48 protein-coding genes (1 of these 48 running past the window's edge) are annotated in these 57,671 nt (G+C 69.5%); 33 read left to right on the forward strand and 15 right to left on the reverse strand.

What is annotated here, in order from left to right; translation table 11 throughout:
• Positions 1 to 1,405 (forward strand): integrase core domain-containing protein (locus ABZS64_RS15700; RefSeq protein ID WP_355828849.1); only part of this gene is annotated, 1,405 nt, incomplete at its 5' end.
• A gap of 75 nt (positions 1,406 to 1,480) precedes the next feature.
• On the opposite strand, the gene ABZS64_RS15705 is transcribed toward ABZS64_RS15700, so the two are convergent.
• A complete protein-coding gene (locus ABZS64_RS15705; protein ID WP_355828851.1) occupies positions 1,481 to 2,257 on the reverse strand; it encodes a GntR family transcriptional regulator in 777 nt (258 codons plus the stop codon).
• A gap of 182 nt (positions 2,258 to 2,439) precedes the next feature.
• Here ABZS64_RS15705 and ABZS64_RS15710 point away from each other — a divergent pair, with 182 nt between their 5' ends.
• The 4 genes from ABZS64_RS15710 (at position 2,440) to ABZS64_RS15725 (ending at position 5,998) form a co-directional block, all read left to right on the forward strand.
• Positions 2,440 to 2,802, forward strand: coding sequence for a hypothetical protein (locus tag ABZS64_RS15710; RefSeq protein WP_355828854.1), 363 nt, complete (start codon positions 2,440 to 2,442; stop codon positions 2,800 to 2,802).
• Complete coding sequence (locus tag ABZS64_RS15715; protein ID WP_355828857.1) at positions 2,802 to 4,109, forward strand: FtsK/SpoIIIE domain-containing protein; 1,308 nt, start codon at positions 2,802 to 2,804, stop codon at positions 4,107 to 4,109. The genes ABZS64_RS15710 and ABZS64_RS15715 overlap by 1 nt, the downstream gene beginning before the upstream one ends.
• Entirely contained in the window at positions 4,102 to 4,296 is a 195-nt protein-coding gene (locus tag ABZS64_RS15720) for a hypothetical protein (protein WP_355828861.1), read from the forward strand. Before ABZS64_RS15715 ends, ABZS64_RS15720 begins: the two co-directional genes overlap by 8 nt.
• Before the next feature lie 271 nt (positions 4,297 to 4,567).
• The gene (locus tag ABZS64_RS15725) at positions 4,568 to 5,998 is read left to right on the forward strand and encodes a replication initiator (protein ID WP_355828864.1); all 1,431 of its coding nucleotides are present in this window, start codon (positions 4,568 to 4,570) and stop codon (positions 5,996 to 5,998) included.
• Between the two features lie 182 nt (positions 5,999 to 6,180).
• Here ABZS64_RS15725 and ABZS64_RS15730 read toward each other — a convergent pair whose 3' ends face one another.
• Positions 6,181 to 7,683 (reverse strand): recombinase family protein, encoded by a 1,503-nt coding sequence (locus ABZS64_RS15730; RefSeq protein WP_355828867.1) that lies wholly within the window; start codon positions 7,681 to 7,683, stop codon positions 6,181 to 6,183.
• Positions 7,684 to 7,705: 22 nt separating this feature from the next.
• Here ABZS64_RS15730 and ABZS64_RS15735 point away from each other — a divergent pair, with 22 nt between their 5' ends.
• Positions 7,706 to 8,170 carry a GatB/YqeY domain-containing protein gene (locus ABZS64_RS15735; protein WP_355828870.1) on the forward strand — a complete coding sequence of 155 codons (465 nt, stop codon included), beginning with the start codon at positions 7,706 to 7,708 and terminating at the stop codon, positions 8,168 to 8,170.
• Between the two features lie 100 nt (positions 8,171 to 8,270).
• Here the strand turns inward: ABZS64_RS15735 and ABZS64_RS15740 are convergent, their stop codons facing one another.
• Positions 8,271 to 10,508 (reverse strand): transglycosylase domain-containing protein, encoded by a 2,238-nt coding sequence (locus ABZS64_RS15740; protein ID WP_355828872.1) that lies wholly within the window; start codon positions 10,506 to 10,508, stop codon positions 8,271 to 8,273.
• A gap of 394 nt (positions 10,509 to 10,902) precedes the next feature.
• Here ABZS64_RS15740 and ABZS64_RS15745 point away from each other — a divergent pair, with 394 nt between their 5' ends.
• Positions 10,903 to 11,247: a WhiB family transcriptional regulator gene (locus ABZS64_RS15745; protein WP_177149633.1), complete on the forward strand. Its 345-nt coding sequence runs from the start codon at positions 10,903 to 10,905 to the stop codon at positions 11,245 to 11,247.
• Positions 11,248 to 11,262: 15 nt separating this feature from the next.
• Here the strand turns inward: ABZS64_RS15745 and ABZS64_RS15750 are convergent, their stop codons facing one another.
• Both ABZS64_RS15750 and ABZS64_RS15755 read right to left on the reverse strand, forming a co-directional pair.
• Entirely contained in the window at positions 11,263 to 12,546 is a 1,284-nt protein-coding gene (locus ABZS64_RS15750) for an ArsA family ATPase (protein WP_355828876.1), read from the reverse strand.
• Positions 12,543 to 13,505, reverse strand: coding sequence for an ArsA-related P-loop ATPase (locus tag ABZS64_RS15755; protein WP_355828879.1), 963 nt, complete (start codon positions 13,503 to 13,505; stop codon positions 12,543 to 12,545). The genes ABZS64_RS15750 and ABZS64_RS15755 overlap by 4 nt, the downstream gene beginning before the upstream one ends.
• 119 nt (positions 13,506 to 13,624) lie before the next feature.
• On the opposite strand from ABZS64_RS15755, the gene ABZS64_RS15760 reads away from it, so the two are divergent.
• The 6 genes from ABZS64_RS15760 to ABZS64_RS15785 all read left to right on the forward strand — a co-directional run bounded on the left by ABZS64_RS15760 (position 13,625) and on the right by ABZS64_RS15785 (position 20,305).
• On the forward strand, positions 13,625 to 13,786 hold the full coding sequence (locus tag ABZS64_RS15760; RefSeq protein ID WP_003975360.1) for a DUF4177 domain-containing protein: 162 nt from the start codon (positions 13,625 to 13,627) through the stop codon (positions 13,784 to 13,786).
• Entirely contained in the window at positions 13,783 to 14,253 is a 471-nt protein-coding gene (locus ABZS64_RS15765) for a RidA family protein (protein ID WP_355828882.1), read from the forward strand. Before ABZS64_RS15760 ends, ABZS64_RS15765 begins: the two co-directional genes overlap by 4 nt.
• A 247-nt stretch (positions 14,254 to 14,500) precedes the next feature.
• Positions 14,501 to 17,485 (forward strand): PQQ-dependent sugar dehydrogenase, encoded by a 2,985-nt coding sequence (locus tag ABZS64_RS15770; protein ID WP_355828884.1) that lies wholly within the window; start codon positions 14,501 to 14,503, stop codon positions 17,483 to 17,485.
• Positions 17,486 to 17,569: 84 nt separating this feature from the next.
• Positions 17,570 to 18,436, forward strand: coding sequence for an NUDIX hydrolase (locus ABZS64_RS15775; RefSeq protein ID WP_355828887.1), 867 nt, complete (start codon positions 17,570 to 17,572; stop codon positions 18,434 to 18,436).
• Positions 18,433 to 19,263 (forward strand): MBL fold metallo-hydrolase, encoded by an 831-nt coding sequence (locus tag ABZS64_RS15780; RefSeq protein WP_355828890.1) that lies wholly within the window; start codon positions 18,433 to 18,435, stop codon positions 19,261 to 19,263. Before ABZS64_RS15775 ends, ABZS64_RS15780 begins: the two co-directional genes overlap by 4 nt.
• Before the next feature lie 154 nt (positions 19,264 to 19,417).
• Positions 19,418 to 20,305: a prohibitin family protein gene (locus ABZS64_RS15785; RefSeq protein ID WP_355828892.1), complete on the forward strand. Its 888-nt coding sequence runs from the start codon at positions 19,418 to 19,420 to the stop codon at positions 20,303 to 20,305.
• Positions 20,306 to 20,391: 86 nt separating this feature from the next.
• Here the strand turns inward: ABZS64_RS15785 and ABZS64_RS15790 are convergent, their stop codons facing one another.
• On the reverse strand, positions 20,392 to 21,066 hold the full coding sequence (locus ABZS64_RS15790) for a Crp/Fnr family transcriptional regulator (protein WP_017947815.1): 675 nt from the start codon (positions 21,064 to 21,066) through the stop codon (positions 20,392 to 20,394).
• Between the two features lie 264 nt (positions 21,067 to 21,330).
• On the opposite strand from ABZS64_RS15790, the gene nth reads away from it, so the two are divergent.
• From nth to ABZS64_RS15805, 3 genes are all read left to right on the forward strand, one after another.
• Positions 21,331 to 22,173, forward strand: a complete 843-nt coding sequence (nth, locus tag ABZS64_RS15795) for an endonuclease III (protein WP_355828895.1) — start codon at positions 21,331 to 21,333, stop codon at positions 22,171 to 22,173.
• Positions 22,174 to 22,255: 82 nt separating this feature from the next.
• A complete protein-coding gene (locus tag ABZS64_RS15800) occupies positions 22,256 to 22,963 on the forward strand; it encodes a CoA pyrophosphatase (RefSeq protein ID WP_355828897.1) in 708 nt (235 codons plus the stop codon).
• Between the two features lie 66 nt (positions 22,964 to 23,029).
• Positions 23,030 to 24,229, forward strand: coding sequence for a MarP family serine protease (locus tag ABZS64_RS15805; RefSeq protein ID WP_355829250.1), 1,200 nt, complete (start codon positions 23,030 to 23,032; stop codon positions 24,227 to 24,229).
• A 37-nt stretch (positions 24,230 to 24,266) separates the two neighbouring features.
• On the opposite strand, the gene ABZS64_RS15810 is transcribed toward ABZS64_RS15805, so the two are convergent.
• The 6 genes from ABZS64_RS15810 to ABZS64_RS15835 form a co-directional block, all read right to left on the reverse strand.
• The gene (locus ABZS64_RS15810) at positions 24,267 to 24,455 is read right to left on the reverse strand and encodes a hypothetical protein (RefSeq protein ID WP_355828900.1); all 189 of its coding nucleotides are present in this window, start codon (positions 24,453 to 24,455) and stop codon (positions 24,267 to 24,269) included.
• Between the two features lie 297 nt (positions 24,456 to 24,752).
• Positions 24,753 to 25,682 carry an alpha/beta hydrolase gene (locus ABZS64_RS15815; RefSeq protein WP_355828903.1) on the reverse strand — a complete coding sequence of 310 codons (930 nt, stop codon included), beginning with the start codon at positions 25,680 to 25,682 and terminating at the stop codon, positions 24,753 to 24,755.
• Positions 25,683 to 25,798: 116 nt separating this feature from the next.
• Positions 25,799 to 26,248 carry a phage holin family protein gene (locus ABZS64_RS15820; RefSeq protein WP_355828905.1) on the reverse strand — a complete coding sequence of 150 codons (450 nt, stop codon included), beginning with the start codon at positions 26,246 to 26,248 and terminating at the stop codon, positions 25,799 to 25,801.
• Between the two features lie 63 nt (positions 26,249 to 26,311).
• Positions 26,312 to 27,706: a Na+/H+ antiporter NhaA gene (nhaA, locus tag ABZS64_RS15825; RefSeq protein ID WP_355828908.1), complete on the reverse strand. Its 1,395-nt coding sequence runs from the start codon at positions 27,704 to 27,706 to the stop codon at positions 26,312 to 26,314.
• 283 nt (positions 27,707 to 27,989) lie between these two features.
• The gene (gene acs / locus ABZS64_RS15830) at positions 27,990 to 29,945 is read right to left on the reverse strand and encodes an acetate--CoA ligase (protein WP_355828911.1); all 1,956 of its coding nucleotides are present in this window, start codon (positions 29,943 to 29,945) and stop codon (positions 27,990 to 27,992) included.
• Positions 29,946 to 30,142: 197 nt separating this feature from the next.
• A complete protein-coding gene (locus ABZS64_RS15835; protein ID WP_355828913.1) occupies positions 30,143 to 32,479 on the reverse strand; it encodes a SulP family inorganic anion transporter in 2,337 nt (778 codons plus the stop codon).
• A gap of 286 nt (positions 32,480 to 32,765) precedes the next feature.
• On the opposite strand from ABZS64_RS15835, the gene ABZS64_RS15840 reads away from it, so the two are divergent.
• On the forward strand, positions 32,766 to 34,043 hold the full coding sequence (locus ABZS64_RS15840) for a hypothetical protein (RefSeq protein ID WP_355828916.1): 1,278 nt from the start codon (positions 32,766 to 32,768) through the stop codon (positions 34,041 to 34,043).
• On the opposite strand, the gene ABZS64_RS15845 is transcribed toward ABZS64_RS15840, so the two are convergent.
• Entirely contained in the window at positions 34,021 to 35,016 is a 996-nt protein-coding gene (locus ABZS64_RS15845) for an ATP-binding protein (protein ID WP_355828919.1), read from the reverse strand. The two genes, ABZS64_RS15840 and ABZS64_RS15845, sit on opposite strands and share 23 nt — an antisense overlap.
• 102 nt (positions 35,017 to 35,118) lie before the next feature.
• Between ABZS64_RS15845 and ABZS64_RS15850 the strand changes: the two genes are divergently transcribed.
• Entirely contained in the window at positions 35,119 to 35,949 is an 831-nt protein-coding gene (locus ABZS64_RS15850) for an oxidoreductase (RefSeq protein WP_355828921.1), read from the forward strand.
• Between the two features lie 347 nt (positions 35,950 to 36,296).
• Here the strand turns inward: ABZS64_RS15850 and ABZS64_RS15855 are convergent, their stop codons facing one another.
• The gene (locus ABZS64_RS15855) at positions 36,297 to 37,154 is read right to left on the reverse strand and encodes an HAD-IB family hydrolase (protein WP_355828924.1); all 858 of its coding nucleotides are present in this window, start codon (positions 37,152 to 37,154) and stop codon (positions 36,297 to 36,299) included.
• Positions 37,155 to 37,632: 478 nt separating this feature from the next.
• On the opposite strand from ABZS64_RS15855, the gene ssd reads away from it, so the two are divergent.
• The 7 genes from ssd to ABZS64_RS15890 all read left to right on the forward strand — a co-directional run bounded on the left by ssd (position 37,633) and on the right by ABZS64_RS15890 (position 42,631).
• Positions 37,633 to 38,733 (forward strand): septum site-determining protein Ssd, encoded by a 1,101-nt coding sequence (gene ssd / locus ABZS64_RS15860; RefSeq protein ID WP_355828927.1) that lies wholly within the window; start codon positions 37,633 to 37,635, stop codon positions 38,731 to 38,733.
• On the forward strand, positions 38,730 to 39,878 hold the full coding sequence (locus ABZS64_RS15865; RefSeq protein WP_355828929.1) for a TadA family conjugal transfer-associated ATPase: 1,149 nt from the start codon (positions 38,730 to 38,732) through the stop codon (positions 39,876 to 39,878). Before ssd ends, ABZS64_RS15865 begins: the two co-directional genes overlap by 4 nt.
• A complete protein-coding gene (locus ABZS64_RS15870; protein WP_355828932.1) occupies positions 39,878 to 40,726 on the forward strand; it encodes a type II secretion system F family protein in 849 nt (282 codons plus the stop codon). The genes ABZS64_RS15865 and ABZS64_RS15870 overlap by 1 nt, the downstream gene beginning before the upstream one ends.
• Entirely contained in the window at positions 40,723 to 41,502 is a 780-nt protein-coding gene (locus ABZS64_RS15875) for a type II secretion system F family protein (protein WP_355828935.1), read from the forward strand. Before ABZS64_RS15870 ends, ABZS64_RS15875 begins: the two co-directional genes overlap by 4 nt.
• A 133-nt stretch (positions 41,503 to 41,635) precedes the next feature.
• A complete protein-coding gene (locus ABZS64_RS15880) occupies positions 41,636 to 41,791 on the forward strand; it encodes a DUF4244 domain-containing protein (protein WP_355828937.1) in 156 nt (51 codons plus the stop codon).
• 55 nt (positions 41,792 to 41,846) lie between these two features.
• Positions 41,847 to 42,182: a TadE family type IV pilus minor pilin gene (locus tag ABZS64_RS15885; protein WP_355828940.1), complete on the forward strand. Its 336-nt coding sequence runs from the start codon at positions 41,847 to 41,849 to the stop codon at positions 42,180 to 42,182.
• A 110-nt stretch (positions 42,183 to 42,292) separates the two neighbouring features.
• Entirely contained in the window at positions 42,293 to 42,631 is a 339-nt protein-coding gene (locus ABZS64_RS15890) for an Rv3654c family TadE-like protein (RefSeq protein ID WP_355829253.1), read from the forward strand.
• Here ABZS64_RS15890 and ABZS64_RS15895 read toward each other — a convergent pair.
• The gene (locus ABZS64_RS15895) at positions 42,567 to 45,050 is read right to left on the reverse strand and encodes a DEAD/DEAH box helicase (RefSeq protein WP_355828943.1); all 2,484 of its coding nucleotides are present in this window, start codon (positions 45,048 to 45,050) and stop codon (positions 42,567 to 42,569) included. The genes ABZS64_RS15890 and ABZS64_RS15895 overlap by 65 nt on opposite strands.
• Positions 45,051 to 45,128: 78 nt before the next feature.
• On the opposite strand from ABZS64_RS15895, the gene ABZS64_RS15900 reads away from it, so the two are divergent.
• From ABZS64_RS15900 to tmk, 8 genes are all read left to right on the forward strand, one after another.
• Positions 45,129 to 45,482: an STAS domain-containing protein gene (locus tag ABZS64_RS15900; RefSeq protein WP_003967428.1), complete on the forward strand. Its 354-nt coding sequence runs from the start codon at positions 45,129 to 45,131 to the stop codon at positions 45,480 to 45,482.
• 91 nt (positions 45,483 to 45,573) lie between these two features.
• Entirely contained in the window at positions 45,574 to 46,020 is a 447-nt protein-coding gene (locus tag ABZS64_RS15905) for an ATP-binding protein (RefSeq protein WP_355828946.1), read from the forward strand.
• Between the two features lie 272 nt (positions 46,021 to 46,292).
• Positions 46,293 to 48,698: a sodium-translocating pyrophosphatase gene (locus ABZS64_RS15910; RefSeq protein WP_355828949.1), complete on the forward strand. Its 2,406-nt coding sequence runs from the start codon at positions 46,293 to 46,295 to the stop codon at positions 48,696 to 48,698.
• Positions 48,699 to 48,885: 187 nt separating this feature from the next.
• Positions 48,886 to 49,563, forward strand: coding sequence for a small secreted protein (locus tag ABZS64_RS15915; RefSeq protein ID WP_355828952.1), 678 nt, complete (start codon positions 48,886 to 48,888; stop codon positions 49,561 to 49,563).
• 90 nt (positions 49,564 to 49,653) lie between these two features.
• Entirely contained in the window at positions 49,654 to 51,165 is a 1,512-nt protein-coding gene (locus tag ABZS64_RS15920; RefSeq protein ID WP_355828954.1) for a class I SAM-dependent methyltransferase, read from the forward strand.
• 218 nt (positions 51,166 to 51,383) lie between these two features.
• On the forward strand, positions 51,384 to 51,581 hold the full coding sequence (locus tag ABZS64_RS15925) for a hypothetical protein (protein ID WP_355828957.1): 198 nt from the start codon (positions 51,384 to 51,386) through the stop codon (positions 51,579 to 51,581).
• A 223-nt stretch (positions 51,582 to 51,804) separates the two neighbouring features.
• A complete protein-coding gene (topA, locus tag ABZS64_RS15930) occupies positions 51,805 to 54,633 on the forward strand; it encodes a type I DNA topoisomerase (RefSeq protein WP_355828960.1) in 2,829 nt (942 codons plus the stop codon).
• 149 nt (positions 54,634 to 54,782) lie between these two features.
• Positions 54,783 to 57,671, forward strand: the 5' portion of a protein-coding gene (gene tmk / locus ABZS64_RS15935) for a dTMP kinase (RefSeq protein WP_355828963.1). Its footprint extends 69 nt past the window's final position; only the first 2,889 of its 2,958 coding nucleotides appear in the window; the start codon lies at positions 54,783 to 54,785; the stop codon falls past the right edge of the window.

The following is a 57,671-nucleotide window of genomic DNA, read 5'->3' on the forward strand; positions in this document are numbered from 1 at the left end:
CCGGGCGGATTACCGCAGGTGGGAGCGGTCGACGGCGATGGAGCTGTGGCAGATGGACATTGTCGGGGGTGTCCTGCTGGCGGACGGCAGCGAGTGCAAGATGGTCACCGGGATCGATGACCACTCCCGGTTCATGGTGATCGCGAAGGTGGTGCAGCGGGCCACGGCCCGGGCGGTGTGTCTGGCCTTCGGCGAGGCGCTGTTGCGGTTCGGAGTGCCCGGCGAGGTGCTGACGGACAACGGCAAGCAGTTCACCGCCCGCTTCGGCTCCGGCAAGCCGGGAGAGACGATGTTCGACCGGATCTGCCGGGAGAACGGCATCGCGCACCGGCTGACGAAGCCGCAGTCCCCGACGACCACGGGGAAGATCGAACGCTTCCATCAGACTCTGCGGCGTGAACTCCTCGACGGCCATGAACCGTTCGTCGACCTGGCCACGGCGCAGGCGGTGGTGGATGCCTGGCTGGAGGACTACAACCGGATGCGGCCGCATCAGTCCCTGGACATGGCCGTCCCGGGCAGCCGGTTCGTTCCCCGGCCGCGGTCCGAGCAGGATGCGCTGCCGGTGGTCCTGCCCGCCCGCCTCGACCCGGTCCCGAATCCGGATGTCCCAGTGCCTCCGGCCGAGCCGGTTTCCTGGCCGATGGCCGAGGGTGAGGTCGGCGCGATCGAGCTGGAGCGGGTGGTTCCCGCGTCGGGGAACCTGAGCCTGCGTGGGCAGCAGATCTGGTTCGGCCCGGCTCTGGCGGGCACCACGGTGACCCTGCGGATCGACGTGAACCGGCTGCACGTTCTTATCGGCGGCGGCCGGCACAAGACGCTGCCCTCGAAGCTGTCCGGCCGGGATCTCAAAGCCCTGCTGGCAGGCGGGGGCGCCCGACCTGCTGGACCCTGGGCGGACGACCCCGGCCCGGCGAAGGACACGAAGGGGGCGGTGGAGGTGGACCGGACCGTCAACGCGGTCGGCTACGTCGGCCTGGGCGGTGACAAGGTCCTGGTCGGCTGGCCGTTCGCCGGACAGCGGGTCACCCTCCGGCTCGACGGGAAAGTCCTGCAGGTCCTGGACGAGCAGCGTGTTCTGCAGGCCACCCTGCCCAGCCCTCTGCCGCCCTCGGCCTGCGGGCGCCTGCAGGGTGCTCGTCCGGCCGGGCCGGCACCGCTGCTGCCTCCGCCCGGTGAGCAGATCGCCGAGCGGACGGTCAGCAGCGTCGGCGGCTTCATGGTCGCCGGACAGCGCGTCCAACTCGGCCGCGGCTATGCCCACCAGATCGTCACCGCCCACCTGGACGAGAAATCGATCCGGGTCTTTCACGGCAGCGAGTTGATCACCACCGTCCCGCGTGTCACCAGGAAGGAGGTGGTGGTCCGCAAGTCCGGCGAACACAATCGCCGGAAGATCGTCTAGGGAAGACGTCAAGCATCACCCGACGCCAACCCGTCAACCATCAACTGAGACTCGACACGGCCCGTCGGCGGGCTGTCAGTTGCGGACGGCGCGGAGTGTGCGGGGGCTGTCGGCGGTGATGCGGTAGGTGAGTTGGGCCTGGCTGCCGTTGGCGCGGAGCTCTTCGAGGATGAGGGGCTGGTGGTCGGTGCCGTGGGTGACGCGCATCGTGTGGATGACCGGTGTGGCGTCGGGCAGATCCAGGGCGCTGCGCTCGTCGGCCTGGGGCATACGGGCGCGTACGGTCTCGGACCAGGTGAGTTTGTGCCCGGCCGCGGTGAGAGCGGCGTAGATGTCCTCCAGCGCGGTGTCTGGGGCGTCGGCGAGGGGCGGTGCGTTCTCGGCGGTGGCGAACGGGATCAGCACGCGGTGCAGTGCGCGGGCTCCGGTGGCCGGGTCGATCAGGACGCGGTCGACGCCGAACAGCGCTTCACCCTCGCCGAGTTCGAGCAGCGGGCCTGTCGTGGCAGTGGTCTCGGTCCGGTACACGGTCGGCTCGTGCGGCTGCTCCCACGGGGTATGACCGGGAGCGAATTTCTTACCGGTGCGGGTGATCGACCGGTCGATGGTGAGGGGCGGCGTCGGGGTGCCCTTCACGAAGCTGCCCTTGCCGTGCCGCACTTCGATGAGCCCTTCCGACCGGAGTGCCGCAATCGCGTTGCGCACCGTTGGCCGGCTGACCTCGTAGCGCTCGATGAGCTGGGCCTCGGAGGGGAGCGGGGTGCCGGGCGGGAAGTCGCCGTCCATGATGCCTTGCCGGATAGCGGCGGCGACCTGCTGGTACAGCGGTCCGGGGCGCTCGATGCCTGCCATGTCTGGGGCCTTCCGCTCGTGGGCGCGCGCTGGGTAGCGGGCGGCTGACGCCCGTCGTGTTACGTCACTCGTCAGCATAAGCGCTTGCCTTCTCGCGTCAAGACATGCATGGTTGTCACTCGTAAGGACGAGTGACGTCAGAGGGAGCCTGACGTCTGGATGGCCAAGGAGGCCGACTACCTATGCAGTCCATACCTGTGGACACATCCCGGCTGGGCGTACTGCGGTGCGCTGTCGAGCCGGAAGCGAAGGTCAGCAACTTCGAGACGAAGGAGGTGAAGAAGGACCGGGACGGCAACACGATCTACACCGTCGCCGTCATGGTCCGTCAGGAGGGACGCCGGGTCTCGGTGATCGAGATTTCGGTGACCGGTGAGCCGAAGGGCGTCACGGAGGGCACGGAGGTCAGGGTCACGGGCCTGGAGGCGTTTGCCTGGGCGATGGGAGAACGGCACGGGATCAGCTTCCGTGCCGCCGCCATCACCCCCGTACCGAGCGGTGGCGGGTCGGGAACTGCCCCTGCCGGTAAGGCGGGTGGCGCCTGATGGGACCGATTCTGCTCGCCTTTGCGCTCGCCGCGCTCGCGTGGTTACTTCTCGCCGGGTCCGCGCTGCGGGAGCGACACCCGGTGTGGTTCTGGTACCTCACCGGCTACCCGATCACCGCGGTGCGGGTGCTGGTCACCTGGCGCAGGTTCGCGCAGTTCAACGGGCTCACCGTCACCCACAGGCCCTCCCGCCGGCTGCTGGGGGACCTGGAAGTACGGGGTGAGCCGGTGCGCCCCAGCGCCCCGCGCATCTCCTTCCCCCGCGCCACACCGACCGGCCTGTCTCTGGTGGTGAGGCTGCATCCGGGGCAAACGCCGGGACCGTTCATCGCGGCAGCCGACGCACTGATGCACGCCTGGCGCATGCACGGAGTGCGGGTGACGTCCCCGGAGCGGGGAACTGTCCTGATCACGGCCATCGCTCGGGATCCGCTGGAACGCCCCGAACTTGTCTCGGCCCCATCTGAACTGCTCTGCGCGCTGGTCGGTGTTCTGGAGTCGGGCGGGGCCTGGGTGATGAACCTCCGCGTGGTGCCGCACTGGCTGATCACCGGTGCGACCCAGTCGGGCAAGTCCACGCTCCTTGCCCGGCTGGTGACCCAGCTCGCCCCGCAACAGGTGGCTTTGGTCGGCATCGACTGCAAGGGCGGCATGGAACTGGGGCTGTTCGGTGATCGCCTGACCGCGCTGACCACCAACCGGCGTGAGGCGGTGGCCGTCCTCGGCGCGCTCGTGGCCGACCTCCAGGACCGGATGCGCGTCTGCCGCCAAGCCGGGGCCCGCTCGATTTGGGAGCTGCCCCACACCGAGCGACCGGTGCCCGTCGTCGTCATCGTCGATGAACTCGCCGAGCTCTACCTCACGGACGGCACGAGGGAAGGCAAGGCGGAAGCCGAGCAGTGCTCCACCTACCTCTTGCGCCTGGGACAGCTCGGCGCAGCTCTCGGCGTGCATCTCGTCGTCGCCGGGCAACGCGTCGGCTCCGACCTCGGCCCCGGGGTGACCGCCCTGCGCGCCCAGCTGGCGGGACGGATCTGCCACCGCGTCAACGACCCCGCCACCGCAGAAATGACCCTGGGCGACCTCAACAAGGACGCCGTCACTGTTGCCCAGTCCATCACCGCGCAGGAAAGGGGCGTGGCCGTCTGCACCGGCACCGAAGGCGGCTGGGACCGAGCCCGCTCCCACCTCACCACCACCGAAGAGGCCCGCAAGACCGCCTCTGCCTACGCGGGGATGACGCCCGAACTGCCCTGTGTGGACCAGGCCCTCAAGGCCTCGGAAGGGACTGAGATCCATGACTGAGGAAGCGGCGATTCCGTTTGCGCTGGTCTTCGGGATCATCACAGTCCTCCTGGTCCGCTCCCGCGACGTGAAGGCGTGGGAAGCCGTGATGGTCGGCCTGTTCGGGCTCTACCTCGGACAGACCCCGGTCATCTTCACCGTCGACAGTCTCGTGACCTGGATCCTCTCCGGGTTCACCCACACCTGACAGGGGGGCCGTATGCCGATGCGTCGCGTGCGCTGCCCCGTCTGCAAGGGCGAGCGCTACCGCAAGACCCGCACCGGACACCGGCGGCGCTGCCGCTGCTGCCGGGGCGCCGGAACCATCCGCTGACCCGACCGGTCAGCCAGCGCACCGAACGACAGGGAGTGATCGCCATGGAGACAGCCCACCCACCATCCGTCCGTGCCGCTTCGGCGGCCCAACCGGGGAGGTCCCCACCATCACCGCCGAGATCACCTCGGCTGACAGACGCGCCGTGCTCGACCGCGCGGCGCGTCTGCGTCAGCTCACCGAAGTCGACCGCGACATCATCCGCCTCGCCCAAGACCCGCAGTTTGATCGCTGGCTGGAACAGATCACCGCCACCGGCGGCTGCGCCCACCCCATCCACCTCACCGGCGCCACCACCGTCCGCGACACGCACAGCGGCGAGATCCTGCACCACTACGACACAACCGGAGAACCGGGCGAACGGCTCCTGGTCCGCTGCCGCAACCGGCGCGCCACCGTCTGCCCGCCCTGCTCCCGCCTCCACGCCGGAGACACCTTCCACCTCGTGCGCGCCGGACTCCTCGGCGGCAAGAGCGTCCCCGACGACGTACGCGAGCGTCCGCGGCTCTTCGTCACCCTCACCGCTCCCGGCTTCGGCCCCGTCCACCACATCACCGAAGGGGACGAGCGCTGCCGCCCCCGCCGCGCTGCCGGGCACTGCGAGCACGGTCGGTCCATCGGCTGCCCGGCACGGCACACCGACACAGAGCCCCTCGTCGGCCAGCCGCTGTGCCCCGACTGCTACGACTACCCCGGCCACGTCCTGTGGCACGCCCATGCGGGGGAGCTCTGGGCCCGCTTTACCCGAGGCGTGCGCCGGGCGCTGGCCTCGGCCGCCGGGATCGCCCAGACCCGCTTCCCCGACCACGCCCGGCTCTCCTTCGCCAAAGTCGCCGAATACCAACGACGAGCCGCCATCCACGTCCACGCCGTCGTGCGCCTCGACGGCCCGGCCAGCCCCCACGACCCGCCCCCGCCCTGGGGAACCGCCGATGCGCTCACCGCCGCCGTACACACTGCCGCGCGCGCCGTCACGGTCCACAGCCCCTACAGCCCGGCCATCGGCGAACATGCCATGCGCTGGGGAGCCCAGCTCGACGCCCGACCGCTGCGCGCCTTCGGCGACGCCCACGGACTGGCAGATGAAGCGGTCGCCGCGTACGTGGCCAAGTACGTCACCAAGGGAGCCGCCGACACAGCCGCCGGCACCGACCACCGACTCACCTCCGCCGACGACATCGAAACCGCTCCGGTCTCACCGCACCTGCGATCCCTCATGCGCGCCTGCTGGCGACTCGGCGACCTGCCGGAATTCGCGCCCCTGCGGCTCCGGGCCTGGGCCCACACCCTCGGATATCGAGGCCACATCCTCACCAAATCCCGCGCCTACTCCACCACCTACGCCACCCTGCGCGCCGAACGCGCCCACCACGAACGCACCGCCGCCGCGACCGACCTGCCCAACGACTCCGCTGCGATCACCGACGCGCACTGGCGCTACATCACCTCCGGCCACACCCCCGGCGCAGCACTCATCGCCGCAGGCGTCGCTGAAGACCTGATGCGCAACCGCGAGATCTCGGGCGAGGAGTTGGGTGCCCCGGGGAGGTGGCGCATCAATGGCAGTGCGCCGTGACCCTGCGGCCGAGCGCGAGCGGCACCTGGAACGCGTCTGCGCTCGCTTTCCAACCAGGATCAGCCCGGAGGGAGCGCGACGCCTTGCGCGGCTCCTCCGGCCTCCCGTGGCCGACTCACCAAGGTGACAGGGGTTGGGGACTTCGTGCTTGAAGTCCCCAACCCCTGCCCACGTCGTCGCCCTCAGATCGGGTTGGGGTCGATGTCCACGCGGCCGAAGTCGAAATACCGCCCCTTCGTGGTCGGTTCATCGATGATCACGGCGTTGAAGAGGAACCGCAGGACGGCGTTCAGCCGGTCGTACTCTTCAGCCTTCACAAGCTCGCGCCAGTTGCGCCGGGCGTCTGGACCGACGAGGCCTCGGAGCACTTCGACTGCCGGTCGCACGACGAGTTTGCGCTCAACCTTCGAGATCCGTTCCTCGACTGTCCTCCTCATTGCGCGGTACTCGTGCGTCCTCAGTTCTCTCTTGTCCCACATGTCTTTGAGCTCGGCGAGCTCTCCGCGGTCGCCCTCGATTGCCGCTCGATCTTCCTCCGACAGGACAGCGGCGCTCTCCTGACCAGTCACGTCCAACCGCTCAAGAAGCTTGATCGCAGCATCACTCACGAACTTCTCAAGCGGTGCGCAGCTGGCGGAGCGGCCGCAGCGGTTCGAGTCCGACCGCGCCGCGCGGTTGCACAAGTACTTGCCGCCGCTTCCGCCCATCCGGTTGCCGCATCTCTTGCACACGACCAGCCCGCGGAGAATGTACGGGTGCTTGGGCGCGTACTTGCCCCAGCTCGCTGCGGTGCGGTAGCTGCGCCGCTCTTGCACCTCGTCCCATGTGCCCCGAGGGATGATCGCCGGCCATTCGCCCTGGCCCAGCTCTTCCCCGCGGAACACGCGAATTCCAGCGACGTGGCGACTGGCCAAGATCGCCCGGACGTTGAAGCTGTTCCACCCTTTGCCCAGCGCGGTCGGCTTCTTGCGCTTGTTGAGATCTGTCGCGATGGCCGTGGTCGACTCCCCATCGAGGTACCGGGAGAAAATCTCGCGCACGATCTCGGCATCTGCGGGAATGATGGCCGTGCCGCTCTTGTCGTAGCCGTACCGCCGCTTCCCGGTGTGCGGCTTGCCGTCCTGGGCGCGGTCGATCAGTGCGTCTTTGAGTCGTCGGGAGGTGTCGTCGCTGGACCTGCAAGCGTGCGCCACCTCGATGCGCAGAAAGAACCGGTCGTCGGGGTCGGCAAGATCCCGTTGGTTGGCCTGACCGTGCAGGTTGATGCTGTTGTCGTCCGCGATCTGGAGAAGCTCCTCAAGATCGCGCGGCTGCCTCATCAGCCGGTCCGGGTGGTACGTCAGGATGTGCCGGACGGCTCCGGACCGTGCGGCATCGAGTAGGGCATCCCACCCCTTCCGCTTCCGGTTGCGCTGCCACGCCGATCGGTTGTTGTCCACGAAGACCATGTGCTGATCGACCGTCACACCGAGCCGCTGCGCGATGTCACGGCAGATACGCTCTTGTCGGTCGACACCGGTTTGATCGTCGTCGTTGACGTGCGAAATCCGGCAGTAGATCGCCGCCGGTTCCCCTGTCCAGTCGGTGCGACTGCGTTTGTCTCGCTGCGACCCGGCTATTCGGGCCAGCCTGCGGAGCCGTTCCGAGTCGTTCTTGACCTGCGAATCCTCGTTGACCGGGTCCATGAGAAAAGGTTATGAAGAAGGTATGACTAGCCTCAAGTCCAAGCTCAAGGAAGACCTCACCGCCGCCATCAGGGCGCGCGACGAACTGCGCTCGTCCACGCTCCGGCTGACCCTCACCGCGATCACTAAGGAGGAGGTCGGCGGCAAGACGGCGCGCGAGCTCTCCGACGACGAGGTGCAGAAGGTGATCGCCAAGGAAGCGAAGAAGCGCCGCGAGGCGGCTGAGGCATTCACGCAGGGTGGTCGGACCGAGTCGGCCGAGCGGGAGAAGGCCGAGGGCGAGCTGCTCGACGCGTACCTGCCCAAGCAGCTGACCGACGACGAGCTGGGCGCGATCGTGGCGCAGGCCGTCGAGGAGGCGAAGGCCGCCGGCGCCGAGGGCCCGCGTGCCATGGGTGCGGTCATGAAGATCGTGAACCCGAAGGTGGCCGGGCGCGCGGACGGTGGCCGGGTGGCCGCCGCGGTGAAGCAGCTGCTCGCGGGCTGAGCAGCACGCAGCAGCACAGAGCAGCATCTGAACGAGGTACGACTGAGGGGACCCGGCCGTCCGGCCGGGTCCCCTCAGTCATGCCCCTCGTACGCGACTCCTACGGGAAGCCCCCGCCGGTCCCGCCGTTGTTCCCCTGCCCGCGGCTGTTCCCGCCGCCGATCAGGTCCGGCGGGATCGAGATACCGGGGAAGGGAGTCTGCCCGCCGTTGCCCTGGCCCCGGTTGTCACCGGGCTTGCCGTCCTCGTCCGGCTTCTCGGGCTTCTCCTTCGGCGGGTCCGGGATCGGGACGCTGACGAACGGGGGAGCTTCCAGCCCCTCCAGCGCTCCGGTCATCGCGTCCCGCCAGATCGGTCCGGGGACCTGACCGCCGAAGACCTTGTCCTGGTACTCGCCGCCGATGTAGATGTGCTCCATCTTCACCTGCTGGGTGGGGCTGCCGACCCAGACGGCGCCGGACAGGTTCGGGGTGTAGCCGACGAACCAGGCGTTCTTGCGGCCGTCGGTCGTACCCGTCTTGCCTGCGTTGTCACGGTTCTGGAGACCGGCCTGCTGGCCCGTACCGGAGTCGATCACTCCGCGCAGCAGGGTGTTGATCGTGTCCGCGGTCCGCTCGGACATGACCTTGCCGCAGGTGGACTTCGGGACCTCGAGGCTCTTGCGGTCGGCCGTAGTGATCGACTCGATCGCGGTCGGGGTGCAGTACGTGCCCCGGTTGGCGAAGGTCGCGTACGCGTTGGCCATGGTCAGCGGCGAGATACCGGTGGAGCCCAGGGTGAGTGGCGAGGGCTCCTCGGGCAGCTTCTTGCCGTTGCCCTGCACCACTCCGAGCTTCTGGGTCATCTCCATGACCGGGCAGAGGCCGATGTCGCCGATCATCTGCACGAAGTAGGTGTTGACCGACTTCGCCATCGCCTCCTTGAGGGCGTACGGACCGACCTCCTTCTCGTTCTCGTTCTTGAGACGCTGGTTGCCGATGTTGACCCACGGCTTTCCGCTGCAGGTTGCCACCTGGGAGGGGTACGGCATCTCGTACGGCGCCGGATACATCTGCGTCGGCGGCTTGCCCTGCTCTATGGCCGCCGCGGCCACGAACGGCTTGAAGGTCGAGCCGACCGGGAAGCCGTAGTTCGACCCGCCCACGCCCTGGTTGACCGAGTAGTTGATCTGGGTCTCGGTCTTTCCGAAGCCGTACGGCCTGGACTGGCCCATCGCCATGATCTTGCCGGTGCCGGGCTGGACCATGGTCACGGCGGAGGCGACATCGTCCGTCTGGTAGACGTGTTCCTTGATCGATTTCTGCGCCGACTTCTGGGCCTTCGGGTCCAGCGTCGTCTTGATCGTCAGGCCGCCCTGGTTCCAGACCTTGGCCCGGTCCTCCTTGGTCTTGCCGAAGACCGGGTCGGACAGGAACACCTCGCGTACATAGTCGCAGAAGAAGCCCGAGCCGTTGACGGCCGTGATGCAGCCGTTCTTCGGCTTGCTGACCTTCAGCTTGATGGGCGCTTCCTTCGCCTTGTCCGCCTCGGCCTGCGTGATGTCGCGGACGTCGGCCATGCGCTGCAGCACGGTGTTGCGACGCTTGGTCGCTTCCTGTGTGTCGTTGACCGGGTCGTAGCGGCTGGGGGACTGCACGATGCCCGCGAGCATCGCTGCCTCCTCCAGCTTCAGGTCCTTGGCCGACTTGGAGAAGTAGCGCTGCGACGCCGCCTCGATGCCGTACGCCTGCTGCCCGAAGAAGGTGATGTTGAGGTAGTTCTCCAGGATCTTCTTCTTGCCCAGCTCTTCCTCGACCTGGATCGCGTACTTGAGCTCCTGGATCTTGCGGCCGATCGTCTGCTGGGTGGCCTGGGCGACCTTGTCGGGGTCGTCGCCCGCCTCCTCGACGAAGACGTTCTTCACGTACTGCTGGGTCAGGGTCGAGGCGCCCTGGGAGACGCCGCCCGACTGGGCGTTGCGGTTGAGCGCGCGCAGGACGCCCTTGAGGTCGATCGCGCCGTGCTCGTAGAAGCGCGAGTCCTCGATCGCGACGATCGCCTTCTGTATGTACGGGGAGATGTCCTTGAGCGACACCACCGTGCGGTCGCGGGAGTAGACCGTGGCGATCGGCCCGCCCTGCGAGTCCAGGATCGTGGTGCGCTGACTCAGCGGCGGGGTCTTGAGGTTGGCGGGGATGTCGTCGAATCCCTTGACCGTTCCCTTGGCCGCGAGCCCCAGCGCCCCGAAGGCGGGCAGGGCGATGCCGGCCAGCACTGCTCCGGAGAGCACACTGACGCCGAGGAACTTGGCGGCCTGCTGGGTCCCGGTCAGACCTCCGCCGGAGCGCTTCTGTGGCATGGGGGCAGCCTACGTTCTCATTCGCCGGACACACGTATATGCCTTGGCCTAAGCTGCTCACAACTGTCACAGCAGTGCGGTTCTGCATCAAGGCCTTCCACTACTCCCGCTGTACCCGAACCTGGCGGGCCGCTGCCCGAATCCGCCTCATGCGTCGTCCAACGTCCGTTGTGACTCAACTAACCTATCCCGTTTTGTCGGGATAGTGACATATGCCCCCGGCTCACTCCCCTGGGTGATCTGCCGCGTACGCATAGTCCGTTCGGGCCATTCAAGATTGGGCCCGAAGGGGGTGTTGCGCTGTGCCCACCTTCCGTAACGTCCTCAACTGGCAGCGGTGAATATGCCGCTGCCGCCGTGGGGGAGCCTCGATTCGGGAGAGGACGGCGCCGGCATGGGCTGGGTAACCGACTGGAGTGCGCAGGCAGCCTGCCGCACTACCGATCCGGATGAACTGTTCGTACAAGGGGCAGCGCAGAACAGGGCCAAGGCGGTGTGCACCGGTTGCCCGGTGCGGACCGAGTGCCTGGCCGATGCGCTCGACAATCGCGTCGAGTTCGGCGTCTGGGGTGGAATGACCGAGCGGGAACGGCGCGCACTGCTGCGCAGGCGTCCCACGGTCACCTCCTGGCGCAGACTGCTCGAGACCGCGCGTACGGAGTACGAGCGCAGCGCGGGCATCCTGCCCGTGGGCCTCGACGACGACGAGACATACGAGACGTACGCAGCGGTGGGCTAGCCCACCGCTGTTTGTTTACACAGCTCCGGCCGGAGCAGAACCGCCGGTCGCGAGCCGGTCACCGATGGCCCGCAGGCCGGCGAGATCGTGTACATCGCCGGGCAGGGCGGGCACTTGGGCCACCGCCACTTCGGGGTGGAGCGCGGTGAAGCGGTCGCGCGTGCGCTGTTCGCGCGCGAGCACCTGCATCCGTTCGGCGTGCAGGCGCAGCAGACCCGCCGTCAGCTGTTCTGTGGTGTGGTCCGCGGGGGTGTGTTCCTCGTCGGTGTCGTCCACAGGGGTGTCGTCCACGGGCTGGGATTCGGGAGAGGTGGCCGCGGCGTCACGAACACCAGTCTTCCCGGACCTCTGATCCACAATGCGGCCCTCGTCAAGATTTTCTGCGGCGGCAAGTGCCCGCTCGGCCGACAGACGGGCGGCGCCGCTGCCATGGACCCGGTTGAGCACCAGACCGGCCAGCGGCATCTCCTCCGCCGCCAGCCGCTCCACGAAGTAGGCGGCCTCCCGCAGCGCGTCCCGCTCCGGCGCCGCGACCACGAGGAAGGCCGTGCCGGGGGCCTGCAGCAGCCGGTAGGTGGCATCGGCCCGGGTACGGAAGCCGCCGAACATGGTGTCCATCGCGGCAACGAAGGTCTGTACGTCACGCAGGAGTTGACCGCCGAGCAGCTTGCCGAGCGTCCCCGTCATCATCGACATGCCGACATTGAGGAACTTCATCCCAGCCCGGCCGCCCATCTTCGCCGGCGCCATCAGCAGCTTGATGAACTTCCCGTCCAGGAAGGACCCGAGGCGTCCAGGTGCGTCGAGGAAGTCCAGCGCCGAGCGCGAGGGCGGAGTGTCGACGACGATCAGGTCCCATTCGTCGCGGGCGCGCAGCTGCCCCAGCTTCTCCATCGCCATGTATTCCTGCGTGCCCGCGAAACCGGCCGACAGGGACTGGTAGAAGGGGTTCTCCAGGATCGCGCGGGCCCGCTCGGCGTCCGCGTGTGCCTCGACGATCTCGTCGAAGGTCCGCTTCATGTCGAGCATCATGGCGTGGAGTTCTCCCTCGCCGTCGATGCCCTTGACCCGGCGAGGGGTGTTGTCCAGGGAGTCGATGCCCATGGACTGGGCGAGCCTGCGGGCCGGGTCGATGGTCAGGACGACGACCTTGCGGCCGCGCTCTGCCGCCCGTACGCCGAGGGCCGCGGCCGTCGTGGTCTTGCCGACGCCTCCGGCGCCGCAGCACACGATGATGCGGGTCGCGGGGTCGTCGATCAGCGGGTCGACTTCGAGAGGGGCCGCCGCGTCCAGGGTCATGAGTCGGTCCCTTGCTTCCGCAGTTCCTTCGACAGCCGGTAGAGCCCCGCGAGGTCGACTCCCTCGCTCAGCAGGGGGAGTTCGTACGTCGGCAGGCCGAGGCCGGTCAGTGCCGCGCGCTGCTCGCGCTCCAGCTCCACGCGCTGGGCGTGGTCGGCGGCCTGCTCGAGGAGCGGGGTCACGAGTTTCGCCGATCCGCTGACGCCTGCTGTGGTGAGCACCTTGGCGATGTCCGCGCGCCGGTCGCCCGCGGCGTCGCGCACCGCCTCCTCGTCGAGGATGTGGGGGCGCACCATGTTCACGATCACCTTGCCGACGGGGAGGTCGGCGGCGCGCAGCTCGGCGATGCCGTCCGCGGTCTCCTGGACGGGCATCTCCTCGAGCAGCGTCACCAGATGGACCGCGGTCTCGGGGGACTTGAGTACGCGCATCACGGCCTGGGCCTGATTGTGTATCGGGCCGAACTTGGCCAGGCCCGCCACCTCGTCGTTGACATTCAGGAAGCGTGTGATGCGGCCGGTGGGCGGGGCGTCCATCACCACGTAGTCGTAGACGTACGGGCCCTGCTTGGTCCTGCGGCGTACGGCTTCGCAGGCCTTGCCGGTCAGCAGTACGTCCCGGACACCGGGCGCGATGGTCGTCGCGAAGTCGATCGCGCCGAGCTTCTTGAGCGCGCGGCCCGCGGTGCCCAGCTTGTAGAACATCTGGAGGTAGTCGAGGAGCGCGCGCTCGGCGTCGATGGCCACCGCGAACACCTCGCCGCCGCCCGACGAGACGGCGATCTTCCGCTCCTCGTACGGAAGAGCCTCCGTCTCGAAGAGCTGTGCGATGCCCTGTCTGCCCTCGACCTCGACAAGGAGAGTGCGCTTTCCCTCGGTTGCGAGGGCCAGCGCGAGGGCGGCGGCGACCGTCGTCTTACCGGTACCGCCCTTGCCGCTGACGACCTGAAGCCTGCTCACGTATTCGAGACTAACCAGTCGGGCTGCGGCCTACGCACGAAGGTGCCTTCGGGCTGTGCGGGAGGCTGCCCGCGGGCTGCTTCACAAGGCCGGCGGCCGGTGCGGCTACAGTCGGCTCCATGACCAAGTGGGAATACGCGACCGTGCCCCTTCTCGTGCACGCGACCAAGCAGATTCTGGACACCTGGGGCGAGGACGGCTGGGAGCTCGTCCAGGTCGTTCCCGGGCCGAACAACCCCGAGCAGCTCGTGGCGTACCTGAAGCGGGAGAAGCAGGCATGAGCGGCGTTGTCGAGGCGAAGCTCGCCGAGCTCGGGCTGACGCTGCCGGAGGTCGTGCCGCCGCTGGCCGCGTACCAGCCGGCCGTGATTTCGGGTGCGTACGTCTACACCGCGGGCCAGCTCCCGATGGTGGAGGGCAAGCTTCCGGTCACCGGCAAGGTGGGCGCCGAGGTCACCCCCGAGGAGGCCAAGGAGCTTGCGCGCACCTGTGGGCTGAACGCGCTGGCCGCCGTGAAATCGGTCGTCGGCGACCTGGACCGTATTGCCCGTGTCGTGAAGGTTGTCGGCTTTGTCGCATCGGCTGCCGACTTCACCGGCCAGCCCGCCGTGCTCAACGGCACCAGTGAGCTGCTCGGTGCGGTGTTCGGCGACAAGGGTGTGCACGCGCGCAGTGCGGTCGGCGTCGCGGTGCTGCCGCTGGACGCTCCGGTCGAGGTCGAGATCCAGGTGGAGCTCGTCCAGGGCTGATGCGCCATCCAGGACTGGGCGACCGTGCAGGACTGACTGATCGTTCAGCACGGAGTTGAGCTTGTACGGAGCCGAAGCTCCTGGTCAAGCGCCATATGAGGCCCTGTGTCCGCCGGTTTTTCGGCAGATGCGGGGCCTCGCTCGTCTTTGGTAATCCCTTGCATATCTCTTGACGTGGACGCGTCGACGGGTGTGACCTGTCCACGGTTAGGAACGTTTCCTAACCATCTGAACGCAGGAGGGATCCGTGGCACCAACCCCCCGCCGGTCGCGCAGATCGGTCGGCGCTGCCCTCGTGGCCGCGGCCACCGCAGCGTTAACCGTGGCCCTTCCGGCCCTGAGCAATGCCGAGCCCGCCGCCCGAACGACCGTGAGCGCCGCCCCCGTCCGCTACGAAGCAGAAACGGCGACCATCTCCCAGGGCGTCGCCGAGTCCAACCACCTCGGCTTCTCCGGCACCGGCTTCGTCAACTACACCAATGTCGCCGGCGGCTATGTGGAGTTCACTGTCGACGCCCCCGCCGCGGGCACCGCCACCCTGGCGCTCGGCTTCGCCAACGGCACCACCGGCAACCGCCCCCTGGACATATCGGTCAACGGAGCAGCGGCCGCAGCCAATCTGCCCTTCCAGCCCACCGGCGCCTGGACCACCTGGTCCACAGCGACCACCACGGTCACGCTCAAGGCGGGCGCCAACACCATCCGGGCCACAGCAACCGCCGCAGAAGGCGGCCCCAACCTGGACTTCATCGACGTCACTCCCGCCGACGTCCAGGCAGGCACGGACTACGAGGCCGAGTCCGGGACGATCTCCCAGGGCGCCGTCGAGTCCAACCACGCCGGCTACTCCGGCACCGGCTTCGTCAACTTCCAGGCCGTGACAGGCTCGTACGTCGAATTCACCGTCGACTCCGCGCAGGCATCCAACGCCACGCTGGACTTCCGCTACGCCAACGGCTCCACCGCGAGCCGCCCGATGGACATCCTGGTCAACGGCACCTCCGTCGCCGACGACCTCGCGTTCCCCGTCACCGGCGCCTGGACCACCTGGAAGACCGTCACCGCCAACGCGGCCCTCAAGGCGGGCTCCAACAAGATCCGCGCCCTCACCGCCAATGGCGACGGCCCCAACCTGGACAAGCTGACCGTCACCGCGAGCGGCCCGGCCGACACCGAGAAGCCGACCCCGCCCGCCAACCTCCGCAAGGACAAAGAGCCGACGGCGTCCACCGTCTCGCTGGCCTGGGACGCGTCCACGGACAACGTCAAGGTCACCGCGTACGACATCTACCAGCACGGCCAGCTGATGAAGAGCGTCGACGGCAGCACGCTCGCCGCCACGGTGGATGGCCTCAACCCTGAGACCTCGTACGACTGGACGGTCTTCGCCCGTGACGCCGCCGGCAATGTCTCGGCCGCGAGCAACGCCGTCACCATCGCCACACTGCCCGCCCCGCCGGACAACGAGGCGCCGAGCATCCCGGGCAATCTGCGCTCCACCGGCAAGACCGCGACCAGCGTCGACCTCGCGTGGAACCCCTCCACGGACAATGTGAAGGTCACCGGGTACGACATCTACCGCGACGGCGCGGCCGCCGGGACCTCCGACTCCACGTCGACGACCATCGCGGGTCTGAAGGCCAACACCGCGTACAAGTTCAAGGTCAGGGCCTTCGACCTGAAGGGCAACAAGTCCGACTTCAGCCCGGAGATCACCGTCACGACCGGCGGCAGCCAGCCCGGCGGCGTCCCCGACCCCGGCACCGTCTCCACGCTCGCCAGCGGCGTGGACGTGGCCTGGGGCCTGGGCTTCCTCCCCGACGGCTCCGGCATCTACACCGAGCGGAACACCTTCAACGTCTACAAGCTGACCAAGTCGGGCCAGAAGACGCTGATCGGCAAGGTCCCCAACGCCGTGACCACGGGCGGCGAGGGCGGACTGCTCGGCATCGAGATCAGCCCCAGCTTCAACACCGACCACTACCTCTACTTCACCCACACCGCGTCCGAGGGCAACCGCATCGTGCGGATGAAGTACGAGAACAACGCGCTCAGCGACTACAAGATCCTGCTCCAGGGCATGGAGAAGAGCCGCTTCCACAACGGCGGACGGCTGCGCTTCGGCCCCGACGGCAAGCTGTACGCCTCGATGGGCGACGCCCAGAGCGGCAGCCGGGCACAGGACAAGAACTCCCTCAACGGCAAGATCCTGCGCATCAACCCGGACGGCACCATCCCGTCGGACAATCCGTTCGGCAACGCCGTCTGGTCGCTCGGCCACCGCAACCCGCAGGGTCTCGACTTCGACTCCCAGGGACGGCTGTGGCAGGCGGAGTTCGGCAACAGCAACATGGACGAGGTCAACCTCATCCAGAAGGGCGGCAACTACGGCTGGCCCAACTGTGAGGGAACCAGCGGCAGTTGCTCCGGCTACATCGCACCGAAGAAGACCTGGCCCACGTCATCGGCCTCACCCAGCGGCCTGACCATCATCAACGACTACGTCTTCGTCGCCACCACCGTCGGCCAGCGCGTCTACCGGCTGCGCATCGACGCGAGCTCGAACCTGGTGGACCAGAAGACGTACTTCCAGGGGACCTACGACCGGCTGCGCACCGTCGAGGTCGACCACGACGGCGACATCTGGCTCACCACGTCGACCGACAAGGACGGCACGGCGGGCAACGACCGGGTCCTGTTGATCGACATCGTCTACTCGGGAGGCAATCCGCAGCCCGGCGAGTTCAAGCTGACCAGCGGCGCCTTCAACGACAACGCCACCATCCCGGCGAAGTACACCTGCGCCGGGGACGGCACGGCGGGCCAGGATCCGTCGCCGCCGCTGGCCTGGGGCGCGGCAAGCTCCGGGGCGAAGAGCTACGCCATCGTCTTCGCCGACGTCGCCAACAGCGGAAACAAGCTGCACTGGGCGATCTGGGACGTCCCGGCGGCCAAGCTCTCGCTCCCCGAGAGTCTTGGGTCGGGTTACGACGTCCCCGGCCAGGACGGCGCCAAGCAGAAGGCCATGGGCAGCGGGGCGAACTCGCAGAAGTTCTTCGGCCCGTGCCCCGGAGGCTCGACGCACCCGTACACCTTCACGCTGTACGCGGTGAACTCGGCGACCGTGCCGGGGCTCACCTCTGGTTCGTCGATGGCCCAGATCGAAACGGCGATCAAGAACGCGAGCACCGCGAATGTGAAGCTTCGCGGAAACTCCAACGCGGGAACGTGAGCGCCGGCACGTGACGAGTGGTTCGAGGGGCGGCACGCACGGCCGCCCCTCGAACATCCCGGCGGGAGCGGATAGCCTCCGGCCATGTCCAATGGTCAGTGGTACCCGCCGGAGTGGCCGGACCGGATTCGCGCGCTCGCGAGCGGTGAGCTCACCGCCGTGACGCCGAAGCGGGCCGCGACCGTGATGCTGCTGCGCGACACGGCGGACGGCCCCGCTGTCCACATGCTGCGCCGACGCGCCTCCATGGCCTTCGCCGGAGGCGCGTACGCATATCCGGGCGGCGGAGTGGACCCGCGGGACGACGACCATCTGGTGCGGTGGGCGGGACCTTCGCTGGAAGCCTGGGCCCTCCGGCTCGGGGTCGATCAGGCGTCGGCCCAGGCCATTGTGTGCGCGGCCGTGCGCGAGACGTACGAGGAGGCGGGCGTCCTGCTCGCGGGCGAGACCCCCGGCACGGTCGTCGGCGACACGACGGGCGACGACTGGGAGGCAGACCGCCGGGCGCTGGTCGAGCGGGACCTGTCGTTCGCGGACTTCCTGGACCGGCGGGGCCTGGTGCTGCGCTCGGACCTTCTTGCCGCGTGGGCGCGGTGGATCACCCCGGAGTTCGAGCCGAGGCGCTACGACACCTGGTTCTTCGTGGCCGCCCTGCCCGAGGGCCAGCGGACGCGGAACGCGTCGACGGAGGCGGACCGCACGGTCTGGATCCGCCCTGCCGAAGCGATCGCGGGCTATGACAAGGGCGATCTGCTGATGATGCCCCCGACGGTCGCCACGCTGCGGACGCTGGAGCCGTACGCGACGGCCGCCGAGGCCCTCGCAGCCGCGGGGGAGCAGGACCTCACCCCCGTACTGGCGAAGGCCCGGCTGGAGGACGGCGAGCTGGTACTGAGCTGGCCGGGGCACGATGAATTCACCAAGCACATTCCGACGAGGGGCCCACGATGACCGAAGCAGCGGCTCTGCCCGGGCAGCCACGTGGTGGCGTGCTCTCCGGGCCCGCCACCGCACGCGCCGTCAATGTCCTCGCGCCCAATGCCTCCGCGATGACCCTCGACGGCACCAACACCTGGATCGTCTCCGAGCCCGACTCCGAGCTCGCTGTCGTCATCGACCCGGGCCCGCTCGACGACGGCCATCTGGAGGCCGTCGTCGCGACCGCCGAGAAGGCGGGCAAGCGGGTCGCCCTGACCCTGCTCACGCACGGCCATCCCGACCACGCGGAGGGCGCCGCGCGCTTCGCGGAGCTGACGCGTACGAAGGTCCGTGCCCTCGACCCGGCGCTGCGGCTCGGCGACGAGGGGCTCGCGGCAGGCGATGTGATCCGGGTCGGCGGCCTTGAGATGCGGGTCGTGCCGACGCCCGGCCACACCGCCGACTCGCTCTGCTTCCATCTGCCCGCCGACCGGGCCGTACTGACCGGAGACACGATCCTCGGGCGCGGTACGACCCTCGTCGCGCACCCGGACGGCAGGCTCGGCGACTACCTCGACTCGCTGCGCAGGCTGCGCTCGCTCACGGTCGACGACGGGGTGCACACGGTGCTGCCGGGCCACGGGCCCGTACTCGACGACGCACAGGGCGCGGTCGAGTTCTATCTGGCGCACCGGGCGCACCGGCTCGCCCAGGTGGAGACGGCGGTCGAGAACGGGTACGTCACGGCGGCCGATGTGGTGGCGCATGTGTACGCGGATGTGGACAGGTCGCTGTGGCCGGCGGCGGAGCTGTCGGTGCGGGCGCAGCTGGAGTATCTGCGCGAGCACGGCCTGATCTGAGCCCGGGCTGATCCGACCGCGGCCTGATCTGAGCCCGGGCTGATCCGAGCCCTGTTCCGCACCGAAACCGCCGACAGGCCCCCTCGCGCCGGAAGCGTTGACCCATGCTTTACGCTCCGCTTACTTCTGGCATTCGTTCCTGGGGGGAACTTTCGTGTTCGTGCTGTTCATCCTGCTCATCATCGCCGCAGCGGTGCTGTTCTTCGTCGGCCGCGGCAGCGAGCGCCGCGGACTCAAGCTCGGCGCCCTGGGGGCGCTGCTCGCGGGCCTCTTCGCTGGGATCGCCGGCTGTGTGCACATCGTCAGCGCCTACGAGGTCGGCGTCCCGGTCACCTTCGGCAAGGTCGGCTCGCCCATGACGCCGGGGATGAACATCACCTCGCCGTTCACCAACGTCACGACGTTCTCGACCCGTCCCGTCGACCTCAACCTCTCCGACAAGGACGTGGTCGAGGTGCGCTCCTCGCAGGGCGGCGTGATGTACGTGGAGATCACCGTGAAGTGGGCGGTGACCCCAGCCAAGGCCATCGAGCTCTACAAGCTGGCGGGCAGCGAGGACGCCATCCAGCAGCGGCTCGTCTACCCCGACAGCCGGGAGATCGTCCGTAACGTCTTCGCCCGCCACACCAGCGAAGAGGGCTACACCTCCGCCCGCGAGAAGATCAACTCCGAGATCGGCGATCTGATCAAGGAGCGCCTCGCCCCGCGCGGCATCGACGTCACCACCGTCAATCTGCGCAATGTGAAGCCGTCCGACCGGCTCCAGGACCAGATCGACCGCAAGATCCAGCAGCAGCAGGCGACGGAGCGGGCGACCGAGGCGGCGCGGACGGCGAAGGCGGAGGCCGAGCGCCGCCGGATCGAGGCCGAGGGCATCGCCAGGGCCAACAAGATCCTCAACAACTCGCTCACCGACAAGGTGCTGACCAACCAGTGCATCGACGCCTTCAAGGAGGCGGCGGCCAAGCACCCGGTGTACGCGGTGCCCTGCGGCGGCGGCAGCGGTAACCCGCTGATCGTGGACGGCACGTCGAAGAACTGACGTACAGATGCGAGAAGGGCCGCCCGGATCCCTCCGGGCGGCCTTTCTCGTACGTCTGCCGAAGCTCGGCTATGTCCCGCAGATGCTCAGCGCGAACGCTTGGCGAGGCGCTCCACGTCCAGCAGGATCACGGCCCGCGCTTCCAGCCGCAGCCAGCCGCGCTGCGCGAAGTCGGCCAGTGCCTTGTTCACGGTCTCGCGGGAGGCGCCGACCAGCTGGGCCAGCTCTTCCTGAGTCAGGTCGTGGACGACGTGAATGCCCTCCTCCGACTGCACGCCGAAGCGCCGCGACAGGTCGAGGAGCGCGCGGGCCACGCGGCCCGGTACGTCGGAGAAGACCAGGTCGGACATCTGGTCGTTGGTCTTGCGCAGCCGGCGGGCGACGGCGCGCAGCAGCGCGGTGGCCACCTCCGGCCGGGCGTTCAGCCAGGGCTGCAGATCGCCGTGGCCCAGGCCGAGGAGCTTGACCTCGGTGAGCGCGGTGGCGGTCGCGGTGCGCGGGCCGGGGTCGAAGAGGGACAGCTCGCCGATGAGCTCGCCCGGGCCGAGGACTGCGAGCATGTTCTCGCGGCCGTCGGGGGACGTGCGGTGGAGCTTGACCTTGCCTTCGGTGACCACGTAGAGGCGGTCGCCGGGGTCGCCCTCGTGGAAGAGCGCGTCGCCGCGGGCGAGCGTCACTTCACTCATCGAGGCGCGGAGCTCCGCGGCCTGCTCGTCATCGAGCGCCGCGAAGAGCGGGGCGCGCCGCAGAACGTCGTCCACGTGTTCTCTCCTTGTCGACCTGCTCAGGGACCGTGGCCCCATGATGCCGGACCGCGCGCGCAGGGTGCGGGCGCAGGTCGGATCCCTGGCCGTAAAACCGTGCGATCAGTCACGCCAAGTCTGACGCACTGGAGCGCCTGTTCGTGCGGCAGGGGCCCGATTGGGTCCCGATTGGCTGTGACCGGGGCGGATGTCAGTGGTGGCCCGTAGGGTGGCCGGGTGTCCAATTCGCCGGTGAGAGCGCAGGCCAAGGGGGCTGGGAGCGTGTCCGGAAAGCAAAATTCCGCTGTGGGCGAACAGCCCTCACCTGGGCCAAAGAAATCGGGCAAAACGCCCAAACCGGAATCACGGCTGGCGATGGTCCGCCGCGCGCGCCGGATCAATCGGGAGCTCGCCGAGGTCTATCCGTACGCCCACCCGGAGCTGGACTTCACCAACCCCTTCGAGCTGCTCGTCGCCACGGTCCTGTCCGCCCAGACGACTGACCTGCGGGTGAACCAGACCACGCCCGCGCTCTTCGCGAAGTACCCGACCCCGGAGGATCTCGCCGCCGCGAATCCGGAGGAGGTCGAGGAGCTCATCCGCCCGACCGGGTTCTTCCGCGCCAAGACCAAGTCGATCATGGGCCTGGCGGCCGCCCTCCGCGACGACTTCGGCGGCAAGGTCCCCGGCCGCCTCGAGGACCTGGTGAAACTGCCGGGAGTGGGCCGCAAGACCGCGTTCGTGGTCCTCGGCAATGCGTTCGGAGTGCCCGGCATCACCGTCGACACCCACTTCCAGCGCCTGGTGCGCCGCTGGAAGCTGACCGAGCAGGAGGACCCGGTGAAGATCGAGGCGGAGATGGCCGCGATCTTCCCCAAGAGCGAGTGGACGATGCTCTCGCACCGGGTGATCTTCCACGGCCGCCGTATGTGCCACGCCCGCAAGCCCGCCTGCGGCGTCTGCCCCATCGCCCACCTCTGCCCGGCGTACGGAGAGGGCGAGACGGACCCCGAGAAGGCGAAGAAGCTGCTCAAGTACGAGAAGGGCGGTCAGCCCGGCCAGCGCCTGAACCCGCCCCCGGACTACCCGGGCAAGCCTGCCCCGCCCCTGGGGGCGACCGGGTGACGCCGCAGCCCGGACCGCACGCCGTACGAGCCACGGAACGATCCAAGCGCCCCAAGGCGTTGTGAACGAGGGGGTGCCACTGATGCGCGCTGGAGAAGAGACGTACGAACAGAGCTACGACCACGAGGTAGAGGTCACGACCGAGGGGCTGCCCGCGTGGCTCGACCCCGTCGTGCGCGCCGCGGACACCGTCCAGCCCGAGCAGCTCAGCCGCTTCCTGCCGCCCGAGAGCGGCCGTGGCCGGCAGTCCGCCGTCCTGATCCTTCTCGGCGAGGGCGCCACGGGCCCCGAGCTGCTGCTCATGGAGCGCGCCGGGAGCCTGCGCTCGCATCCTGGTCAGCCCTCGTTCCCGGGCGGTGCGCTCGACCCCGAGGACGGCGATCCGGCCACCACCGGGCCACTGCGCGCCGCGCTGCGAGAGGCCGAGGAGGAGACCGGCCTGGATCCGGCAGGCGTCCAGATCTTCGGCGTCCTGCCCAAGCTCTACATCCCGGTGAGCAGTTTCGTCGTCACGCCCGTACTGGGATGGTGGCGCACCCCGAGCCCGGTCGGAGCGGTCGATCCGGCCGAGACCGCGCGGGTCTTCACGGTGCCCGTGGCGGATCTCACGGACCCGGCCAACCGTGCGACGGCCGTGCACCCGAGCGGGCACAGCGGCCCGGCCTTTATGGTCGAGGGGGCGCTGGTCTGGGGTTTCACCGCGGGTGTGATCGACCGCATCATGCACTTCGCAGGATGGGAACGACCATGGGACCGCGCCAAGCAGGTCCCGCTCGACTGGCGCTCATGACAGGCTGACTTCCAGCCGCTCCAGCCGGACGGAGCACACGGCGACGAATATGCGAGGCAAATGACGGTGAACGTGCTGGACATTCTGTTGCTGGTCGCCGCCGTGTGGTTCGCGATCGTCGGCTACCGACAGGGCTTCGTCGTCGGCATCCTGTCGGTGATCGGTTTCCTCGGCGGCGGTCTCGTCGCCGTGTATCTGCTGCCCGTGATCTGGGGCCAGCTGACGAACGATTCCGACGTGTCCACCACGGCAGCGGTCGTGGCCGTCGTCATCGTGATCGTCTGTGCCTCGGTGGGCCAGGCGTTCACCACGCACCTGGGCAACAAACTGCGCCGGTACATCACATGGACGCCCGCGCGCGCCCTGGACGCGACCGGAGGCGCGCTGGTCAACGTCGTCGCGATGCTGCTGGTCGCCTGGCTGATCGGCTCCGCGCTCGCCGGGACCGCCCTGCCGACGCTCGGCAAGGAGGTCCGTAACTCCAAGGTGCTGCTCGGGGTCTCCCGCGTGATGCCCAGTCAGGCCAACACCTGGTTCGCGGACTTCTCATCCGTCCTCGCGCAGAACGGCTTCCCGCAGGTCTTCAGCCCCTTCTCGAACGAGCCGATCACCGAGGTCCAGGCCCCGGACCCGGCCCTCGCGGGCAGCCCGGTGGCCGCCCGCGCCCAGCGCTCCATCGTCAAGGTCGTCGGCACGGCGCAGAGCTGCGGCAAGGTGCTCGAAGGCACCGGCTTCGTCTTCTCCGACCGCCGGGTCATGACCAACGCGCATGTCGTCGGCGGCGTCGACGAGCCGACCGTCCAGATCGGCGGCGAGGGCAAGCTGTACGACGCGAAGGTCGTGCTCTACGACTGGCAGCGCGACATCGCCGTACTGGACGTGCCCGATCTCAAGGCGAAGCCGCTCCAGTTCGCCGACTCCGACGCCCGCAGCGGCAACAGCGCGATCGTCGCGGGCTACCCCGAGAACGGCTCGTACGACGTGCGCTCGGCCCGTGTCCGCGGCCGGATCAACGCCAACGGCCCCGACATCTACCACCGTGGCACGGTGCGCCGTGATGTCTACTCACTGTTCACGACGGTCCGTCAGGGCAACTCCGGCGGCCCGCTGCTCACGCCCGACGGCAGGGTGTACGGCGTTATCTTCGCCCGTTCGCTGGACGACCCGAACACCGGTTACGCGCTGTCGGCCGACGAGATCCGTGAGGACATCTCGTTCGGTCTGACGGCCAACCAGCAGGTCGACAGCCAGGGATGCGCGCTGTAACGGTCAGCCGTACGAGTGAGCCGAAGGCGCCGGGGCGTCAGCCGCGGGTATGCCGCAGCCGGGCCGAGACCCAGCGGGCGCGGCGCCTCAGAATGCGCGGAATGCCGATCCCCTGCCCGGGATGCTCATGGCCCTCACCTTGGGAGCCACCCCTCTCGTGGGTGGCCGGCCCATTGGCCGAGCGGCGGTTGCGTGCTGCGTCACCGTAGTCGTACGTCCAGCCCATACACCGACGTGTGCCCGTGCCCCATGGTCGGTAACCGCGCCAGGGGCGGCCAATTGGCCTATGCGCCGGGCATTTGGCTGTTCGTCGTACAAGAGTTCCCTGGGCGCCGGAACCCACTCGGGCCGGCGCTCCGGGCCAGCGGTCGGGCTCGGGGTCCTTCAGCCGGCTGATGAGCTCCTTGGAGAACCCGGCCGGGTCCTCCTCGTGCGGACTGTGCCTTCCCGGGGGACAACCCCCGGACCCCCGGCAGTGTCCGGGGACGGTCCCTCGAACCAGTGGCCCTCGTCCCCGCAAGGTCTAGCGGTCGGGCTCGGGGTCCTTCAGCCAGCTGATGAGCTCCTTGGAGAACCCGGCCGGGTCCTCCTCGTGCGGGAAGTGGCCGAGGCCGTCGAACAGCCGCCAGCGGTACGGCGCTTCCACATACTCGCCCGAGCCCGCCGCGCTGCGTGTCCGCATCGCCGGGTCCAGGGAGCCGTGCAGATGCAGCGTCGGCACCCGCACCGGGCGCTTCATTCGGCGGTTGAACTGGATCCCGTCCGGCCGCGCCATCGAGCGCACCATCCACCGGTACGGCTCGATCGAGCAGTGCGCCGTCGAGGGGATGCTCATCGCCCGCCGGTAGACGTCCACCGCGTCCTCGTCCGGCAGCTGCGGACCGGACCAGTCCTGGATCAGCTTGCCCACCAAGGCCGCGTCGTCCGCCACGAGCTGACGCTCCGGAATCCACGGCCGCTGGAAGCCCCAGATGTACGAGCCCGCACGGCTCTGCGAGAAGTCGGAGAGCATGGCCGAGCGCCAGCGCCGCGGGTGCGGCATCGAGGAGACCGCGAGCCTGCGCACCAGCTTGGGCCGCATCACGGCCGCGGTCCACGCCAGGTAGCCGCCCAGGTCGTGCCCGACCAGCGCCGCGTCCGGTTCGCCGAGCGAGCGCACCACGCCCGTGATGTCGAGCGCGAGGTTCGCGGGGTCGTAGCCCCGCGGCGTACGGTCGCTGCCGCCCACGCCCCGCAGATCCATTGCCACCGCCCGGAACCCGGCGTCGGCGAGCGCGGTCAGCTGATGCCGCCAGGTCCACCAGAACTGGGGAAAGCCGTGCAGCAGCAACACCAGCGGTCCGTCGCCCATCTCGGCGATGTGGAAGCGCGCACCATTGGCAGCCACGTCGCGATGGGTCCAGGGACCATCGATGCGCACGGGGCTTCCAGAACCGGTATCAGGGGCCGTCATGCAGACGAGCGTGCCACACCTGAGCACCCCACGTTCGCCATGCCCGTGCGCGACAGGGCGACGGGCCGCCCCCGGGACGGGCTCCGCCGGTGCTCACGGGCCCGGCGACCGCGTCCTCAGACAGAGACCTTGTCCTGCGCCGGCCGGGTGTGCGGCTTGACGCCCTGCAGTACGGCCGCCGTCTCCTTGGCCGACGCGATGGACTTCTCCGGCGGCTTGACCTTCTTGAACTTGGCGACGGCCAGCAGCGCCAGCAGGCCCGCGAGCAGCAGAAATGCCACGCCGACGATCAGGAACGACCACGCCAGGCCGAGGCCCAGATTGTGGATCCCGTACGCCGCCGCGAAGCTCAGCACCGGCAGCGAGAAGAGCGCGAACACTCCCGCGATGGTGATGGCCGCACCGCCGATCGCGCCGCGCCTGACGTCCTGCCGAAGCTCCGCCTTGGCCAGTGCGATCTCGTCGTGCACGAGCGCGGACATCTCGGCGGTCGCCGAGGCGACCAGCTGGCCGAGACTGCGCTCGGCGCCGACGACGTTCGCCGCGGTGTTGTCGGGGTCGCTCATCGCTGACTCCCTCTCCTCATCGACGGATCCGATGTCAGTTCCGATCTCAGTTCCGATGACAGATCATGCCGGACTGTCGCCGCTGTCGCGCGACGCCCCCGCCAGTTCGGCCTTACGGCGGTGCTCCGCTGCCTTCTCCTCGTAGATGGCTGCCATCCGAAGGTGGTACTCCGGGTTGTCCTGCTCGTAGATGTCGGGGATGCCGTCGCGGTCCTCGTCGCGCTCCTCGGCCTCGACCAGCGCGCTGTACTTCCGTACGCGCAGCTTGAGCAGAATCGCGGCGAAGACGGCGGCGATCAGGGAGCCCATGAGGACGGCGGCCTTGACCTCGTCGGTGAGCACCGGGTTGCCGGCGAAGGCGAGTTCGCCGATGAGGAGCGAGACGGTGAAGCCGATGCCCGCGAGCGCGGCGACGGCGAACACGTCCGGCCAGGCCAGATCTTCATTGAGCTCAGCCCGGGTGAAGCGGGCGGCGAGCCAGGTGCCGCCGAAGATGCCGATGGCTTTGCCGACCACCAGGCCGAGGACGACGCCGAGGGTCTCGGGCTTGGTGAAGACATCGGTGAGCGAGTCGCCGGTGACGATGACACCCGCTGAGAACAGCGCGAAGAGGGGTACGGCGAGTCCCGCCGACAGGGGCCGTACGAGGTGCTCGATGTGCTCGCCGGGGGAGTGCTCCTCGCCCTCGCGCCGGGTGCAGCGCAGCATCAGGCCCATCGCGACACCGGCGATGGTGGAGTGGATTCCGCTGTTGTACATCAGGCCCCAGATGACGAGGGCAAGCGGGATGTACACGTACCAGCCGCGTACGCCCTTGCGCAGGAGCAGCCAGAAGACGCCGAGGCCGATGACGGCACCGGCCAGCGCCGCGAAGTTCAGGTCGCTGGTGAAGAAGACGGCGATGATCAGGATCGCGAAGAGATCGTCGACGACGGCGAGGGTGAGCAGGAAGGCGCGCAGGGCGGACGGGAGGGATGTGCCGATGACCGCGAGGACGGCGAGTGCGAACGCGATGTCGGTGGCCGTCGGCACGGCCCAGCCGTCGGTGGACCCACCGCCGACGGTGACGACGAGGAGATAGACGAACGCGGGCATGGCCATCCCGCAGACCGCGGCGATCACCGGCAGCGCGGCGGCCTTGGGGTCCCGCAGCTCACCGGCCACGAGCTCGCGCTTGAGCTCGATCCCGGCGACGAAGAAGAAGACGGCGAGCAGTCCGTCGGCGGCCCAGTGCTGGATCGAGAGATCGAGGCCGAGGGCGGAGGGGCCCATGTGGAAGTCACGTACGGATTCGTAGCTGTCGCCGAGAGGGGTATTGGCCCAGATGAGGGCGGTCACGGCGGCAACGAGAAGAAGGACGCCACCCACGGTCTCGGCCCGCAGCGCGTTCGCGACGAAGTTCCGCTCGGGCAGGGAGAGACGTCCGAGGAACGTGCGGGGGGTGGGCGGCGCGGCCACGTCGGGAAACCTCCGGTCGGGTGGGCAGGACAGAGCACATGCCGACCAGACTTCCCGGCGCACCTAGGTTTTCTTGCTGCGTCATTGACGCGGTCCTTAGCTTACCTAAGAGCGCAAGGACGTATCCGGTGAGCCTCACTTTAGGTGCATAAGGGGTGAGCGTCGCGCTGTCGCGGGGGCTGCGCGTGCTGCCGCTGCGGGGTCGTTGGGGCCGGACCCGGCAGCAAAGCGGAGGGGGTCCGGCCGCGCCGCGACCGGACCCCCTCCCCCTGCACGCCCCGGCTCAGTCCTCGCTCGCCGCGCTCGGCAGCTTCGACTGGATCAGGTCCATCACCGACGAGTCCGTCAGCGTCGTGACATCGCCCAGCTGCCGGTTCTCCGCGACATCCCGCAGCAGCCGCCGCATGATCTTGCCCGAACGCGTCTTCGGCAGCTCCGCCACCGGCAGCACCCGCTTCGGTTTCGCGATCGGCCCCAGCGTCGCGCCTACGTGGTTGCGCAGGTCGTTCACCAGGTTCTCGTCCTCGCTCGCGGTACCCCGCAGGATCACGAACGCCACGATCGCCTGACCCGTCGTCTCGTCCGCCGCGCCCACGACCGCCGCCTCGGCGACCTTCGGGTGCGAGACGAGCGCCGATTCGACCTCGGTCGTCGAGATGTTGTGCCCGGACACGAGCATCACGTCGTCGACGCGCCCCAGCAGCCAGATGTCGCCGTCGTCGTCCTTCTTGGCGCCGTCACCGGCGAAGTACTTGCCCTCGAAGCGCGACCAGTACGTGTCGATGAAGCGCTGGTCGTCGCCCCAGATCGTGCGCAGCATCGACGGCCACGGCTCGGTGAGCACGAGATAGCCGCCGCCTCCGTTGGGAACCTCGTTGGCCTCGTCGTCGACGACGGTCGCCGAGATACCCGGCAGCGCCCGCTGCGCGGAGCCCGGCTTGGTCTCGGTCACACCCGGCAGCGGCGAGATCATCATCGCGCCGGTCTCCGTCTGCCACCAGGTGTCCACGATCGGCGCCTTGCCCCCGCCGATGTGCTCCCGGTACCAGATCCACGCCTCCGGGTTGATCGGCTCGCCGACCGACCCGAGCACCCGCAGCGAGGACAGGTCGAACTTGGCGGGGATGTCGTCGCCCCACTTCATGAACGTACGGATCGCCGTGGGCGCCGTGTAGAGGATCGTGACGCCGTACTTCTGCACGATCTCCCAGAACCGCCCCTGGTGCGGGGTATCCGGCGTGCCCTCGTACATGACCTGCGTCGCGCCGTTGGCGAGCGGCCCGTACGCGATGTACGAGTGGCCGGTCACCCAGCCGACGTCGGCCGTGCACCAGTACACGTCCGTCTCCGGCTTGAGGTCGAAGACGGCGTTGTGGGTGTAGGCCGCCTGGGTGAGGTAGCCGCCGGAGGTGTGCAGGATGCCCTTCGGCTTACCCGTCGTACCCGAGGTGTAGAGGATGAAGAGTGGGTGCTCGGCGTCGAAGGCCTCGGGGGTGTGCTCGGCGGACTGGCGCTCGACGAGGTCGTGCCACCACGCGTCGCGCCCCTCGGTCCAGGCGACCTCCTGACCGGTGCGGCGTACGACGAGGACGTGCTCCACGTTGTCCACGCGGTCGATCGCATCGTCCACGGCCGGCTTGAGCGCGGCCGGCTTGCCGCGCCGGTAGCCGCCGTCGGCCGTGATGACGACCTTGGCGTCGGCGTCCTGGATACGGGTCGCGAGCGCGTCTGCCGAGAAGCCGCCGAAGACCACGGAGTGCGCGGCGCCGATGCGGGCGCAGGCCAGCATCGCCACGACGGTCTCGGGGATCATCGGCATATAGACGGCGACCCGGTCGCCCTTCTCGACGCCGAGCTCGGTCAGGGCGTTCGCGGCGCGCGAGACCTCGTCCTTGAGCTCGGCGTAGGTGATCGCGCGGTGGTCGCCCGGCTCGCCCTCGAAGTGGATGGCGATCCGGTCGCCGTTGCCCGCTTCGACATGGCGGTCCACGCAGTTGTACGCGACGTTCAGCTTGCCGTCCGCGAACCACTTCGCGAAGGGCGGGTTGGTCCAGTCGAGGGTCTCGGTCGGCTCGGTGGCCCAGCTGAGCCGCCTTGCCTGCTCGGCCCAGAAGCCAAGCCTGTCCGCCTTGGCCTGCTCGTACGCCTCCGCCGTCACGTTGGCGTGCGCGGCCAGCTCCGCCGGCGGTGCGAACCGCCGCTCTTCCTTGAGCAGGTTGGCCAGGCTTTCGTTGCTCACGACATCTCCCTTTCCCAGGGCGTCCTATGTGCCTATGTGTCCCAGGCCATAGCTCATCAGCCAGACGGCCGGGTGACAAGGGCCTTCCGGAGATTGGTTTAGACCTGTTGAGCCGCAGGGGCCTGTGGGCGGCCCCTCCTCCCCGGGCGGTGGGAAGGAGGGGCCATACGTTCTCACGGACGTGGCGGACGCACGGTTCAGGCGCGCGACTTCTGAAGGGCGAAAGGAGCAGGGGCGACCCGGTCGAAGACCTCGTCGATCTCGTGCTCGTCGCTGCTCGCGAGGAGATACGCCTGGGCCTCGCCGACATGGAAGTACATGCCGTGCAGCTCCAGCGTCCCTTCGGCGAGCCGCCGGGCCACCGATTCATGGGCGCGCAGATGCTCCAACTGCTGGACCACATTCGTCAGACACAACTGCTCCACCGCATCGGTGGGCATACGGCCCGAGATCCTCGCCCAGGAGCGGTGCCTGCTCCTCATCCGGTCCAGACTCGGCTGCCCGTGCCGCAGCCAGCGCCGCAGCGGTGTCTGGACGCTTCCGGACGGCCCGTTCAGCAGCGCCTGCATCGCGCCACAGCCGGAGTGCCCGCAGATGGTGATGGAGTCGACCTCCAGCACATCGACGGCGTACTCGATCGCGGCGGCCACCGAGTCGTCGCTGCTCTCCGCGCCGGGAAGCGGAACCAGATTTCCTACGTTGCGTACGGTGAACAGATCGCCCGGGCCACTCGCGGTGATCATGCTGGTGACCAGGCGGGAGTCGGCGCAGGTGAGGAAGAGCTGCGAGGGCCGCTGCCCCTCGCGCGCCAGCCGTGCCAGCTCGTCGCGCACCAGTGGCGCCGTATTGCGCTGGAACGAGCTGAGCCCGCTGGCCAGTTGATGCGCCTTCGCGCGCCGGGGGCGGTCATCGCAATGATGGTTGCGCCAGGGCGTCCAGGGGCGACAGCAGCCGTGCGTCTCCGAGGCGGGCTCGCTGATCCGCCCCCCTGCCCGGCCGGTGAACTCCACCGTCCCGCCCTGCGCGACATGCGAGGCCTGCCAGCCGTGCAGCGCCTCGTATGCCGCGTGGTCCATGAAAGAACCGTCCAACTCAATGACACAGGCAGCTCCTTGGGGCAGCTGTCCCAGCGTCCGGCTCAGCCGCGGCACGGCCAAGAAGGTCAACTGGCCGCGCGCCCGCACCCGGTGGACCCCCTCCTGCTCGTCCGCGGTGATCCGGGTCCGGGTCAGCCGCCGCAGAGCGACCGCGACGGCCACCGCGATCCCGACGGCCACACCTTCCAGTACGCCCGCGAGCACGACCGACGCCAGCGTCACCGCGTACACGAGCATCTCGCGGTTCCGCCGCACGCTGCGCAGATGCGCGATGCTGACCATCTGCACGCCCACGACCATCACCAGCGCCGCCAGGGCGCCCAGCGGGATCAGATCGAGCAGCGGCACCAGGAACAGCGCCGCCAGCACGATCCACAGCCCGTGCAGCATCGTGGAGTGCCGGCTGACCCCGCCCGCCGACACATTGGCCGCGCTGCGCACCGAGACACCGGCGATGGGCAGCCCGCCCAGCGCGCCGGACACGACGTTCGCCGCGCCCTGCCCGGCCAGCTCGCGGTCGAGCTTGGAGCGGTGGACCAGCGGATGCTCCTTGCGGGCAGCCACCAGCCTGTCCACGGCGACCGCCGACAGCAGTGACTGCACGCTCGTGACCAGCGTGATGGTGAGGACCGCGGCGAGGATGCCGAGCACCGGTCCCTGGGGCAGCTCGGGCAGGGCATGGCTGCGCCAGGACGGCAGATCGACGCGCGGCAGACTCAGCCCGGCGAAGGTGGCGAGCATGGTCGCAGCCGCCACCGCGGCGAGAGCGGCCGGGATCTTCCGTACCATCCGGCCCGCGCGCCCGGGAATCCGCGTCCACAGCAGGAGTACGGCAAGGGTCAGGGCGCTGGCGATGGCCGCGGCCGGGTGGAGACCGGCCAACTGGGCAGGAAGCGCACGGACGTTGTCGATGGCGGAGCTCTGCGGCGTGCCGCCGAGCACGATATGGAGTTGTGCGAGGGCGATCGTGACGCCGATGCCGGCGATCATCCCGTGCACGATCGCCGGGCTGACGGCGAGAGCCGAGCGGGCCACCCGCAGGGCGGCCAGGCCGAGCTGGGCGATTCCGGCGAGAACAGTGATGGCGCAGGTGGTGCGCCAGCCGTACTGCTGGATCAGATCGGCGGTGACGACGGTCAGCCCGGCCGCGGGGCCGCTGACCTGAAGCGGCGACCCGCCGAGCCGGCCGGCGACGATCCCGCCGACGGCGCCGGCCACCAGTCCGGCCTGGAGGGGTGCGCCGGTGGCGAGTGCGATGCCGAGGGAGAGCGGCAGCGCGATCAGGAAGACGGAGATCGAGGCGGACAGATCGGCGCCCGCGATGCGGAAGCGGTGGCGGTCGCTTCCGTCGGACGCCGGGCGGGACTTTCGGGTTTTGCCGGGCTTTCGGCTTGTGCGGGAGGGGTTGTCGGTGCGAGTGGGGGCGCAGGCAGACATGGTTCCCGTCTCCTCCGGGGCAGCGCGGTCGCGGAATGTGGGGACGCGGCCGTGGGTCACGGCGTGCAGCGGCGGGATTCTCAACTCTCGGTAAATGGATCGTAATGCAGAGTAAAGAGTGAGGCATGATTTTCAGGGCAAATGGGGCAGTATTTCACCCGTTCTGGTGATTAGTAATTTCATCGCGGCTCGTCGCACCCTTCCTTCACCCACGGCGATGCGAGCTTGACGGCGCCATAGGCAATGCGTCGTACAGGCATATAGGCATAAGAAAGTGGGTGGGCGGATGAAGGCCGCCACGAGGAGGATTGCCGTAGGCGCAGTCGCCACGGCGCTGATCGCAGGAATCGCGGGCTGCTCCGCATCGAACGTGGCCGACGACTCGGCCGCCGCCAAGAAGGGCGCCCCCCGAGCGAAGAAGGGCGCCGCGGCCCCCAAGAGCGCGGTACGCCTCATCGGTGACGGTTCCACCGCGTTCACCGGAGTCCAGCCGGGCCTGCTCAAGCCGGAGCGCCTGAAGCCGGGTCAACAGCCGCCGCAGTTCGTGGTGTTCTCGTGGGACGGTGCCGGCGAGGACAGCCAGAAGCTCTTCTCGCACTTCCGCAGAATCGGCAAGAAGTACGACGCGACGATGACCTTCTTCCTCAGCGGCGTGTATCTGCTGCCCGAGGAGAAGGCGGACCTCTACGACCCGCCCCAGCACTCGCCCGGCCGCTCCGACATCGGCTTCAACGACACCCAGGGCATCCGTGACACCGTGCGCGAGCTGCGCGGCGCCTGGCAGGACGGCAACGAGGTGGGCACCCACTTCAACGGCCACTTCTGCGGCAAGGACGGCGGCGTCGGCCAGTGGTCCGTCGCCGAGTGGAAGAGCGAGATCAGCCAGGCCAAGTCCTTCGTCAAGAACTGGCGGACCAACTCGGGCCTCAAGAACGAGCAGCCGCTGCCCTTCGACTACGACAAGGAGCTCATCGGCGCCCGAACCCCCTGCCTCGAGGGCCGCACCAACTTCGTGCGCGCCGCCAGCCAACTGGGCTTCCGCTACGACACCAGCGGCATCAACGACCAGATCTGGCCCAAGAAGGACCTCGGCCTGTGGGACCTCTCACTGCAGATGGTCCCTGTCCCCGGCCGGTCCTTCGAGACCCTGTCCATGGACTACAACTTCATGGCCAACCAGTCCGGGACCACCAAGGGCGACCCCTCGAAGCACAAGTACTGGGGGAACCAGATGCGCGACGGTCTGGTGAAGGCCTTCGACCGTGCCTACAACGGCAACCGGGCGCCGCTGACCATCGGCAACCACTTCGAATCCTGGAACGGCGGCACGTACATGCGCGCCGTCGACGAGACGATCGCGAGGGTCTGTGTGAAGCGCGACGTGAAGTGCGTGTCCTTCCGGGAGTTGGCCGACTGGCTGGACGCACAGGACCCGCAGGTCCTGCAGAAGATGCGTACGCTCAAGGTCGGCCAGGCCCCGAAGGGCGGCTGGGCGGCCTTCCTCGCCGCCCAGCCGGCGGGCGCGCCGCGCTCAGCCGCGCTCAAGCAGGCTGAGCGGCACTGACGTCGGTCATCCGCTCTCCGAGTACGAAGGCGGGGTCGACCTGGGAAGCCAGGTCGGCCCCCGTCTTCGCGTTCCCCCAACTCTCCGCGTTCTTCAGATGAAAGTGCACCATCTGGCGCGTGTAGCGCTCCCAGTCGCGATGCTCGTACGAGTCCTCCGCGGCGTTCTGCAGCATCTGCAGCGACATGCGGTTCTCGACCTCCAACTGCTCGAAGCGCGGCGGCCGTCCCTTCTCCATCGCCTGGACCCAGTCGGAGTACCCGACGGTCACCAGCAGGTCGTCGCCCACCTCCTCGCGCAGGAAGTCCACATCCTCCGGGCCCTGCACCTTGTTGCCGACGACCTTCAGCGCGACGCCGAAGTCCCGTGCGTACTCCTTGTACTGGCGGTAGACCGAGACTCCCTTGCGCGTCGGCTCCGCCACCAGGAACGTCATGTCGAAGCGGGTGAACATCCCGGAGGCGAACGAGTCCGACCCCGCGGTCATGTCGACGACCACGTACTCCTCGGGGCCGTCGACCAGGTGATTGAGGCAGAGCTCGACCGCGCCGACCTTGGAGTGGTAGCAGGACACCCCGAGATCCGACTCGGTGAAGGGGCCCGTGGCCATGAGCCGGATGTCCCCGTCGTCGAGGTGCACGCTGACCGCGCAGGCGTCGTAGACCGGGTTGTCCTCGCTGACGCCCAGCAGCCGCGAGCCCTCCCCCGGGGGCGTGGTCTTGATCATTGTCTCGGCGGAGGCGATCCGGGGGTTCGAGCCCCGCAGATAGTCCTTGATCAGCGGCAGATGCGCGCCCATCGCGGGCAGCGCGGCGGCCTCCCCTTCATCGAGACCGAGCGCGGCCCCCAGATGCTGATTGATGTCGGCGTCCACCGCGACGACGGGGGCTTCATTGGCGGCAAGGTGGCGGATGAAGAGCGAGGACAGCGTGGTCTTGCCGCTGCCGCCCTTCCCCACGAAAGCGATCTTCATGTTCACCTAGGGTAGTGGATTGATCGCATGGTGTGGTCAAGCTGCGTGAAGAAGACCACTCCAAGGTGGGGTGTGTGCCATGGGCGCGTAGCCTCGCTACCTATGAGTACGAATGCCTCGTCGGTCGACCCCCTCGCCACACTCGGCTCCCTGCCGGGCGTCGCCGACTCCGTGGACTCCGTACGCAAAGCCGTCGACCGGGTTTACGGCCATCGAGTCATGCGCCGCCGCAGCAACGAGGTCACATCGGAGGCCGCGCTGCGCGGAGCCCGCGGTTCCGCCGCGCTGTCCGGTGCGGACTGGGCGCTCGAAGAGGTCCGCAGGCGCACCGACTTCGGCAGCGAACCCGAGGCGCGCACGGTCGGTGCGGCCCTTCGGCTCACCGCCGAGGCCGGTCAACTGCTGTCCATCTGGCGGCAGTCGCCGCTGCGTGTGCTGGCAAGGCTGCATCTGGTCGCGGCGAGCGGTGCCGGCGACGACGCCGCGGTGGGCAGGCCCCGCCTCGCGGGTGAGGAAGTCGACGAGCCGCTGATCGAGGCCCCGCTGCCGGACGCGAGCGAGGTGGCCGGCAGGCTGGACGGGCTGGCAGAACTGATCATCGCGGGCAGCTCGGCCCCGGCTCTGGTGACCGCTTCCGTGGTCCACGGGGAGCTGCTGGCACTGCGCCCGTTCGGTTCGTACAACGGTCTCGTCGCGCGGGCGGCCGAGCGCATCGTGCTGATCGGCAGCGGACTTGACCCGAAGTCGATCTGCCCCGCCGAGGTCGGTCACGCCGAGCAGGGCCGGGCGGCGTACGTCGCGGCCTTCGAGGGGTATCTGTCGGGCACGCCGGACGGGATGGCCGCCTGGATCGCGCACTGCGGGCGCGCGGTGGAACTCGGGGTCAGGGAGTCGACCGCGGTGTGTGAGGCATTGCAGCGCGGCGCTGCCTGAACTGCGCCTGCATAAGCCTGCAAAAGGGCCCGAACAGGGTTGCGGCGGTACCGGAATTGGTACCGCCGCTGGCATGTCCGCCGAGTTACCAAGCGTCCTCGATATGTTGCCCATCAGGTCGGGAACTTCTGCCCGTCACCTGGTGCGGCTGGCCCGTAATCGACGGGTCGACGTCGCGTGGGTGCTCAGTTTTCATGCTTCGGTCCGTGGGGCCTTCATGCGTTAAAGGTGATCCTTTCGGATGTCCTTGGTCTCGCGGGCCGTTGATTCATTTGTACTCCTGCGCGAGGGGAAGCGGAACCCCTGGCTGCACATCTTTACTTTTAGGTTCAAATAGGGACGTATATTTACACAGCGGTAGCGGCGGCAATCTGAGCGGCCGCTGTGCGGCGCCGAGTGGCGTACCAGACGAGTCCGGCGGTCGCGGCCGCCGCGCCGACCGCGGCCGCCGCGACCAGGGCCGGACGCGGCGGAATCGAGAACGCGGGCAGCCGCTGCTTGAGGCGGACTGGCCGGTTGAATACGAGAATTGGCCAGTCGCGCGCGGTCGCCTCCCGGCGCAGCGCACGGTCCGGATTCACGGCGTACGGGTGGCCGACGGAAGCGAGCATGGGGACGTCGGTGGCTGAGTCGCTGTAGGCGTAACAGCGCGACAGGTCGTACCCCTCGGAGGCGGCGAGCTCCTTGATGGCCTCTGCCTTGGTCGGGCCGTATGCGTAGTACTCCACCTCACCGGTGAAGCAGCCGTCGTCGCCGACGACCATGCGGGTGGCCACCACCCGGTCGGCGCCGAGCAGCTCGCCGATCGGTTCGACCACCTCCGCGCCGGAGGTGGAGACGATGACGACATCGCGGCCCGCGGTGTGGTGCTCCTCGATGAGGGACGCGGCCTCGTCGTAGATGATCGGGTCGATCAGGTCATGGAGGGTCTCGGCGACGATCTCCTTGACCTGCTGGACGTTCCAGCCCCTGCAGAGCGCGGAGAGGTACTCGCGCATCCGCTCCATCTGGTCGTGGTCGGCGCCGCCCGCGAGAAAGACGAACTGGGCATAGGCGGTACGCAGTACGGCGCGGCGGTTGATCAGCCCGCCTTGGTAGAAGGACTTGCTGAAGGTCAGCGTCGAAGACTTCGCAATGACCGTCTTGTCCAGGTCAAAGAAGGCGGCTGTGCGCGGCAAGGAGTGGTTTTCCACGAGCCTGAGCATAGGTGCCCGCCATTCGGCGTACGCTGGGGCGCGTGGGTTTGCCTGAGAAGGCTCTCGGGTACACCATGGAAGTCACGGATCGTTCGCGACCGTGCTAACCCGGTCCGGCTCCTCCCCCCCCGAGTCGGCCGGAGAGACGACCCCCGCTCTCCCCCCCGGCGGGGGTCGTCGCATGTCCGGACGCCTTTTCGTCCCTCTGCTGCGATCCATCTTGATCGTTCTCCCCTCGTGCGAGCTGTGCCGGCTGCGGCCTTCCATCACCCTGCACCGTCACTGTCCGTAGCGAAAGTGCTGCTCCCGGGAGTCACCGGTATGAGCTAGCGGGATATTCACAAGTGGCTAGTTGTCCACAGTTTTTCAGCAAGATCCACACGATTTTCCGGTGCGCTGCACCGTGATTCCAGCCGCGTAGTTCGCGGACCGCAGGAATCCAGATCTCGGCACGAAGCGAGATCGAAGTAAGTAGGGGGTGGAGAACGTGGCTGGATCCATCACATCGACACGGCCGCCGGTCGCCGAAGGGCGGCGGGACGGGCCGCTGATCGTCACCGAAGACATGGAACTGCTCGACGATCTGCTGCGGCTGTGCGCCGCGGCCGGAGCCGAGCCCGACGTCCATCACTCGGTGCCCGAGCGCAGGGGAAGCTGGGAGGGGGCGCCGCTGGTCCTCGTCGGCGACGACGCGGCCGCGCGTTGCCGGGGCGCCACGCGCAGACGGGGTGTGCTGCTCGTGGGCCGCGACCAGGATGACCCGGACGTCTGGCGGCGGGCGGTGGAGATCGGGGCCGACTGTGTGCTGCGGCTGCCCGACGCGGAGAGCTGGCTCGTCGACCGGATCGCCGATGTGGTCGAGGGGGTGGGACGACAGGCGCTCACTGTGGGGGTGATCGGCGGCCGGGGCGGGGCCGGGGCGTCCACGCTGGCCTGCGCGCTGGCGGTGACCGCGGCCCGGGCCGGGCGGCGCACCATGCTTGTCGACGGCGACCCGCTGGGCGGAGGGCTCGACGTGCTGCTCGGCGGAGAGCAGGCGGAAGGCAGACGATGGCCGGATTTCGCGGCTTCCAAGGGTCGGGTCGCCGGCGGGGCGCTGGAGGAGTCGCTGCCCGAGCTGCACGCCCTGCGGGTGCTCAGCTGGGACCGGGGCGATTCGGTGGTCATTCCGCCGGAGGCGATGCGGTCGGTGCTGGCCGCGGCACGCAGGCGCGGCGGTGTGGTGGTCGTGGATCTGCCGCGCCGGGTGGACGAGGGCGTGGCCGAGGCCCTGGCCCAGCTGGATCTCGGACTGCTGGTGGTGCCGGGCGAGCTGCGGGCTGTCGCCGCGGCGAACCGCGTGGCGTCGACGGTGGGCATGGTGCTCCAGGACCTGCGTGTGGTGGTGCGCGGGCCGTTCGCGGCGGGGCTGGACGAGCAGTGGGTCGCGGACGCACTGGGACTGCCGCTGGCGGGTGAACTGCCGATGGAGGCAGGCCTGTTGGCCGCACAGGACGGCGGCGCTCCACCGGGCGGCGTGCGAGGGCCGCTGGCCCGGTTCTGCGCGGCCTTCTGGGATCGCGCACTGACGGGGGGCGTGGTCTCGTGAGCACCGGACTGCTGGACGCCGTGCGACAGAGGCTCGCCGAGAGCGGCGCCGAGCCCACACCGGCACGGGTCGCGGCCGCGCTGCGGGCACAAGGGCGCCTGCTGGGGGACGCCGAAGTGCTCGGCGGCACCGAGGAGTTGCGGTGCGAACTGGTCGGGACGGGGCCGCTGGAGCCCCTGTTGGCCGACCCGTCCGTGACGGATGTGCTGGTGTCCGCGCCCGACCGGGTGTGGGTGGACCGGGGCCGGGGACTTGAGCTCACCGATGTGACCTTCGCCGACACGGCCTCGGTGCGCAGGCTGGCACAGCGGCTCGCGGCGGTGGCGGAGAGGCGGCTGGACGACGCCCGGCCCTGGGTGGACGCCCGGCTGCCGGACGGGACCCGGATGCATGCCGTGATCCCGCCGGTGGCGGTCGGCTCGACATGTCTGTCGCTGCGGGTCGTGCGGCCCCGGGCGTTCTCGGTGGGGGAACTCGTCGCGGCGGGGACAGTGCCGCCGGGCGGGGACCGGGTGTTGCGGGCGCTGATCGACGCCCGGCTGTCGTTCCTGATCAGCGGCGGTACGGGATCGGGCAAGACGACCTTGCTGTCGAGTCTGCTCGGGCTCGTGGGGCAGCGCGAGCGGATCGTACTGGCCGAGGACTCGGCGGAGCTCAGACCCGAACACCCGCATGTGGTGCGGCTCGAGTCGCGTACGGCGAACCAGGAGGGCGCGGGCCGGGTGACGCTGCGGGACCTGGTGCGCCAGGCGCTGCGGATGCGGCCCGATCGGCTGGTCGTCGGGGAGGTGCGCGGTGCGGAGGTCACCGAACTGCTGGCCGCGCTCAACACCGGGCACGAGGGCGGCTGCGGGACGGTCCACGCCAATGCCGCGGCGGACGTGCCGGCTCGGCTTGAGGCGCTCGGGACGGCGGCGGGGCTCGACCGGGCGGCGCTGCACAGCCAGTTGGCGGCCGCTCTCGCGGTGGTGATCCATCTCGTACGGGACCGGGACGGGCAGCGCCGGATCGCCGAGGTGCATGTCCTGGAGCGGGACGCTGCGGGGCTGGTGGTGACCGAGCCCGCACTGCGCTGGGGCGCGGAGGCCTTCGCGTACGGGCGGGGCTGGGAGCGGCTGCGGTCGCTGATCGGAGGTGCGCTGTGATGGGCGGCCAGCAGGTGTACGCGGCCGCGGTGTGCGCGGGGGCGGCGGCGTGGCTGACGGTCGGGCGGGACCGGGAGCTCAGGCGGGCGCGGTTGCTGCTGGCGGGCGGCGGTGCGGTGAAGGTCTCTCCGTGGTGGGCGTGGGATCGGGTGCTGCCGGAGGTCAGGCTGCGGCGGGAGTGGCTGTGTCTGCCGGTGGCCTTGGTCATTGCCGTGCTGGGTGAGTCGGTGCTGCCGCTGATCGCGGGGGCGGTGGCGGTGCCGCTGGTGAGGCGGCAGTTGCGGGCCCGCGAGCTGAGGCGGGAGCGGGAGAGGCGCGCCGAGGGGGTGATCACCTTGTGCGGCGCGGTCGCCGGCGAGCTGCGGGCGGGGCTCCAGCCGGGGCAGGCGCTGCTGTTCGCCGCGAGATCCACGGGGGTGCTGGGCGGTGCGGAGGCCGCCGTGCTCGCCGCCGCGCGGTTCGGGGGTGATGTTCCCCAGGCGCTGCGGGAGGCGGCGCGGGAACCAGGTGCCGACGGGCTTGCGGGAGTCGCTGCCTGCTGGCGGGTGGCCGTGGACAGCGGCGCGGGTCTGGCCGCCGGGCTTGACCGGCTGGAGGCGGCATTGCGGGCGGAGCGGGACCAACAAGCCGATCTGAAGGCCCAGTTGGCTGGTGCGCGGTCGACCATCGGGCTCCTTGCGCTGCTTCCGCTCGCGGGTCTCGGGATGGGCTGGGCCCTGGGCGCCGAGCCACTGCGGGTCCTACTGCACACCCCGGCGGGCCTGATGTGCCTGGTCGTGGGCGGCGTCCTTGAGGCCGCGGGGCTCTGCTGGGCCGGGCGGATCGTCCGCCAGGGAGGCGAGCCATGACGGGCGACGCCGTCCACAGGCTGGGGGCAGCCGTGTGCGTGACCGCCGCGGTGGCCTTCCTGGCCTTCACGATCGCGGCAGGACGGCGCGAGCGTGCGGTGCGCAGGCGGATCGAGGCGCTGCTGACGGTGGAGCGCTCGGAGCGCGAGCGGCAGCGATGGCGGCCGGCATGCGGGGCGTTGGCGAGGCGTTGGGCGGCGCCACTGGGGGCGCTGATCACCGGCTACGACCTCGTCGGCGGGGTGACTGGTTGCGCCGTGGGGCTCGGCGGGGCGTACGGCGTATGGCGGTGGCAGCGGAGCCGCAAGCCTGCCGCGGTGGCCGAGGGCCGGGAGGCGAGCCGTCAACTGCCGCTTGCTGCCGACCTTCTGGCGGCCTGCATCTCGGCCGGGGCGGGTCCACGCGAGGCGGCGGAGGCGGTCGGGGAGTCGCTGGGCGGGCCGGTCGGCGAGCGGCTGGCTCGTGCGGCGGCCGAGTTGCGGCTCGGGGGTGAGCCGGCGCGGGCCTGGGGGTGGTTCGGGCGGATACCGGGCGCGGAGGCGCTGGGCCGCTGCCTGGAGCGGGCGGATTCCACCGGGGCTCCGGCCGCGGAGCCGGTGTCCCGGCTGGCCGAGCGCTTCCGTGCGGACCGGGCGCGGGAGGTCGCGGCACTGGGGCGCAAGGCGCAGGTCCTGATCACAGCGCCGGTGGGGCTGTGCTTCTTGCCCGCCTTCCTCGCGGTGGGCGTGGCTCCGGTCGTGATCGGCCTGGCGGACGGACTGCTGAACGGCAACTGAGCACGCGGGTGCGTGCAACTGCGTGCACGCAACTGAACGAGATCTCTTGGGGGTTGACATGTGGAATCCGGTGCGGGGATGGCTGCGTGGGCTGTCGCGCAGGGTTTGGAAGGACTCGCTGCGGAAGGACGCAATGCGCAAGGACTCGGGCATGACCACGTCCGAGTACGCGATGGGGACGATCGCGGCGTGTGCCTTCGCTGCCGTTCTGTACAAGGTCGTCACCAGCGGAGCCGTCTCGGGGGCGCTCCAGTCGGTGATCGGGAAGGCGCTCGATGCGCAGTTCTGAGACATGCGGCCCGGCGCGTGGCGGGATGCGTGGCAGGGCGCGCGACGGGGGGTCAGTGACGGCGGAGGCGGCCGTCGCCGTGCCCGCCCTGGTGGTCTTCGCCATGGCCCTGGTCTGGGCGCTGATGGCGGCCTCCGCGCAGATCCAGTGCGTGGACGCGGCCCGGGCCGGGGCGCGTGCGGCGGCCAGGTCCGAGCCGCGGGCGGCCACGCTGGCGGCCGCCCGTTCGGCGGCCCCCAGTGGTGCGAGGGTCATGCTGGGGCGGGCGGGTGACCTGTGGCGCGTCCGGGTCGAGGCGAAGGCCCCGGGCCCGGGCACCCTGGCCCTGACGCTGAGCGCGGAGGCGGCGGCGTTCGCCGAGGACACGGTGGGCCAGGAGGCCGCCTCATGAACCGGCACAGCCCCGGCCCCCGGAACCTGAACCGGCGCCCGAAGCGGCCCTGGCTGAACCGGCCTCGGCACCTACGGCGGGACCCGCACCGGGACCGGGGCCTGGCGACCGTGTGGGTGGCCATGGCAACCACCGTGCTGTGTGCCGTCTTCGCCGTCGTCCTCGCCATGGGGCAGGCCGTCGTTGCCCGCCACCGAGCAGGCTCCGCTGCCGACTTGGCCGCGCTGGCCGCTGCCGACCATGCCCTGCGGGGCACGGCAACCGCCTGCGAGAAGGCCTCCGTGGTGGCCCGGGCACAGGGCGCTGCGGTGGTGCGCTGCGTGGTGCAGGGGGAGATCGCCGATGTGACGGCACAGGCCCGCTTCGGCCCGTACGCCCCGGCGGTCAGGTCGCGGGCGGGGCCGCCGGGGCCCCCGGCGCCGCAGGGGCTCCCCGGAGCAGTTCCGTGAGGAGCCGGACCGCGCCGCGCTTGTGCAGGGGGTCGTTGCCGTTGCCGCACTTCGGGGACTGGATGCAGGACGGGCAGCCCGCGTCGCACTCGCACGAGGAGATCGCCTCACGCGTGGCTGTGAGCCACTCACGAGCAGTGTGGAAGGCCCGCTCGGCGAAGCCCGCGCCACCCGGATGGCCGTCGTACACGAAAACGGTTGGCAGCAGCGTGTCCGGGTGGAGCGGTACGGAGACGCCGCCGATGTCCCAGCGGTCGCAGGTGGCGAAGAGCGGCAGCATTCCGATGGAGGCGTGCTCGGCGGCATGCAGGGCGCCGCCCAACTGCTCCGGATTGACCCTGGCGGCGTCCAGCTGGTCCTCGGTGACCGTCCACCACACGGCTCGGGTGCGCAGGGTGCGCGGCGGAAGATCGAGTTTGGTCTCGCCGAGCACCTCACCGGTGATGAGTTTGCGGCGCAGGAAGGAGACGACCTGGTTGGTGACCTCGACGGAGCCGTAGCAGAGGCGCCCGTCGCCCCACGGGATCTCGGTGTCGGTCTCGAGTACGGAGATGGAGGTGGTGTCGCGGGCGGTGGTGGAGTACGGCGGGTTGGCCTCCTCGACGAGGGCGGCAGAGTCGTCCAGGTCCAGGTGCTTCACCAGGTACGTACGGCCCTGGTGGAGATGGACGGCGCCGTCGTGGACCGCGGTGTGGGAGGCCGATTCGTCGACCGTGCCCAGTAGCCGGCCGGTGGCGGCCTCCACGATCTGGACCGGGCGGCCGCCCTCCCCCCGGATGTCGGTGAGGTCGGCGGCCCGCTCCCGGCGCGTCCAGTGCCAGCCCGACGCCCGGCGGCGGAGCAGCTTGGCGGCCTCCAGCTGGGGCATGAGCTCGGCGGTCGCCGGGCCGAAGAGCTCAAGGTCGGCGTCCGTCAGCGGAAGCTCGGCCGCGGCCGCGCACAGATGGGGGGCGAGGACGTAGGGATTGTCGGGGTCGAGGACGGTGGACTCCACCGGCTGCTGGAACAGTGCCTCGGGATGGTGGACGAGGAACGTGTCCAGCGGATCGTCGCGGGCGACGAGCACGGCCAGGGCGCCCTGGCCGGAGCGGCCCGCACGGCCCGCCTGCTGCCAGAGCGAGGCCCGTGTGCCGGGATATCCGGCGATGACGACGGCATCGAGGCCGGAGACATCGACACCGAGTTCGAGGGCGGTGGTCGCGGCGAGGCCGAGGAGCTCGCCGGAGTGCAGGGCCCGCTCCAGCGCGCGGCGCTCCTCAGGGAGGTAGCCGCCCCGGTAGGCGGCGACACGCGGGGGCAGTGAGCGGTCCACCTCGGCCAGGCGTTCCTTGGCGATGACGGAGATGAGCTCCGCGCCGCGCCGGGAGCGTACGAAGGCGACGGAGCGCACTCCCTGGACGGTCAGGTCGGTGAGGAGGTCGGCGGTCTCGGCAGTGGCGGTGCGGCGTACTGGGGCGCCCTTCTCACCGTGCAGCTCGGTGAGCGGGGGCTCCCAGAGGGCGAAGACGAGCTCGCCGCGGGGTGAGGCGTCGTCGGCGACCTCCTTGACCGGCAGGCCGGTGAGGCGGCCGGCGGCCAGGGCGGGTTCCGCGGCGGTGGCGGAGGCGAGGAGGAAGACGGGGTTCGCACCGTAGCGGGCGCATACGCGGCGAAGGCGGCGCAGCACCTGGGCGACATGTGAGCCGAAGACGCCCCGGTAGGTGTGGCACTCATCGATGACGACATAGCGCAGGGAGCGCAGGAAGGAGGACCAGCGGGGGTGTGAGGGAAGTATCCCGCGGTGCAGCATGTCGGGGTTGGTCAGGACGTACGTGGCGTACTGCCGGACCCACTCGCGTTCCTCGACGGGGGTGTCGCCGTCGTAGACCGCGGGGCGGATCCGGTTGCCGAGCGGCTTGGCGAGCTCTTTCACGGCGCGGCACTGGTCGGCGGCCAGGGCCTTGGTCGGGGCCAGGTAGAGGGCGGTGGCACCGCGTCCATTGGGGGCCTCGGCCCCGCCCAGGAGGGTGGTGAGCACGGGCGCGAGATAGGCCAGGGACTTGCCCGAGGCGGTTCCGGTGGCGATCACGACGGATTCGCCGTCCAGGGCGTACTCGGCGGCTTCCGCCTGGTGGGCCCACGGATGGTCGATCCCCGCCTGCTGAATTGCGTTGATCACTTCCGGGCGGATGCGGTCGGGCCAGACGGCATGGCGACCGGGCCTGGGGGGCAAGTGCTCCGTATGAGTGATGCGCGCGGCACGGCTCGCCCCCGCGGTGAGCCGGTCGAGGACCGTACTGGGAGAGGGGCGGTTGTCCCCGCTCTCGGCGGGTCGTCTGGGACGGAGATTCTTGGCCATCGGCACCGAGTGTGTCACTGGCGTGACGGACAATGGTCCCAAGGCGTCGTGCATGGCTGCTCGTAAGTGATTGAATGCCATCGCGGCTGGCGACCGTCTCCGGCTCCGCCGGGGAGACCTGAGGGGGCGGCCGCTCGATAGCAAGGTGCTGGAGGATCCGTGGACCTGTCCCTGTCGACTCGCAATGTGTCCGGACCTGGTGGCGACCGTACGGTCGTCGAGGTCGGTGGCGAGATTGATGTGTATACCGCGCCCAAGCTGCGCGAGCAGTTGGTCGAGTTGGTGAACGACGGCAGCTACCACCTGGTTGTCGACATGGAGGGCGTGGACTTCCTCGACTCCACCGGCCTCGGCGTGCTCGTGGGCGGCCTGAAGCGCGTACGTGCGCATGAAGGCTCGCTGCGCCTGGTCTGCAACCAGGAGCGCATTCTCAAGATCTTCCGGATCACGGGTCTGACCAAGGTGTTCCCCATCCACACCACGGTCGACGAAGCTGTCGCGGCCACCGACTGACGGTCGGCCGGAGACTGCCGGAAGAAGAGGGGGCACCGGGCATCCAGCCCGGGCCCCTGAGATGCACGCCCGTACGTCCGAGGGGGATCGCATGGCCACCGTTGAACTCCGCTTCAGCGCCCAGCCTGAGCATGTCAGGACCGCCCGTCTGGTGGCCGCTGCCGTGGCTCGCCGGGCCGGGGTCGACGAGGCTGTGCTGGACGAGGTCCGCCTCGCGGTCGGCGAGGCGTGCAGCCGTGCGGTCGGGCTGCACCGCAGCCATGGCATCACAGCCCCCGTCAGGGTCGTGCTGACCGAGGAGGAGAAGACCTTCTCCATCGAGGTCGGGGACGAGGTCCCGAGCGCGGGCTCTGAGGGGTCCTCGGCGGTCCCTGGTGCCCGTGATGCCACGGATGAGGACATGGATTCCGACGGCGAGGACGAGATGGGCCTCGCGGTCATCAGCGGCCTCGTCGACGACGTGGAGGTCACGTCCACCGATGAGGGGGGCGTGATCCGGATGAGTTGGCCGACGACGCCCGTCACCGTCGTGCCCTGATCGCGGATGATCGACAATGGCGCCGAACTGCCGGCCCGTTGATCGTTTTCTTTGGTGGAGGCCCTGCTGAGCAGGGCCTCTTTCCTTTTCTCTAGATCATTTACCGCGCGTCAACGCCTTTGCCCCATTACCTCTTTCGGGGGGCGTTTCGGGACGCGATCATTTGCTGAGTAGCAAGTCAAGGTCAATTCCAATTGCCGCGCCCTGTTTTGATCAGGTTCCGCTACCTACAATCCGTCCACATCTTGAGCTCTTTGCGTCAAGGAGGACGAATGGCGGGGCTCTTCAACCCAGAACTGACCGACCACCCCACTTCTCTCGCAGCAGCGGTACTCACAGACGACAACCGGCTGATCGTGATTGTCATCGCCGCGGTCGCGGTGGCGGCACTGATCGTCGCCCAGGTGCTGGTGCGCCAGGTGCTGGCCGCCGGCGAGGGCACCGATTCCATGAAGAAGATCGCGGCAGCCGTGCAGGAGGGCGCGAATGCATATCTGGCACGGCAGTTGCGTACCCTCGGCGTCTTCGCCGTCGTGGTGTTCTTCCTGCTGATGCTTCTTCCGGCGGACGACTGGTCACAGCGTGGCGGACGTTCGGTGTTCTTCCTGGTGGGTGCGCTCTTCTCGGCGGCCACCGGATACATCGGCATGCGTCTTGCCGTACGGGCAAATGTGCGCGTGGCTGCGGCCGCGCGTGAGGCAACACCGGCGGAGGGCGAGCCCGAAAAGGATCTGACGGCCGTCTCGCACAAGGCCATGAAGATCGCTTTCCGAACGGGAGGCGTGGTCGGCATGTTCACGGTGGGCCTCGGCCTGCTCGGTGCCTCCTGCGTCGTACTCGTCTACGCGGCCGACGCGCCCAAGGTGCTCGAAGGCTTCGGCCTCGGCGCCGCGCTGATCGCCATGTTCATGCGTGTCGGCGGTGGCATCTTCACCAAGGCCGCCGACGTCGGCGCCGACCTCGTCGGCAAGGTCGAGCAGGGAATCCCGGAGGACGACCCGCGCAACGCCGCCACCATCGCCGACAACGTGGGCGACAACGTCGGTGACTGTGCCGGTATGGCGGCCGACCTCTTCGAGTCGTACGCCGTCACGCTTGTCGCGGCACTCATCCTCGGCAAGGCGGCATTCGGCGACGCCGGACTCGCCTTTCCGCTGATCGTTCCGGCGATCGGCGTGGTCACCGCGATGATCGGCATCTTCGCGGTCGCCCCGCGGCGCGCCGACCGCAGCGGGATGTCTGCCATCAACCGCGGATTCTTCATCTCCGCACTGATCTCGCTCGGCCTGGTGGCGGCGGCCGTCTTCATCTATCTGCCGTCCACATACGCCGAGTTGGACGGTGTCACCGAGGCCGCGATCACGTCGCACGCCGGAGACCCGCGGATTCTGGCGCTCCTCGCCGTAGCCATCGGCATCGTGCTGGCGGCCCTGATCCAGCAGCTCACCGGGTACTTCACCGAGACCACCCGGCGTCCTGTCAGGGACATCGGCAAGTCCTCGCTGACCGGACCCGCGACCGTCGTGCTGGCCGGTATCTCCATCGGTCTGGAATCCGCCGTCTACACCGCGCTGTTGATCGGCCTGGGCGTGTACGGGGCGTTCCTGCTCGGCGGTACGTCGATCATGCTCGCGCTGTTCGCGGTGGCCCTTGCCGGTACCGGTCTGCTCACCACGGTCGGCGTCATCGTCGCCATGGACACCTTCGGACCCGTCTCGGACAACGCCCAGGGCATCGCCGAGATGTCCGGCGACGTCACGGGCGCCGGTGCGCAGGTGCTCACCGACCTCGACGCCGTCGGCAACACCACCAAGGCCATCACCAAGGGAATCGCCATCGCCACGGCCGTACTCGCCGCCTCCGCGCTCTTCGGCTCGTATCGCGACGCCATCGCGACCGCGGCCAGGGATGTCGGCGAGAAGGTCGGCGACGGCGCTCCGATGAACCTCGTGATGGACATCTCGCAGCCCAACAACCTGGTGGGCCTGATCCTCGGTGCCGCGGTCGTCTTCCTCTTCTCGGGGCTCGCGATCAGCGCGGTGTCCCGTTCGGCGGGAGCCGTGGTCTACGAGGTGCGGCGGCAGTTCCGCGAGCATCCCGGGATCATGGACTACACCGAGACGCCGGAGTACGGGCGCGTCGTCGACATCTGCACCAAGGACGCGCTGCGCGAGCTGGCCACACCGGGTCTGCTCGCCGTACTGACCCCGATCGCCGTCGGATTCTCGCTCGGCGTCGGAGCCCTCGGTTCCTTCCTCGCGGGCGCGATCGGCACCGGCACGCTGATGGCCGTGTTCCTCGCCAACTCCGGTGGTGCGTGGGACAACGCCAAGAAGCTCGTCGAGGACGGCCACCACGGCGGCAAGGGCAGCGAGGCCCACGCCGCGACCGTCATCGGCGACACCGTCGGCGACCCGTTCAAGGACACCGCAGGACCGGCCATCAACCCGCTGCTGAAGGTGATGAACCTGGTGGCGCTGCTGATTGCGCCCGCGGTGATCCAGTTCAGCTACGGGGACGACTCCAGCGCCGGGATCAGGGCGCTGGTTGCGGTGCTGGCGATCCTTGTCATCATCGGCGCGGTGTACATCTCCAAGCGGCGCGGCATCGCCGTGGGTGACGAAGGCAACCATGCGGAGCGGAGCGCGAAGTCACCTGATCCCGCGGTGGTTTCGTAACACCTGCTCAAAAGGCGGGCGGGCAGCGCGTATTGACGTGCTGTCCGCCCGTTTGCGTGCCGTCGTGAGCCTTGTCTCCCTTGGTGCAAATGGCTCTAATGGGTAACATACTGGGCGCACGACGCGCGGTTGTCGCCCACTTGGCGTGTATGTTCCGGGGCCGAGAGCCTTGGAAGGGACCAATCCGGTGAACAAGAAGCTTGCGGCCGCACTGTCCGGCGGTTCGGTACTGGTGCTGGCGCTGTCGGGCTGCTCCGACAACAGCAGCGACAACAAGGTGAATGACTGGGCCAAGACGTTCTGCAACCAGGCACAGCCGCAGATCAAGAAGAGGGCCAGTGCCGAGCAGGCCATCATCTCGACCGCGGCGGACGGCAAGCCTGCAGACATCCAGGCCGCCGACTCGAAGGCCTTCCAGGACCTTGCCGATGTGAACACCGCGCTGGCCAACACCGTCAAGGCAGGCGGCACGCCGCCGATCGACGACGGCGCGAAGGTCCAGCAGGACGCGGTCAGCGAACTCCAGGCAACCGCCAAGGCCTACCTCGATCTGAAGAAGCAGGTCGACGGGCTCAACGCGAAGGACCAGCAGAAGTTCGCGGACGGGCTGCAGGGCGTCGCGGACGGTCTGGCGAAGATCGAGAAGATGAAGCAGGACGCGGTGAAGAAGCTGCAGTCCGGCGACCTGGGCAAGGCGATGGCGAAGCAGCCCGGCTGCCAGACGGTGAAGGTGTCGAGTCCCCCTGCCGGCGGCTCCGGTTCGGACGCTCCTTCCACCCCGGCGTCGCCCTCGGGATCGGCCTCGTCGAAGGCGTCCTCGAAGGCGTCTTCGGAGGCTTCCTCCAAGGCTTCGGCGAAGTCCTAGGCCGGCACGTCGGGCGAGCGGTAACGACCGACGGGCGAAAGGGGGCCCGGCCGTGCGGCGTTTGTCAGTGGCGGCCGCGACAATGGGCAGGTGAGTACGACCAGCCCTGCCCCAGGCCTTCCTTCGCCCGGCCGCTCGCCCCGGCTGCGTGAAGCCCTTCTCGCCGCCGACTTCACCGCCGACGGACTGCTCGAGCTGCTCGGCGCCCCCGCGTATGCCGCTCTCGCCCGCAGCGAGACGGTGCCTGCCCTGCGGGCCACCCGCGGGGACGGCGTCCTCGACACGCTCGTACGGCTGTTTCTGCTCCAGCGCTCCGTCGCGTCCGGACGGGCGCGTGCTGCCCTGCCCCTCGAAGAATGCCTTGCCGACGGCTGGGTGGTGCGGGACGGCGACGAGGTACGCGCCACGGTGGATGTGCGGCCGTACAGCGGTCCGGAGGGCCAGGACTGGTTCATCGTCTCGGACCTGGGCTGCGCGGTCGGCGGAGCGAGCGGTGCGAGCGGCCAGGGCGAGGGCGTCGTTCTCGGTGTCGGCGGTGCGTCCACCACGCTCGCCGGGATCACCGTTCGTACGCCGGTGTCCTCGGCGCTCGACCTGGGCACCGGCTCCGGCCTCCAGGCGCTGCACGCCGCCCAGCACGCGACCCGCGTCACAGCCACCGATCTCAACCCGCGCGCCTTGCACTTCGCGCGGCTCACGCTGGCGCTCTCCGCGGCCCCGGAGGCCGATCTGCGCGAGGGCTCGCTCTTCGAGCCGGTCCGCAAGGACACGTTCGACCTGATCGTGTCGAACCCTCCGTTCGTGATCTCCCCCGGCGCCCGGCTGACCTACCGCGACGGCGGGATGGGCGGGGACGATCTGTGCCGCTCGCTCGTTCAGCAGGCGGGGGACAGGCTGAACGACGGGGGATACGCCCAGTTCCTCGCCAACTGGCAGCACGTGGAGGGGGAGGAGTGGCAGGAGCGGCTGCGCTCCTGGGTGCCGCGCGGCTGTGACGCCTGGATCGTCCAGCGCGAGGTGCAGGACGTGACGCAGTACGCCGAACTGTGGCTGCGGGACAGCGGGGACCACCGCAGCGACCCCGCTCAGTACGACGCGCGGTACGACGCGTGGCTGGACGAGTTCGAGGCGCGGAAGACCAATGCCGTCGGCTTCGGCTGGATCACGCTCAGGAAGTCCGGATCCGAGCGCCCGTCGATCGTCACCGAGGAGTGGCCGCACCCTGTCGAGCAGCCGCTCGGCGCGAGCGTGCAGGCGCACTTCGAGCGACAGGACTATCTGCGTACGCACGACGACGCGGCGCTGCTCGCCGGACACTTCACGCTGGCCGCGGAGATCGTGCAGGAGCAGGTCGGCCTGCCGGGCGCGGAGGACCCGGAGCATGTGGTGCTGCGTCAGAACCGCGGTATGCGGCGCGCCACCAAGGTCGACACGGTCGGCGCGGGCTTCGCCGGGGTGTGTGACGGGTCCCTCAGCGCCGGACGGATCCTGGACGCGATCGCCCAGCTGCTCGACGAGGACCCGGTGGTGCTGCGGGACCGCACCCCGCAGGCGCTGCGCCAGCTCGTCGAGGAGGGTTTTCTGGAACCCGTCCGTCCATGAAGTGAAACCGGCCAACATCAAAAGCAAGAGCAACATCAGAAAGAAGAAGGGGAGGGCTGGCCTCCGCCCCTGCCCCGCCGGGCCGGGTTCCGGCCCGGCACCCCGACCGGGCGGGTGAACCCACGCGGCGTTCACCCGGAATTCGTGCCCACGACGCCCGGAGGTGCCAGCCTCGGCCTCCGGGAGACCTCGGCTTCAGGGAAGGACCGGGTACGGGCATGGAGAGCGGGCCAGCGATCTTCGCGGGGACGGCGTTCACGCTGTTCGGGGCCGGGCTGCTGCTGTGGACGGGAGTGCGGGTGCGCCACCGCGCCCCGGTCGCACACGGAGTGAGTCCCGCCACGGCCGTCGCACTCGCCACACTCTTCGGCGCCGTGTTCCTCGCCCTCGGACTCTGGTGCTTCGGCCGGGTCTGATCTGGGGGCATCTGGGCGCCGAAGCGCTTTCGTGCCGGTCCGGGCGGCAGGAATGGCCGGACTCGGGTTACCGTTCGAGTGGCCGTTGCGGGCTTTTGCCGTTTGACACGGGGGCGGGTTGTACCGTCACACTCCGCAGCGACAGCAGCGTCACAGCCGTGCCGCACCCAGTGCCGTACTGCCGTGAGCGCCCACCGAGCGTCGACCGGAGAGAAGAGCGAAGTTGTCCCCGACCAGCGAGACCGCACAGGGCGGCCGCCGACTCGTGATCGTCGAGTCGCCTGCCAAGGCGAAGACGATCAAGGGCTACCTCGGCCCCGGCTATGTCGTCGAGGCGAGTGTGGGGCACATCCGCGACCTCCCGAACGGCGCCGCCGAGGTGCCCGAGAAGTACACCGGCGAGGTGCGTCGCCTCGGTGTCGACGTCGAGAACGACTTCCAGCCGATCTATGTCGTCAACGCCGACAAGAAGGCCCAGGTCAGGAAGCTCAAGGAGCAGCTCGCCGAGTCCGACGAACTCTTCCTCGCCACCGATGAGGACCGCGAGGGCGAGGCCATCGCCTGGCACCTCCTCGAGGTCCTCAAGCCCAAGGTCCCCGTCCACCGGATGGTCTTCCACGAGATCACCAAGGACGCGATCCGTGAGGCCGTCGAGAACCCGCGCGAGCTCAACAAGCGCATGGTCGACGCCCAGGAGACCCGCCGTATCCTCGACCGCCTCTACGGCTACGAGGTCTCGCCGGTCCTGTGGAAGAAGGTCATGCCGCGGCTGTCGGCCGGGCGTGTGCAGTCCGTCGCCACCCGTCTCGTCGTCGAGCGTGAGCGCGAGCGCATCGCCTTCCGCTCCGCCGAGTACTGGGACCTGACCGGCACCTTCTCCACCGGCCGCGCCGGGGACGCCTCCGACCCCTCCACCTTCACGGCCCGGCTGAACACCGTCGACGGACGGCGCGTCGCTCAGGGCCGCGACTTCGGCTCGGACGGGCAGCTCAAGTCCGGCCAGGTCCTGCACCTGGACGAGGCGAACGCCCGGGCGCTCGCCGCCGCGCTGGCCGATGCCTCGTTCGCGGTACGGGCTGTCGAGTCGAAGCCGTACCGCCGCTCTCCGTACGCACCTTTCCGTACGACGACGCTGCAGCAGGAGGCCTCCCGCAAGCTGGGTTTCGGGGCCAAGGCCACCATGCAGGTCGCGCAGAAGCTGTACGAGAACGGCTTCATCACCTATATGCGTACGGACTCCACCACGCTCTCCGACACCGCCATCTCGGCGGCCCGGGCACAGGTCACGCAGCTGTACGGCGCCAACTATCTGCCCGAGAAGCCGCGGGTGTACGCCGGGAAGGTCAAGAACGCGCAGGAGGCGCACGAGGCGATCCGTCCTTCGGGTGATCGTTTCCGCACGCCGGCCGAGACGGGTCTGACCGGTGACCAGTTCAAGCTCTACGAGCTGATCTGGAAGCGGACCGTCGCCTCCCAGATGAAGGACGCGGTCGGCAACAGCGTCACCGTCCGCATCGGCGGCCGCGCCGCGGACGGCCGTGAAGCCGAGTTCACCGCGTCCGGCAAGACGATCACCTTCCACGGCTTCATGAAGGCCTACGTGGAAGGTGCCGACGACCCGAACGCCGAGCTCGACGACCGCGAGCGGCGGCTGCCGCAGGTCGCCGAGGGCGACGCCCTGTCCTCCGAGGAGATCTCGGTCGACGGCCACGCGACCAAGCCGCCGGCCCGCTACACCGAGGCCTCGCTGGTCAAGGAGCTGGAAGAGCGCGAGATCGGCCGCCCGTCGACGTACGCGTCGATCATCGGCACGATCCTGGACCGCGGCTATGTGTTCAAGAAGGGGACGGCGCTCGTGCCCTCCTTCCTGAGCTTCGCCGTGGTCAACCTGCTGGAGAAGCACTTCGGCCGGCTCGTCGACTACGACTTCACCGCCAAAATGGAGGACGACCTCGACCGCATCGCGCGGGGCGAGGCGCAGGCCGTGCCGTGGCTGAAGCGCTTCTACTTCGGCGTGGGCGACGACGCGGGCGCCGCGTCCGGCGCGGGCAACGGCGACGGAGACCACCTCGGCGGCCTGAAGGAACTGGTGACGGACCTCGGCGCGATCGACGCCCGGGAGATCTCCAGCTTCCCGGTCGGCGAGGGGATCGTGCTGCGCGTCGGCCGCTACGGCCCGTACATCGAGCGCGGTGAGAAGGACTCGGAGGGCCACCAGCGCGCCGACGTTCCGGACGACATCGCTCCGGACGAGCTCACCGTGGAGTACGCGGAGGAGCTGCTGGCCAAGCCGAGCGGCGACTTCGAGCTGGGCGCCGACCCGGTGACCGGCAACCAGATCGTCGCGAAGGACGGCCGCTACGGCCCGTACGTCACGGAGATCCTGCCCGAGGGCACCCCGAAGACCGGCAAGAACGCGGTCAAGCCGCGAACGGCCTCGCTCTTCAAGTCGATGTCCCTGGACACCGTCACGCTCGAGGACGCGCTCAAGCTGATGTCCCTGCCGCGCGTGGTGGGCAAGGACGCGGACGGCGTCGAGATCACCGCGCAGAACGGCCGGTACGGCCCGTACCTGAAGAAGGGCACGGACTCGCGCTCCCTGGAGACCGAGGACCAGCTCTTCAACATCACGCTGGAAGAGGCGCTGGCGATCTACGCACAGCCCAAGCAGCGCGGGCGGGCCGCGGCCAAGCCGCCGCTGAAGGAGCTGGGCACGGACCCGGTCAGCCAGCGGCCGGTGGTGGTCAAGGACGGGCGCTTCGGTCCGTATGTCACCGATGGCGAGACGAACGCGACGCTGCGCACGGACGACAGTGTCGAAGACATCACGCCCGAGCGGGGCTACGAGCTGCTCGCCGAGAAGCGGGCCAAGGGGCCCGCCAAGAAGACGGCGAAGAAGGCTCCGGCCAAGAAGGCGCCTGCGAAGAAGGCCGCCGCGAAGAAGACTGTCGCCAAGAAGGCGGTGGCCAAGAAGACCGCTGCCAAGAAGACGACGTCGGCTGCGGCCGCGAAAAAGACGGCCGCGTCGGCGAAGGCGTCGACGGACGAGTAGCGGGCTTGCCTGTGGGCGTGCCTGTGAGTGCTTTGTCCGGGCGCTTTGTCCCGGCGCTTTGTGTGGGGAGTTTTCGCACCCTCCGCACAAAGCGCCCGTATGTTCGGACAGGCCTCCGGGGAGCGGGGCGCTCCGGATAGGCTGGGCGGATGACGCGAGCCGAGCAGCCAGCCGAGCAGCAGGCGGTCGTGAGCACCGCCTCAGAGACTGCTTCAGACTCCGACGCATCCGACGCACTTGCCGCGGATTCCCGTGAGCGCGCGGTGCGCGCCCTGCTGCGCTTTCCTCCGCTGAGGTGGCTGTGGAACGCCCAGGTCGTGGGCGGGATCGGTGACTCCGTCGCCGTTCTTGTCCTGCTGCTGCTGACGCTGCAGGCCGCCGTGCCGGCGGGCACCTTCGGGGAGGGCTACCGCGGGGCGGCCTTCGCCGTCGCCGCCGTGCTCGGCGCGCGGGTCCTCGCCACGCTGCTCTTCGGCGCCGTACTGCTCGGTCCGCTGACGACCCTCACCTCGTCCAAGGGGCCGCTCGACCGGCGCTGGACCATGATCGGCGCGGACGGGCTGAGGCTTGCGCTCCTCATCGTCGCGCCCCTGTGGATCGACTGGACCCCGGACAACGCCCCGGCGGTTCTGCTGGTCACTGTCTTCGTGACAGGCGTCGCCGAGCGTTTCTGGACCGTCGCCCGGGACGGCGCCGCTCCCGCGCTGCTCCCGGCTCCGCCGCTGGAGGGCGCGGCCGTGCGCCCGCTGCCGGATCACCTGGACGCGCTGCGCAGGCTCTGGCTGCGTACGGGCTTCGCTGTCATTCCCGCCGGGGCCGCGGTCCTGCTGGTGGCCACGCTGATCGGCATTCTGCTCGGCTCGGGCATCGACTGGTTCTCGCTGCACCAGGCGGCCCTCGGTTCGTATGTCGCGGCCGGTCTTTTCGCCGCGTCCGTGTCGACGCTGTACTTCGTCGAGCTGCCCGGCTCGCAGACCCCGCGGCCGCGCTCGCCGCTCGAAGGGCTGCGCCGTCCGTCCACCGGTAACGGCCTGGACAAGGGGCGTACGGGCGCCATACCGCTGTTCGTCCTCGCCTGCGCGTCGGTCGCGGCCGCGATCGCTTCCGCCGTTGCCGTCTCCGTACTGCACGCCTTCGACCTCGGCGGCGGCCCCGCGGCCTTCGCGCTGCTCGTGCTCGCGCTGACCGGTGGCGCCGGTCTCGGCATCCGTGGCGCCGCGGCCGTACTGCCCACGCTGTCGCGCCGTCGGCTGCTTGCCCTCGCGCTCGCGGTCACCGGCATCGCGCTGCTGGCCATGGGTCTGGTGCCCGACACGGCGAGCGTGCTGTTCATCGCGGTGCTGGCCGGTCTCGCGGCCGGTGTCGCCGCCGGCATCGGGCACGACCTGATCGACCAGGAGGCCGAGGACTTCCGGCGGCCCCGGATCACCGAACACCTCCAGGCGGTCGTACGGGTCGCCATCGGGCTCGGCGCGCTGGCGGCCCCGCTGCTCGCCGCGGCGATCGGGCCGCACCGGCTCGCCAGCGGGGACTTCGTCTTCGCGCACGGCGGCGCGGCGTTCACGCTGATGCTGGTCGGTGCGCTGCTGCTGCCCGTGGCGGCCATAGTCCTCGCCAAGACGGATGACCGGTCCGGTGTGCCGCTGCGCCGCGATGTCGGCGACGCGCTGCGTGGCGGGGCGGACCCGGCGCAGGCACCGTCCCCGACCGGGTTCTTCATCGCCATAGAGGGCGGCGACGGGGCCGGGAAGTCCACGCAGGTCGAGGCGCTCGCCGAGTGGATCCGGACGAAGGGCCACGAGGTTGTCGTCACGCGTGAGCCGGGGGCGACGCCGATCGGGAAGCGGCTGCGGTCGATCCTTCTCGACGTGTCCTCGGCGGGGCTCTCGAACCGTGCTGAGGCACTGCTGTACGCGGCGGACCGGGCGGAGCACGTCGATTCGGTCGTACGGCCCGCGCTGGAGCGCGGCGCCATCGTCATCTCGGATCGCTATATCGACTCGTCGGTCGCCTACCAGGGTGCGGGGCGCGATCTGTCGCCGACGGAGATCGCCCGTATCAACCGGTGGGCGACGGACGGGCTCGTACCGCATCTGACGGTGCTGCTCGACGTGTCCCCGGAGAGGGCGCGGGAGCGCTTCACGGAGGCGCCGGACCGGCTGGAGTCGGAGCCCGCGGAGTTCCACCAGCGGGTGCGCGCCGGATTCCTGACGCTGGCGGCGGCGGATCCGGGCCGGTATCTGGTGGTGGACGCGGGGCAGGAGCCGGAGTCCGTCACCACGGTTGTACGGCACCGGCTCGACCAGATGCTTCCGCTCTCCGACGCCGAGGTGAAGGCGCAGGCGGAGGCGCGCAAGGCGGCCGAGGAGGAAGCCCGGCGCAGGGCCGAGGAAGAGGCCGCGCGCAAGGCGGAGGAAGAGCGGATCGAGCGCGAGCGGCAGGAACAGCTCGCGAAGCTCCGCGCCGAGGAGGAGGAGCGCAAGCGCCGCGAGCTGGAGGAGGCGCGGCAGCGCGAGGCCGAGCGGCAGGCGGAGGAAGCCCGGCGGCGGGCGGAGGAAGCGCGGCGGCTCGCCGAGGAAGAGCGGGCGCGGCGGCTTGCCGAGGAGAAGGCGCGCCGGGAGGAAGAGGAGCGGCGGCGCCGGCAGGCGGAGGAGGAGGCCCGGCTGCGGGCGGAGGCGGAAGAACGGCGCCTCGAGAAGCAGCGCAAGGCGGAAGAGGCGCTGCTGAGGGCGGAGGAGGCGCGGCGGGCGGAGGAGGCGGCGTCTGCTTCGGCGTCAGCGGCTTCTGCTTCCGCGGCTTCGGCTTCGGCTCACGATGTGACGGTGCCTACGCCGGTGGTCGCGGCGTCGCCGGATGAGGTGACGCAGGAGGTACCGGCTCCGGCGCCGGGGCCGGCGGCTGATGAGACGGCCGTGCTGCCTCCGGTACGGGACGCGGGCGCGGACGAGCGCACCCGGGAGATTCCCCAGGTCGACCCGGACTCGGGCCGCTCGCGCCGCCGCTCGGACTGGGCGGAGGAAACGCCACTGGACGACCTC

Source organism: Streptomyces sp. NPDC005408, assembly GCF_040606445.1.
In the GTDB taxonomy this organism is placed as follows: Bacteria; Actinomycetota; Actinomycetes; order Streptomycetales; family Streptomycetaceae; genus Streptomyces.

Excerpts from the sequence above, each read along its gene's own strand:
- ABZS64_RS15705 (WP_355828851.1), bottom strand. The coding sequence starts at position 2,257 with ATGGCAGGCATCGAGCGCCCCGGACCGCTGTACCAGCAGGTCGCCGCC.
- ABZS64_RS15710 (WP_355828854.1), top strand. The coding sequence starts at position 2,440 with ATGCAGTCCATACCTGTGGACACATCCCGGCTGGGCGTACTGCGGTGC.
- ABZS64_RS15715 (WP_355828857.1), top strand. The coding sequence starts at position 2,802 with ATGGGACCGATTCTGCTCGCCTTTGCGCTCGCCGCGCTCGCGTGGTTA.
- ABZS64_RS15720 (WP_355828861.1), top strand. The coding sequence starts at position 4,102 with ATGACTGAGGAAGCGGCGATTCCGTTTGCGCTGGTCTTCGGGATCATC.
- ABZS64_RS15730 (WP_355828867.1), bottom strand. The coding sequence starts at position 7,683 with ATGGACCCGGTCAACGAGGATTCGCAGGTCAAGAACGACTCGGAACGG.
- ABZS64_RS15735 (WP_355828870.1), top strand. The coding sequence starts at position 7,706 with ATGACTAGCCTCAAGTCCAAGCTCAAGGAAGACCTCACCGCCGCCATC.
- ABZS64_RS15740 (WP_355828872.1), bottom strand. The coding sequence starts at position 10,508 with ATGCCACAGAAGCGCTCCGGCGGAGGTCTGACCGGGACCCAGCAGGCC.
- ABZS64_RS15745 (WP_177149633.1), top strand. The coding sequence starts at position 10,903 with ATGGGCTGGGTAACCGACTGGAGTGCGCAGGCAGCCTGCCGCACTACC.
- ABZS64_RS15750 (WP_355828876.1), bottom strand. The coding sequence starts at position 12,546 with ATGACCCTGGACGCGGCGGCCCCTCTCGAAGTCGACCCGCTGATCGAC.
- ABZS64_RS15760 (WP_003975360.1), top strand. The coding sequence starts at position 13,625 with ATGACCAAGTGGGAATACGCGACCGTGCCCCTTCTCGTGCACGCGACC.
- ABZS64_RS15765 (WP_355828882.1), top strand. The coding sequence starts at position 13,783 with ATGAGCGGCGTTGTCGAGGCGAAGCTCGCCGAGCTCGGGCTGACGCTG.
- ABZS64_RS15775 (WP_355828887.1), top strand. The coding sequence starts at position 17,570 with ATGTCCAATGGTCAGTGGTACCCGCCGGAGTGGCCGGACCGGATTCGC.
- ABZS64_RS15780 (WP_355828890.1), top strand. The coding sequence starts at position 18,433 with ATGACCGAAGCAGCGGCTCTGCCCGGGCAGCCACGTGGTGGCGTGCTC.
- ABZS64_RS15800 (WP_355828897.1), top strand. The coding sequence starts at position 22,256 with ATGCGCGCTGGAGAAGAGACGTACGAACAGAGCTACGACCACGAGGTA.
- ABZS64_RS15810 (WP_355828900.1), bottom strand. The coding sequence starts at position 24,455 with ATGGGCTGGACGTACGACTACGGTGACGCAGCACGCAACCGCCGCTCG.
- ABZS64_RS15815 (WP_355828903.1), bottom strand. The coding sequence starts at position 25,682 with ATGACGGCCCCTGATACCGGTTCTGGAAGCCCCGTGCGCATCGATGGT.
- ABZS64_RS15820 (WP_355828905.1), bottom strand. The coding sequence starts at position 26,248 with ATGAGCGACCCCGACAACACCGCGGCGAACGTCGTCGGCGCCGAGCGC.
- ABZS64_RS15835 (WP_355828913.1), bottom strand. The coding sequence starts at position 32,479 with ATGTCTGCCTGCGCCCCCACTCGCACCGACAACCCCTCCCGCACAAGC.
- ABZS64_RS15840 (WP_355828916.1), top strand. The coding sequence starts at position 32,766 with ATGAAGGCCGCCACGAGGAGGATTGCCGTAGGCGCAGTCGCCACGGCG.
- ABZS64_RS15845 (WP_355828919.1), bottom strand. The coding sequence starts at position 35,016 with ATGAAGATCGCTTTCGTGGGGAAGGGCGGCAGCGGCAAGACCACGCTG.
- ABZS64_RS15850 (WP_355828921.1), top strand. The coding sequence starts at position 35,119 with ATGAGTACGAATGCCTCGTCGGTCGACCCCCTCGCCACACTCGGCTCC.
- ABZS64_RS15855 (WP_355828924.1), bottom strand. The coding sequence starts at position 37,154 with ATGCTCAGGCTCGTGGAAAACCACTCCTTGCCGCGCACAGCCGCCTTC.
- ABZS64_RS15870 (WP_355828932.1), top strand. The coding sequence starts at position 39,878 with ATGGGCGGCCAGCAGGTGTACGCGGCCGCGGTGTGCGCGGGGGCGGCG.
- ABZS64_RS15875 (WP_355828935.1), top strand. The coding sequence starts at position 40,723 with ATGACGGGCGACGCCGTCCACAGGCTGGGGGCAGCCGTGTGCGTGACC.
- ABZS64_RS15880 (WP_355828937.1), top strand. The coding sequence starts at position 41,636 with ATGCGCAAGGACTCGGGCATGACCACGTCCGAGTACGCGATGGGGACG.
- ABZS64_RS15895 (WP_355828943.1), bottom strand. The coding sequence starts at position 45,050 with ATGGCATTCAATCACTTACGAGCAGCCATGCACGACGCCTTGGGACCA.
- ABZS64_RS15905 (WP_355828946.1), top strand. The coding sequence starts at position 45,574 with ATGGCCACCGTTGAACTCCGCTTCAGCGCCCAGCCTGAGCATGTCAGG.
- ABZS64_RS15910 (WP_355828949.1), top strand. The coding sequence starts at position 46,293 with ATGGCGGGGCTCTTCAACCCAGAACTGACCGACCACCCCACTTCTCTC.
- ABZS64_RS15925 (WP_355828957.1), top strand. The coding sequence starts at position 51,384 with ATGGAGAGCGGGCCAGCGATCTTCGCGGGGACGGCGTTCACGCTGTTC.